Below are 57,671 nucleotides of genomic sequence, written 5' to 3'. Positions count from 1 at the left end.
TATTTCAATATACTATTGAGATAACCAGCTCTATAGAATCTCTATATAAGGCTGTCACTTTGTTTACCGAAGTGGTGGCCTTTATTTTTCCTCCTTACATTTATTTCATCATTGATAATTTGGTCAACTCCCACCCATTTATAAATATTCTATGGGTCATTTCCCACCCATTAATATTATTAGCTGAGCTGCATGGTGAGCGACTCGATATTGCCAAGCCTTATGGTTAAAGAGTTGTTAATGGTTTGTATCAATGTGGCGCACTAATTGCCTTAGTGAAAGCACGCAGTTCCCATTGAAGGGCTGCTTTGTTTACTAAGGAGAATAATAATGCTTAAGCCTCTTACCCTGCTGTCTGTATCTGCTCTGGCACTCACCAGTTTTAATGCTGCTGCAAACTGTGACCCAGGTGAAATCGTGATTAAATTCAGTCATGTAACTAACACGGATAAGCACCCGAAAGGCATCGCTGCTTCTCTACTTGAAGAGCGAGTAAACACGGAAATGAATGGTAAAGCTTGTATGCAAGTTTTCCCAAACTCAACGCTTTACGATGATAACAAGGTACTGGAAGCCCTGTTAAATGGTGATGTTCAAATGGCGGCACCTTCGCTGTCTAAATTTGAAAAGTTCACTAAGAAATACCGCATTTTTGACCTTCCGTTCCTGTTTGAAGATGTAGAAGCCGTTGACCGTTTCCAAAACTCAGAATCTGGTGAAAAGCTGAAGAACGCAATGAAGCGTCGTGGTCTGCAAGGCTTGGCATTCTGGCACAATGGCATGAAGCAGATGTCTGCGAACAAACCGCTTATCAGCCCAGAAGATGCAGAAGGTTTGAAGTTCCGTGTTCAAGCATCAGACGTATTGGTGGCTCAGTTTGAGCAGTTAGGTGCCAACCCTCAGAAAATGTCGTTCAAAGAAGTATACGGTGGCCTGCAAACTAAGGTTATCGATGGTCAAGAGAACACTTGGTCAAACATCTACGGTAAGAAGTTTTTTGAAGTGCAAGACGGCGTGACTGAAACCAATCACGGCATTTTGGATTACCTAGTCGTAACGTCAAACGACTTCTGGAAAGACCTACCTGAAGATGTACGTACACAGCTTGGCACAATCGTCCAGGAAGTCTCTGAAACGCGTAACGCTGAATCTTCAAAAGTTAACCTAGCGAACAAAAACAACATCATCGAAGCCGGTGGTGAGGTTCGTACGTTGACGCCTGAACAGCGTCAAGCATGGGTAACAGCACTTCAACCAGTATGGAAGAAGTTTGAAAAAGACATCGGTTCAGATCTTATCGATGCAGCATTAGCTTCAAACCAATAACACCGCTATAGGGTGGCGGCTCCCTACCGCTGCCCTTTATTAAAACAATTATAAGCGGAGCATTTTATGGAACAGTCTCAAATGGAACAGTCTTTATTTTCCAAAGTCGGAAAAGTCACCGATTTAATTGAAGAGTCTTTAATAGCCTTCTTTCTGGGTGCAATGACCCTACTTACTTTTGCGAACGTGGTCTTTCGATACGCGTTCAACGACAACATTTTATGGGCATTAGAACTGACGGTATTCATGTTCGCATGGATGGTATTAGTAGGCGCTTCTTACGGCGTTAAAAAACACTTCCACATTGGTGTTGATGTCATCATCAACCTTGCGCCTGAAAAGCTACGCAAAGTGTACGCGTTAATTGCCGTCACTAGCTGCCTTGCCTTTTCAATCTTACTTCTCATTGGTTCATGGAACTATTGGTACCCATTCGCGACCGATCGCGCATGGTATGAAACCGATGATATCCCAATGCCAGAGATGCTTCAGTTTCTTGCTGACTGGCTGAATGAAGGTGAGCGATACGAAAAGTTGCCACGCTTTATCCCTTATATGGCATTGCCGATTGGTATGGCATTACTAACGTTCCGATTCATCCAAGTTGCTTATCAAGTTGTGACGGGCAAACTCGACCGCATGATTGCAGGTCATGAAGCCGAAGAAGAGCTAGATGCGTTGAAAGCGGATGTGCTTGCGGGTTCTGACGAAGACGCGACTGCAGTATTGGATTCGACTACGAACAACAAGACCAACGTGTCGGGTACAAAGCCTAACGGTAAGGAAGACTAATCATGGCAATGTTATTTCTATTTTTGATGGTAATTGCTTTTATGTTGGTCGGTGTGCCAATTGCGATTTCCTTAGGTTTATCAAGCATCCTGTTTTTGTTGATGCATTCAGATGCATCATTGGCATCGGTCGCACAAACTCTGTTTAATGCTTTTGCCGGTCACTACACACTGTTAGCGATTCCTTTCTTTATCTTGGCTTCTAGCTTTATGTCTACAGGTGGCGTGGCGAAACGTATTATTCGTTTCGCGATCGCGATGGTTGGCTGGTTCCGGGGTGGCTTGGCGATGGCGTCGGTTGTGGCATGTATGATGTTCGCAGCGCTGTCTGGCTCTTCACCAGCAACGGTAGTGGCAATCGGTAGTATCGTTATCGCAGGTATGATCAAAAATGGTTACTCAAAAGAGTTTGCTGCAGGTGTTATCTGTAATGCCGGTACTTTGGGTATCTTGATTCCGCCGTCAATCGTAATGGTGGTTTACGCAGCAGCAACCGATGTATCGGTAGGTCGTATGTTCCTTGGTGGCGTGATCCCGGGTTTGTTGGCGGGCGTGATGTTGATGATTGCTATCTACATTGCAGCACGCATTAAGAAGATTCCAGCGCAACCGTTTGTGGGTTGGGGTGAGATGTTCGCAGCCGCTAAAGACGCAAGCTGGGGTTTGTTACTGATCGTCATCATTCTTGGCGGTATCTACGGTGGTATCTTTACTCCGACCGAAGCGGCGGCAGTGGCAGCGGTGTACGCCTTCTTTATCGCTAACTTTATCTACAAAGATATGGGGCCGTTCGCTGATAAGAACAACACCAAATCAGCGATAGTTAAAGTGTTCCAAACCTTCTTCCACAAAGACACTAAAGATACGCTTTATGACGCAGGTAAGCTGACGATCATGCTGCTGTTTATCATTGCCAATGCACTGATTCTGAAGCACGTTCTGACAGAAGAACGTATTCCACAAATGATTACAGAATCTATGCTATCGGCTGGTCTTGGCCCAATCACCTTCTTGATTATGGTGAACGTATTGCTGTTGATTGGTGGTCAGTTTATGGAGCCATCTGGTCTATTGATCATTGTTGCACCACTGGTTTTCCCAATCGCGATTGCACTCGGTATTGACCCAATCCACTTAGGTATCATGATGGTGGTGAACATGGAGATAGGCATGATAACGCCGCCTGTTGGGCTTAACCTATTTGTGACCGCTGGTGTCGCCAAGATGTCGATGATGAATGTGGTGAAGGCGGCGCTGCCGTGGGTTGGTGTGATGTTCTTGTTCTTGATAATCGTAACTTACGTGCCTTGGGTATCAACTTGGTTACCAACCACCTTGATGGGGCCAGAGATCATAACCAAGTAGTGGGCGGTTTATATATACGTCTAGTCTAACGAACGGTTTTATTCTGTGGATACAGAAGCCCACGGGTTTAATCCTAGATGAATGCCAGTTCCAAAATTACAGCGTAAGCTGTTTGTAATTTTGATAAACGCTTTAGTGTTGTCACGGTAAGTAGACCAGGCATGCCCGGAGGGATCTTCTTGTAAATAACGGCGATAATATGAAGAGTTACACCTTTTCATCTATCGCTTTATTTTTTCCACGCCTTGCTGTGCCTCTTAAACGTCTGTCATAGCCTTTCCAGCGTACTTTCTTCTTTCTTCGCTCGCGCCCAGACCTTTTTTCTACTACATAATGGTCATCAATCAGCACTGTTTCTACAATGATAGGAATGGTCGTTTTTTCATTCATATGCAACTTTTCCTTATAACCGACGCATGAATTATGGAAGAGGAATCTAATCTCTGCCAGTTTCGATATAGCTTGAGATCAAGCTGCGCTTTGAGTTTTGTTTCTATGTTGATTCTTGTATTTCACGGCTTAATTTTTCACTTTGAAATCTATTATTTTACTTAAAATTATCTTTGTTAATTTGGTAACGCTGCATTTTGTCGTAAAGCGTTTTTCTTGGGACACTTAATTGAGACATGGTTAATTTTATACTCCCTTCATTCTCAATCAAAGCGCGCTCGATCACCGTTTTTTCGAATTCTGCCACTTGGTCCGATAGGCTAATGCTAGCGTCTGAGTGGATTTCTGAGCTTGCTCCATCACCCAATTGAGCTAATTTTCCGAGTAAGATAAAGCGTTCAGCGCTATTGCGTAGCTCACGCACATTCCCAGGCCAATCATGTACTAAAAGCCCGTGCAGTTCCTTTTTTGGAAGTGCTGGGGCTGTTTTTCCGTAACGCGCCGCAGCGACCAACAAGAAGTGATGGAAAAGCGCAGGGATATCTTCTTGGCGGCTTCTTAACGGTGGCAAAACTAGGGTCACAACATTAAGTCGGTAATAGAGATCTTGGCGGAAAGTTCCTTCTTCAGCAGCCTTTTTTAGGTCGACTTTAGTGGCCGCAATCACGCGGATATCCAGGGGCACCAAGCCGTTTGAGCCAACCCTTTCAATGGCGCGTTCTTGCAATACTCGTAGTAGGCGTATCTGTGCTTGCATCGGCATGGACTCTATTTCATCTAAGAACAGGGTTCCCCCTTGAGCAAATTCGAATTTACCCACGCGTTTATTCTCGGCGCCTGTGAATGCGCCTTTTTCATGGCCATAGAGCTCACTCTCAATTAGGTTTTCAGGAACGGCGCCACAGTTTACTGCGACAAAGTTTTGTTCTCTGCGGCTGCTTTGCTCATGTAGGGAGCGCGCGACCAGCTCTTTACCTGTGCCTGTCTCTCCAAATAACAAGATATCGGTGTTGGTGTCAGCGACATGGGTAATCACAGAGCGAAGCTCAGTCATGGATTGAGTATCACCAATGATTCTTGGTCCAAGAGTTTTACTGGCTTTGAGTGAGCGTTTGAGTTCAAGGTTTTCCAAGGTCAGCTGGCGCTTTTCAATAGCGCGTTTGGTTGTCTCTATTAAGCGTTCATTGGCAAAAGGCTTCTCGATAAAATCGTAGGCGCCGTCTTGAATCGCTTGCACTGCCATCGAGATGTCACCGTGTCCTGTGATCATGATGACGGGAATCTCTTTGTCTTTATGCATGACAGTGTTGAGCAAGTCATGCCCGGATAGACCCGGTAAACAGATATCAGTGATGATCACGTGAGGTAAGCCGTTTTCTTGAATCGCGATCAGAGCAGACTCCGCATCGGGAAAGAATTCGGCATCAATGTCGGCAAGCTCGAAACTCTGTCCAATCGCCATTCTTAGATCGGATTCATCATCAATGAAATAGACGTGACACATAGTGATTCCTTTACTTCTTTGTATTCTGGTTATTGCTGAGTTTTTGCTTGCTGTTCTTGTTCAACAAGGGGTAACTCTATACTAAATCGAGCACCACCTTGGGGGCTGCTTCCTGTAACGAGCTTGCCATTTATTCCGCTGATTATTTGTTGAGAAATCGATAGCCCAAGTCCAAGTCCGTTTTTCTTGGTGGTATGGAAGGGTTCAAAAAAGTGTCCGTTCGAAGGGGAGGTGAAGCCGGGACCATTATCATCGACATGAATCAGCAAGGTCTGGGCTTGTTGATGGTCGGACTCCCTAATCTCTAACAGAATAGCTAATTGTTTATCATCTTGTTGTTCCATCGCCTGAATCGCATTAGTCAGCAGGTTAATGATCACCTGTTCCAGTTGAATAGCGTTGGCGAGCACGCAAGCATCAAAGATTTCAGGGAGTTCGTTGACCTTAACTCGTTCACTCTTGAGCTGTGGCTTCATCAGCTCTTTCGATGATTGTAATACAGGGAGTATTTGTAAGGTGTGTAGCTCTTCCGCAGTGGATTTCTTGGCGAAGGAGCGAAGCTGGTGGCTGATTTTCGCCATGCGATCAGTGAGTGCCGAGATTCGCGATAGATTGTCATCGACACGATCGGTTTTTTCTTTGGCAAGGAAGAGTCGGCCATTGTCGGCATAACTGCGAATTGCAGCGAGCGGGTTGTTTAGCTCGTGACTGATGCTCGCTGACATCTGCCCTAGCACCGCCAGTTTGGCGGCTTGGATGAGCTCGTCTTGAGTTTGCCTCAGCACATGCTCGGTTTCGATGCGGTGTTTGATCTCGACATGCAACTCCGATGTACGCTCAAGCACTTGAAATTCGAGCTTTTGTTTTGCTTCGGATTGCAGCCTATCTATCTGAACACGTCTTTGTTGTCGATGGAGATTGAGTTGCATCGTTAGATAAATAATCGCAAAAACAAGGCTCAAAACCACAAGGTAAGCAACCAAGTCCCACCAAACTAAGTGGGTCGGAGAAAATACCCGTATGGTGAGTTTTGGCTCGGCTAGGAAGCGAGATGAGCTAAAGAACTGCTCTTGGACGAGTTTGTGTGGCGACTCAATACGACTGGTGACATTGTCTAAATCGCCGGAGAAGTGCAGGCTTTCTATTTTTGTATCGAGATACTGCCTGCTTTCTTGAATTTGAGTGTGTTGTGCTTCGCTTAGTGGCTGAAGGCTTTTGAAAAGCCATTCAGGGTTGCTCGACATAAAGATAATCTGGTCTTTATCATCCGCGACAAAAAAGCTCTGTTTACCTTGCCAGCTTGCTTCAATCGAAGATAAATCCATTTTTACCACAATTACACCAATGATTTCAGCAGCATAAGAGACCGGATAAGAGTAATAGTAGCCTCTCTTTCCTGAAGTCGAACCTAAAGCAAAGTACTGCTTTTCATGTCCTTGAATGGCTTGTTGGTAATAAGGGCGAAAGGCAAAATTACGCCCAACAAAAGAATGTTTTAGGTTCCAGTTACTTGCCGCGATAGTGGTACCGATGCTATCCAATAAATAGGTGTCAGACGCCTGAATCACTGAGTTTACGTGCTCTAGATAGCGATTGGTGAGTTCAATCTGAGCAGTGTTGCTTGGTGAGTGCAGGGCATCAACCAGCTCTTTATCCTTCGAAAGCAGCTCAGGGATATGGGCAAACTTATCCAATTGGCTGGCAATGTGGACGGAAAAGCGGTCTAAGTTAGATTGGTGATCATTTAACAAACTTTGATGGCTCGTATTCCATACCCAGTGACCACCAAGGGTCATCAAGACGCTGTAGACGATCAACAACAGGATACGAATTCTCGAAGCTTGAAACATGCTGGTTCTCTGCTAAATCGGGGGCGACAATATAAATCCTGCTTTCTCTCATTCATCACAGCAATTAGCGGTAGTTTTTACTGAAAATAGAGAGCCAGTAGATGGCATTAGGTTAAGGCTTTGTAACGGAGATTGTTGAAAAAGTTATCGACTCTGAGGGGTAAAACAAGAGCAAGATCTCTTTTTAAGGTTTTTAGCAAAAAAAGCCCTCGATTCCCTTGAAAAAGTCGCTATTGTCCCCATTTCTGTTGTGCTAAGTGATGTTCTGAACGTTTTTGTATCATTTAGTTGGACGAATTTAGAGCATTCATCATCAAGCAGAGGTGAACGGCTCGACAGAGATTAAACAGATCGCTAGAATGTCGCGTCTAAAATTTCTGTCCTGAGGCTAATCGGAGATACCTTTCTTGTTTCCGAAAACAAGCTTCGCTGCTTTTTATTAGCGAGTGAAAACTGAGCTCTTAACAAGTATGTGAAGATGAAGATATCGCTGATTAGTCTGGTGTTTGGTTGAATGATCAATTCAAACATCAATGCTCAATTTTAAATTAGGTGTTCGGATAGAGCACAACACAAGGATGCAGCCAACAACGCCGGCTTTTGAATTAAAGCTAAGTTACGGCTCATATGCTCAGATTGCTGAGCCAGTTTTGAGGTTTATATAATGCAAGTTACTGTTGAAACGCTAGAAGGCCTAGAGCGCCGTCTTAATATTACTGTTCCTGCTGCTAACATTGAAGATGCAGTTACAGCTGAACTACGCAACATCGCGAAAAACCGTCGTTTCGATGGTTTCCGCAAAGGCAAAGTGCCAATGAAGATGGTTGCTAAAATGTACGGCAAAGCAGTACGTCAAGACGTGATGGGCGAAGTAATGCAACGTCACTTCATCGAAGCGATCGTTAAAGAGAAAATCAACCCAGCTGGCGCACCAACTTTCGCATCAGTTGAAAACAACGAAGGCGCTGACCTAGTATTCAACGCAACTTTTGAAGTTTACCCAGAAGTTGAGCTGAAAGGTCTAGAAAACATCACTGTTGAGAAGCCAGCAGTAGAAGTTAAAGACGCAGACGTTGAAGAGATGATCGAAACTCTACGTAAGCAACAAGCCACTTGGACTGAAGTTGACACTGCAGCTGACGCTGGTTCTCGTGCAACTATCGATTTCGTTGGTTCTATCGACGGGGAAGAGTTCGAAGGCGGTAAAGCTGAGAACTTCCCACTAGAGATGGGCGCTGGTCGCATGATCCCTGGTTTCGAAGACGGTATTGTTGGTAAAACGGCAGGTATGGAATTCGAAATCGACGTAAACTTCCCAGAAGATTACCACGCTGAAAACCTAAAAGGTAAAGCAGCTAAGTTTGCAATCAAAGTAAACAAAGTTGAAGCTCGTGAACTTCCAGAACTAAACGAAGAATTCGTTGCTAAGTTCGGCGCAACTGACGGCGTTGAAGGTCTTAAAGCTGAAGTTCGTAAGAACATGGAGCGTGAGCTTAAGCAAGCTGTTAAGAACCGCATCAAAGAGCAAGCTATCGACGGTCTAGTTAACGAAAACAACATCGACGTACCTTCTGCTCTAATCGATCAAGAGATCGGTGTTCTACGTCAACAAGCTGCTCAACGTTTCGGTGGCAACACTGAAGCTGCTGACCAACTTCCACGTGAGCTGTTCGAAGAGCAAGCTAAACGTCGCGTAGTTGTAGGTCTTCTACTTGGTGAAGTAATCAAGACTGAAGAGCTAAAAGCTGACGACGAGAAAGTTAAAGCTATCATCGAAGAGATGGCTACAGCATACGAAGATCCATCTGAAGTTATTGCTTACTACGAGCAAAACGAGCAAATGATGAACAACATGCGCAACGTTGCTCTAGAAGAGCAAGCTATTGATGCAATCATCGCTAAAGCTCAAGTTTCTGATAAAGAAGCTAGCTTCAACGAGCTAATGAATCAGCAACCTGCTTAATATAGTAATATCTGACGTAGAAGGTTGACGTACGGTCAACAATTCTGCTAACAATGGTCCGTATGATTTAATCATTCGGGCCATTTATTTTAGGGACATAAGAATATGAGCTACCAAGAAAAAAATACAATGCCATCGATTATGGACGCACTAGTTCCTATGGTGGTTGAACAGACTTCCCGTGGTGAACGTTCTTACGATATTTATTCTCGTCTATTAAAAGAACGAATCATTTTCTTAACAGGTCAAGTGGAAGACCACATGGCAAATCTTGTCGTGGCTCAACTGCTTTTCTTGGAATCGGAAAACCCAGACAAAGATATCTACCTTTACATCAACTCGCCGGGCGGTAGCGTAACAGCAGGTATGTCAATCTACGACACAATGCAGTTCATCAAGCCGAACGTGAGCACAGTATGTATGGGTCAAGCTTGTTCTATGGGCGCATTCTTACTAGCGGGTGGTACTCCAGGTAAGCGTCACGTGCTTCCAAACTCCCGCGTAATGATTCACCAGCCACTTGGCGGTTTCCAAGGCCAAGCGTCTGATATTCAGATTCATGCGCAAGAGATCCTAACGATCAAACAAAAGCTAAACAAACTATTGGCAGAGCACACTGGTCAGCCTCTAGAAGTTGTTGAGCGTGATACAGATCGTGACAATTTCATGTCTGCTGATCAAGCAGTAGAATACGGTTTAGTGGATTCAGTTCTTAATCACCGCGGTCAATAATTGCAGGGCAATTGTTTGACGCAAAGTGATGCAAATTGATATACACTCAAACCATAGAGAGTAAAGGCTAAGAGGTTAGCGAATGACAGATAAAAGCAAAGAGGGTGGTAGCGGTAAACTGCTTTACTGCTCTTTCTGTGGCAAAAGCCAGCACGAAGTTCGCAAGTTAATCGCAGGTCCTTCTGTTTACATTTGTGATGAATGTGTCGATCTTTGTAACGACATTATTCGTGAAGAAATTAAAGATGTTCTTCCTAAGAAAGAATCTGAATCGCTGCCAACGCCGCGTGAGATTCGTGAGCACCTTGATGACTATGTAATCGGTCAAGAATACGCGAAAAAAGTGCTAGCAGTTGCAGTATATAACCACTACAAGCGTTTACGTAATGGTGATACGACAGCTGAAGGCGTAGAACTAGGTAAGAGTAACATTCTTCTTATCGGTCCTACCGGTAGTGGTAAAACGCTACTGGCTGAAACACTGGCTCGTTTCCTAGACGTTCCTTTCACAATGGCAGACGCAACTACACTAACCGAAGCGGGTTACGTGGGTGAAGATGTTGAAAACATCATCCAGAAGTTGCTTCAGAAATGTGATTACGACGTAGCGAAAGCGGAACGCGGCATTGTTTACATCGATGAAATCGACAAGATTTCTCGTAAAGCTGAAAATCCATCAATCACGCGTGACGTGTCTGGTGAAGGTGTACAGCAAGCTCTACTAAAACTTGTTGAAGGTACAGTTGCTTCTGTTCCACCACAAGGTGGTCGTAAGCATCCACAGCAAGAGTTCTTGCAAGTGGACACGTCTAAGATCCTATTTATCTGTGGTGGTGCATTTGCTGGCCTAGATAAAGTGATTGAACAACGTGTAGAAACAGGTTCTGGTATCGGCTTTGGCGCTGAAGTGCGTTCAAAAGACGAAACAAAAACTATCGGTGAACTGTTCACTCAAGTAGAACCTGAAGATCTAGTGAAGTACGGTCTAATCCCAGAATTCATTGGTCGTCTACCTGTTACGACAACATTGACAGAGCTTGATGAAGAAGCGCTAATCCAAATCCTTTGTGAGCCAAAGAATGCACTTACTAAACAGTACGCAGCATTATTTGAGCTAGAGGATACAGAACTAGAGTTCCGCGAAGACGCGTTACGTGCGATTGCTAAGAAAGCGATGAGCCGTAAAACGGGTGCTCGTGGTCTACGTTCTATCTTGGAGGGTGTTCTACTAGAAACGATGTACGAACTGCCATCTTCAACTGATGTAAGCAAAGTTGTGATTGATGAGTCGGTAATCAATGGTGAGTCAGAGCCACTGTTGATTTACAGCAACTCAGACAATCAAGCAGCTGTTGCAGAGTAGGTCTTTTTTAGACAAGTCGCTCAAATTGAAAAAGGAGGTAAGCAATTACCTCCTTTTTTTTATTCTTCCATTGAATCCAGTCGTTTAAGCCCCATATACTGCTTTATAAGTTAAAGCGGAAGAGAGAAATATATGAACTTGGAACGTTCCGAGCGTATCGAAATCCCCGTGCTACCTCTACGTGATGTAGTGGTTTACCCACACATGGTTATTCCATTGTTTGTTGGTCGTGAAAAATCGATTACTTGCCTAGAGTCGGCAATGGAAGCTAACAAACAAGTACTACTTGTTGCGCAGAAAGAAGCGGACACTGATGAGCCTTCAATTGACGACCTATTTAAAGTAGGTACCGTCGCTACCATTCTTCAGTTACTTAAGCTCCCTGATGGTACGGTTAAAGTACTTGTTGAAGGTCAGCAACGTGCAAAAATTCACGAGTTCAAAGAAAGTGAATTTTTCCTAGCGGATGCCGAATATGTTGTTACCACAGAACTTGACGAAAAAGAACAAGAAGTGGTTGTTCGCAGCGCGATCAATCAATTCGAAGGCTTTATTAAGCTAAACAAAAAGATCCCACCAGAGGTTCTAACCTCTCTGAATGGGATTGATGAGGCCGCTCGCCTTGCTGATACCATCGCAGCACACATGCCACTTAAACTGGTAGACAAACAGCACGTACTAGAGATTCTAGATGTGACTGAGCGTCTAGAGTTCCTGATGGGCCAAATGGAATCAGAGATTGATATCCTGCAGGTTGAAAAACGCATCCGTGGTCGTGTTAAGAAGCAGATGGAAAAGTCTCAGCGTGAGTACTACCTGAATGAGCAAATGAAAGCGATTCAGAAAGAACTTGGCGAGATGGACGATGCACCTGATGAATTCGAGACTCTGAAGAAGAAGATCGATGATTCTAAGATGCCTCAAGAAGCTCGTGAGAAAACTGAGCAAGAACTTCAAAAACTGAAAATGATGTCGCCAATGTCTGCTGAAGCAACAGTAGTACGTAGCTACATTGATTGGATGGTTGGTGTTCCTTGGGCTAGGCGTTCAAAAGTTAAAAAGAATTTAGCCAAAGCGGAAGAGATCTTAAACGAAGATCACTACGGCTTAGAGCGTGTTAAAGAACGTATTCTTGAGTACTTGGCAGTACAAAACCGTATCAACAAGTTAAAAGGTCCAATCCTTTGTCTTGTAGGTCCTCCTGGTGTAGGTAAAACCTCGCTAGGTCGTTCGATTGCTGCGGCAACGGGTCGTAAGTACACACGTATGGCGCTAGGCGGCGTTCGTGATGAAGCTGAAATTCGTGGTCACCGTCGTACTTACATCGGCTCACTTCCAGGCAAATTAATCCAGAAAATGTCTAAAGTTGGCGTTAAAAACCCACTGTTCCTGTTAGATGAAATCGATAAGATGTCTTCTGATATGCGTGGCGACCCATCCTCAGCACTTCTAGAAGTTCTAGACCCTGAGCAGAACAACGCATTTAACGATCACTATCTAGAAGTCGATTACGATCTGTCTGATGTGATGTTCGTTGCAACGTCTAACTCGATGGACATTCCCGGCCCACTACTGGACCGTATGGAAGTGATTCGCCTGTCTGGTTACACAGAAGATGAAAAGCTGAACATTGCTAAGAGCCACTTACTCGATAAGCAAGTTCAACGCAATGGTCTTAAGCCTCATGAGATTGAGATTGAAGACTCTGCAATCATCGGCATCATTCGTTACTACACGCGTGAAGCGGGTGTACGTAGCCTAGAGCGTGAAATCTCTAAGCTCTGTCGTAAAGCAGTGAAGAATATCTTGCTAGACAGCGACCTTAAGTCTGTAACGGTTAACATTGATAACCTGAAAGAGTACTTAGGCGTTCAACGTCATGACTTCGGTAAAGCGGATGAAAGCAACCGTATCGGCCAAGTGACTGGGTTAGCTTGGACTCAAGTTGGAGGTGATCTACTGACTATCGAAACTGAAGCAATGCCGGGTAAAGGTAAGCTAACGCAAACCGGTTCACTTGGTGATGTGATGAAAGAATCGATCCAAGCTGCGATGACTGTGGTTCGTTCTCGTGCAGAAAAACTGGGTATTAACTCAGATTTCTACGAAAAGCGCGATATTCACGTTCACGTGCCGGAAGGTGCGACACCGAAAGATGGCCCGAGTGCGGGTATCGCAATGTGTACTGCATTAGTGTCTAGCTTGACGGGTAACCCTGTTAAAGCTGAGGTCGGTATGACAGGTGAAATTACCCTTCGTGGTGAAGTTTTGCCTATCGGTGGTTTGAAAGAAAAACTGCTTGCAGCACACCGTGGCGGCATCAAAACGGTACTGATTCCTAAAGACAATGAGCGTGATTTGGAAGAGATTCCAGACAACGTAATCGCTGACTTGAAGGTGATTACGGTTCAGTGGATTGATGAAGTACTCAAAGTAGCGTTAGAACGAGATCCGTCAGGGGTCGAGTTTGACGTGAAAAAATAGTGATGCATAGCAAAAATAAGTAAAGAATTGCGCTGATAGGCCCGAAAAGGCTTGTCAGCGTTTTTTTTGGACGCTAAGTTATTAAACAAAGCGGCAGCCCTTTTGCAATAAGGCTTGCAGCTAAATTAAATCCAAAATGGAACGTACAGTCATCGATAAGTAGTCACAGATGACACATTGGGGGAAAAACAGTGAATAAAACACAACTAGTAGAATCAATCGCAGAAAACGCAGACATCTCTAAAGCTTCAGCTGGCCGCGCTCTAGAGGCATTCATCGAAGCCGTTGGTACAACGCTACAATCAGGCGATCAAGTTGCACTTGTTGGCTTTGGTACTTTCAGTGTTCGTACTCGCGCAGCTCGTACAGGTCGTAACCCAAAAACTGGTGAAGAGATCCAAATCGCAGAAGCTAAAGTACCTGGCTTCAAAGCGGGTAAAGCACTAAAAGACGCATGTAACTAATTTCTACTGCTGAAACCTCTAAATGAAAGAGGGAAGGCAGTAAAATGCGTTTACTGTTTGAAAATGATGTTTCATTCTTAAACAGTATATGTGCGAAGCACATTGAACTAATTTAAATTATGCGCATCCTACTGATGCGCATTTCTTTTTCTGATAATATCGCGTGAATAGATTTTTATTTTGAAGCCAATGCTTCATATCCGGAGAGCACTTAAATTATGATGGATCGATTACGCGAAGGCGTGAATAGCATCGCGGTAAAAATTATCCTTGGGTTGATTATCCTGTCATTCGTATTCGCAGGTGTAGGCAGCTACATCACCGGTGGCGGTAACAACGCAGCAGCTAAAGTTGGCAATACAGAAATCGGTCGTGGTGAGTTCGAACAAGCTTACCAAAACGAACGCAATCGCATGCAATCTCAGCTTGGCGATTACTTTGCTCAAATGCTTGCAGACCCTGCATACGTAGAGTCTTTCCGTAAATCAGTACTTGATCGCATGATCAACGACGTTCTACTTGAGCAGCAAGCAGAGTCTCTAGGCCTACGAATCAGTGATTCTCAAATCCGTACAATGATTCTAGAAATGCCTCAGTTCCAAACGGCGGGTCAATTCGACCAAGAGGTTTACCAAGCAGCACTACGTCGTGCAGGTTTCAGCGCAGAAAGCTTCGCTGAATACATGCGTCGTGACCTAATGCGTAACCAGCTTGTCACTGCACTTCAAGGCAGTGAGTTTGTTCTTCAAGGCGAAATCGACACGCAAAGCAAGCTAATAGCACAAACTCGTGATATTCGTACAGTAACCCTTTCTGTCGCTGACCTTGCGAAAAACGTTGAGCTAACTGACGAGCAAATCGAACAGTACTACACTGAAAACCCTCTAGCGTACACTCGTCCAGAGCAAGCTAAAGTGTCTTACATTGAACTTTCTGCTGAAGCACTTAAGTCTGAGCTTGAAGTGAGCGACGAAGAAGCACAAAAATACTACCAAGAGCACTTAGACAAGTACTCAACGGCAGAGCAACGTAAAGTAAGCCACATCCTTGTTGAAGGCGACGATGAAGCGAAAGCGCAAGCAATCCTAGACGAGCTAAACGCAGGCGCTGATTTTGCTACGCTAGCGGAAGAGAAATCTGACGACTTCGGCAGTGCAGACGTTGGCGGTGACCTAGGTTGGATCGAACGTGATGTTATGGACCCAGCATTCGAAGACGCAGCTTTCGCACTTCAGAACGTTGGTGATACTACTGGTTTGGTTAAGTCTGATTTCGGCTACCACATCATCAAGCTAGACGAACTAAAAGCGCCTGAATCTCAGCCATACGCAGAAGTAGCAGCGGAGATTAAGCAAGAACTTCTAGACCAACACGCAGTAGACCAGTTCTACGAAATGCAAACTGAGCTAGAAAAAGTAGCGTTTGAATTCCCTGATTCACTAGATGACTCTGCAGAAGCTATCAACGCTAAGATCACAACAACTGACTTTATCTCTCAAGCTGATGCACCTGAAGTGTTGAAGACGCCTGCAGTAATGCAAGCTATCTTGAGCCCTGAAGTGAAAGAAGATGGCCTAAACTCTGAAGTTATCGAAGTGGCACCTGAGCACGTAATCGTTGTACGTGTTGAAGAGACTCGTGATGAGACAGTTCTTCCTCTTGAAGAGGTGAAAGATCAAGTTGTGGCTGCACTATCTGCTGTAAAAGCGGAAGAGCAAGCTGTTGAGCTAGGTGTTTCTCTAGTTAATGACCTTAAAGCTGGTAACGAAGCTGTTCTAGCGGAAAACAACCTTGAGTTTACTGAACTTGAAACGATTGACCGTAACTCTCCACTAGCTGTATCTGTATTCGCTCTAGCGAAACCAGAAGCAGGTCAAGCTGTGTTCGGTCAATCTAAAGACCAAAACGGTAACATCGTTGTTGTTGAGCTTTCAAAAGTGACGACTGAAATCAACCCAGCTTATAGCACTCAAATTGGTGCACAGTTGGAGCGCGTTGGTAACCAGCAAGACCTTACTAATGTACTAAACATACTGCGAAAAAATGCAGACGTTGAGTACTACGTTGTGGGTCAAGGTCAGTAAGCTCAGGTTAGCTTGAGTTAGATTAGCTCGGTAGTTAAGCCTGTTTGATGACTGACTAACGAGAGTTGACATGCGATGGTTGTTGTTTTACATATTAGGTTTATTCGATAAATCAGATTTGTGAGCCAACAAACGAACTGATGAAAACAATATGTATAACGAAGCGGGCCATTTAGGTGACCCGCTTTATTTTTATCTGGTGGTAGTGTTATCTCGCGCGGCAAATGTATAAGTTACCTTTTTTGAACAAAGGAACCGATTTATGCGCACGATATACTCAACATTACTTCTTTCATTTCTAATGCTTTTAAGCCCTGTTGTGTTTGCAGATAGCCCAACCAAGGCCGAGCTTTACGATGGGATTGAGATTACGGTTAACATCAATACAGCGACAGCAGAGGAGCTATCAGCACTACTGGTTGGTGTTGGTGACAAAAAAGCCCAAGAGATTGTCGACTACAGAGAGCAGAACGGTGCGTTTACAACTGCTGATGACTTGGCGAGTGTGAAAGGGATAGGTGAAGCGACAGTTAAAAAGAACCGCGAAAGAATTCAACTTTGATCCGTTTCTTTATTGGTTAGGTTTAAAACGATAGCTATGAAGCCCCCGGCCAGTGCACCTGCTAGGTGGGCTTCAATCGCGACACGAGCGTTAATCAATTCACCAGTCGTACTAGAAGGACCAATAAGCTGCTCCCAAGCGACTTTAGCGACTAATCCCAACATTAACAGCCAACTAGATTTCCTGCCGTTTAAAGCCTCTCTGAGCGCGAATAAGCCAAATAACCCATGCAAAGTGCCAGATAGACCAACGTAGATCTGAATACTCGAAAATAACAGAGCGACCCCAGTCGCTAAACTAATCACAAGCAAAGCAACAACAAGCTGTTTTTTGCTCGGTTGAAACAGATAGCTGATGATCCACAAGCCTGCTAGATTTATCAGAAGATGTGAGTAGTTGGTATGTGAAAAGTTTCCTGTTAGGATTCGCCACCATTGTCCATCGACAATCGCACTTTTATCCCAAACGACCCAAGTCTGCACTGGCTCTAGTTGGAATATGACGCATAAAAGTGAAGTGAAAATTAAAACAGGGTACACATTACATCCATGTCTCGTTATTGCCCCCAATGCAGTAAGGCGTTGAAAGCTTGTATTTGTCAGTGGGTTACACCACTAGAATCGAACGTTGAGCTTATCATTCTTCAGCACCCATCAGAAGAGCATCGTCCGATGGGAACTGCACGTATTCTCTCGCTATCTTTAAGTAATAGCGTGACGTTTGTCGGTGAAGACTTTTCAGACAATGAACAACTGAATGCCATGCTGGCTGATACGCAATATCAGCACGTGATTTTGTACCCGAGTGAACACTCTGTGTCTGTCGAGTCTGTAACACGTCCAAATAAAAAGCTGCGAGTGATTCTGTTGGATGGAACTTGGAAGAAGGCATTTAAGATGTGGCAAGTGTCTAGCAACTTGCATGCGCTAAGCACGGTCCACCTGCCAAAAGATCTCAAAGGCAATTACCGAATCCGTAAAGCGCCAAGCGAAAATAGCTTGTCGACGGTAGAAGCCGGGTACCATTTGCTGAACTTGTTAGAAGGTGACCGAGATTTCAGTCCGCTACTAACGGCATTTGACCAAATGATTCAGTTTCAAATCAATCAAATGCCGCCGGGCGTATTTGAGAAAAACTACTTAGCTTAATCTCACCAATATTTGTCTAAATGTGCTGACTCCAAGCACCGCGAGTAAGTCTAGAATTCTGTATGTGCTGAAAACAACTGTTGGTGCATCTTCTGAGCAAGGTCGTCGGTCATTGACGAGATGTAATCGGCAATCACGCGCATCTTTCTGGATTCATCTTGATGTTGTAGCCATTGCTTCTTGATTGGCAGTGGCAACAAGCGTTCAGGATCGGCGCTGAAGGCTTCAAACATATCCATGATGATCTGCTGACCTTTGTACTCAATAACTTGAACCTGCGGCACTTGAATGACAAACTCGCTGACAAAGTGTTTCAATTTATCGAGCGTGCCGTCCATGCTAGGTTCAAGCGCCGCATTGTAAGCCAACAGCACACTCTCAAAGCTAGCATCTACTCGCTTGATTGAGATACTGGTCAACAGTGCGTTGACGATTCCACCAATCGCATCTTTTCGACGATACTGTTCACCAGAGAACAGCATTTCAGTAATTGAATCTAGGTGTCCACAAATCCAAGGATCGGCTATCTCTTTCAGTTGCGGGTAAGCCGATTCGACCCATTGTGCTTTAGTCACTGAGCCAAGCACGATCGCATCTTCCAGATCATGGACGCCATAGGCAATGTCGTCCGCAAGCTCCATGATGGAACAGTCGAGTGACTTGTACTTAGTCTTGTTATGTTCGAGTGGCTCTGTGGAAGACTTTCTCTTTTGTTTGAGAAGTTTTTGATCGTTAGCAGAAAGCGGCTCTAGTACCCAGTTAAACAGTTCTTCATCATGATCGTAGATACCTTTTGCTGGCATCCAATCTTTGGATCGGAGCTGTCGCTGGTGCTTAACGGGCTCAGACTGCAATTTAGCTTGAACCTCACTAAGCAGAGAAGGGTACTTAATCAGACCTAACAAAGTGCGTCGAGATAGGTTCATCCCGTGATGCTCAGTGTAAGGCTCTAGCTGTGTGACAATACGAAACGTTTGAGCGTTGCCTTCAAAGCCGCCGTGGCCGCGCATCATATAGTTGAGTGCGACTTCGCCGCCATGTCCGTATGGCGGATGACCGATGTCGTGAGCCAAACACAGTGAATCAATCAAGCTGTCTGACGGTAATAGGTCTCGAAACTCGGGCTGCTTTTTTTTCAGTTGAGCAACTATACCTGTGCCAAGCTGAGCTGCTTCTAGCGAGTGGGTTAAGCGCGTGCGGTGAAAGTCATTAACTGTGGTACCGTGCACTTGAGTTTTTGCTTGTAGTCGACGAAAAGCGGCAGAGTGAAGCACGCGTGCTCGGTCACGTTGATAAGGACTGCGGTGATCATCACGTCTTATTTTGTGTTCATCGTCATTTCGATGTTGCCACTCTTGTTCGAGTACAAAAGAAGATTCGAGTTGAGAATTCAAAATATCACCTATCAAATTGATTTTATTTAACTAATTACAAGCAACTTATACCCAGCTAGCTTATCTCGTCTAGTGATAATTCAAAGCTTGGGGCAAAGGTGGTGAGAAAGTAGTCCATTTCAGGACTTTTGCGCTGTTCGAGAGTCTCTTCTAGCCGACGTTTAGCTTGTTCATACTCATGGTTGCCTGCACTGAGCTCTTCTAAACATTTGAGATAAGCACAGATAGTGTCGGCTTGTTTTACGATATTTTGTTCTTCTTTGCTGGCGGTGCCGGAGATCAAGAAAGGCGCGAAGTCGTCTTGAAACTCTTCTGGCAGCATCGAAAGCAGTCTCTGCTCTGCGGCGGCTTCTATCTTCTTATACTCTTGAGCTATGTCTGGGTTGTAGTATTTTACGGGGGTAGGCAGATCACCTGTCAGTACTTCGCTGGTGTCATGGTACATCCCGATTAGGGCAATGTGTTCTGGATTGAGTTTGCCATCAAACTTTTTGTTTTTGATAAGTGCCAAGGCATGGGCAACGAATGCGACCTGTAGACTATGTTCTGAAATATTCTCGCTTGATACGGAGCGCATGAGAGGCCAGCGCTGGATAAGTTTCATACGTGCGAGATGGGCGAAGAAATGGCTCTGTTTCATAAGTGTCCTTTCTAAAGAGTGCTCCACTCGTACCTTATGTTAACTCAAACAGAACGAGACAGCGGATACAAAAAAGGCTCCTAAACTGGAGCCTTTTAAGCATAGAAGTGAATGAATACAAGTTAAAGTCTTTTAAAACAGCAAATTGTAGCCACTTTTCTTTGTGCTGATTAACCTTCAATAAGGTCGTCTTGATTGTAAGTCTGCAAGAAGCGCTCTAGGCGACCAATTGCGACTTCAAGGTCTTCAATATGTGGCAAAGTCACAATACGGAAGTGGTCAGGCTTAGGCCAGTTGAAGCCTGTACCTTGTACTAACAGTACTTTTTCTTGCTTTAGGAAGTCGAGTACGAACTTCTGATCGTCTTTGATGTTGTACATCTCGGTATCGATCTTCGGGAACAGGTACATCGCGCCCTTTGGCTTCACACAAGAAACACCTGGGATCTTATTGATAAGTTCCCATGCTCGGTCACGTTGCTCAAGTAGGCGGCCGCCAGGCAGGATCAGTTCATTGATACTCTGATAGCCACCCAATGCCGTTTGGATTGCGTGCTGCATTGGTACGTTGGCACACAAACGCATAGAGGCAAGCATTTCTAAACCTTCAACATAACCTTTGGCCAAATGTTTAGGGCCCGTTAGGAACATCCAACCACCACGGAAACCACAAACACGGTAAGCTTTAGATAGGCCGTTGAACGTTACCATCAGTACGTCTTCAGCAAGTGTTGCCACAGAAGTATGTACAGCGCCGTCGTAAAGGACTTTGTCGTAAATCTCATCAGCGAAGATGATTAGGCCGTGTTCACGTGCAATCTCGACAACTTGAAGCAGGAAATCACGGCTGTAAACCGCACCTGTAGGGTTGTTCGGGTTGATAAGAACGATGCCGCGAGTCTTCGGTGAGATCTTTGCGCGCATGTCATCCAGATCTGGATACCAGTCTGCATCTTCATCACACATGTAGTGAACCGGAGTACCACCAGAAAGCGCAACAGACGCTGTCCATAGAGGGTAATCTGGAGCGGGAACTAAGATTTCATCACCATTATCTAGTAGCGCTTGCATAGACATAACGATAAGCTCTGAAGCACCGTTACCAATGTAAACGTCTTCTACGTCAAGATTGCGTAGACCTTTTTTCTGGTAGTGTTGAACAACCGCTTTACGGGCTGAATAGATACCTTTTGAGTCGCAGTAACCTTGAGATGTCGGCAGGTTACGGATTACGTCAACAAGGATTTCATCAGGGGCGTCAAAACCAAATGGGGCGGGGTTACCAATATTAAGCTTTAGTATTTTATGCCCTTCTTCTTCCATGCGCTTAGCATGTTTGAGTACAGGCCCCCTGATTTCGTAGCATACGCTGTTGAGTTTTGACGACATCCCGATATTTTGCATTGCCGATTTCCTGAAATTAATTTAAATACTTTATTAAAGTACCGCAAAATGGCGTTTGATAGAATAAAAATCTGATGAATATCGCATTTCAGTGTCACGTTTGGTCTTTTTGTTGTCACCCTTTTCTAAGTTTTAATTCATCGCTTTTATGGTTATTGTCTAAAATGATAGAGGGGCTCGCTTAAAGTCACAGGAATGTTGAAAAGATATCGGACATTCTTGATCTAAGTGGGTGCTACTCATAAAGTATCAAACTAATATAATAAGAATTTAGATGTGAACGAGGTCGATTTGTCACATTTCCAGCAAACTATCTCCGCTTTGATTGAGCGAGTACAAAATGCCCAAGCAAGCGAAGTTCGTTGTGTTGAAGTTCTCACGCAAAAACCATCGTTTGCATTTATCGAATGGCTTCATGCTCAACCGCTTTTTCCTAAGTTTTACTGGCAGTCACGCGACACTCGTGAAGAGGTGGTTGCGCTTGGTCAGTTACACACATTTTCAGATCCAGCTCCCGCGTATGCGATTCTTGGTGAAGACCAGCGAATCTGGGGTGGACGTTCGTTTGACGGCCACACTGAAAAAAATCGCCGTTGCATGGAGTCTTTCTTCTTTCTTCCTCAGATAGAATTGATTCGCTTTGACGACACTTGGTCGCTGGCCGTTAACTTATCACCTGATCGCGTTGCGTCTATTAATGCTCTGAATAAGCTATCTGTTGATGCTGCGATATTGGCTCCCTTGTCTGCGCATATTGAACAGATTAACCACGTTCCAGAAAGAGAACAGTGGGGCGGTTTGGTTGAGAAAGTACTCAAAGGCATCAGTGACGAAGAATATAAGAAGGTGGTTTTGGCGCGTAAAACGACGCTAAAGCTTGATGCGCCTATTTGTGCCGCTCAACTCCTTAAAGCGAGCTATCTGCAAAATCATCACAGCTTCCACTTTATGCTGGTACTGGATTCGAAACACAGCTTTATTGGCTCGACGCCTGAGCGCCTATATAGCCGATATGGCACCGAGCTCGATACAGAGGCACTGGCTGGGACTATTGGTCGTGGCGAGAACGCGACCGAGGATATGGAGCTAGCCAACTGGCTTTCTCAAGACACTAAAAACCTCAATGAGAACCAATATGTGGTCGACGACATCATTGAGCGTCTCACGCCTCATTCACAATCTGTGCACGTAGAGAAAGATGCGCGCCTTGTTCGTTTGCGTAAGGTGCAGCACCTAAAACGCAATATTCACGCGCAGCTTAATAACGGCGTTAATGGCGTTCAGTTACTTGCGGCTTTACAACCAACCGCAGCCGTAGCCGGTTTACCGCGCAAAGAAGCAATGGACTTCATTCTAGAACACGAACCGTTTGCGAGAGGTTGGTATGCAGGTTCAGTCGGTTACATTAGTCATCAACGAGCGGAATTCTGTGTGGCGATTCGAAGTGCATTGGTTGTAAACGATCAAGTACAACTGTTTGCGGGCGCGGGGATCGTACCAGGATCGGTGGCCGAACATGAGTGGCAAGAGTTGAACAAGAAGATGTCGACCTTGTTGAGCCTAATTTCAGATCACCCACCACTGGGTGTCGCATCATGAACCACGACCAAGCCGTATTAAATAGAGTTTGGTGTCACACGTTACTTGAAGAGCTTACACGCAGCGGTGTTGAACATGTTTGCATCGCACCGGGCTCTCGTTCTACACCATTAACACTCGAAGCCGAAGCTAACTCTAAGCTAACCTTACATACGCACTTTGATGAGCGCGGGCTTGGCTTTCTTGCTCTAGGCTTAGCTAAAGCGAGCAACAAGCCAGTTGCGGTGATTGTTACTTCCGGTACTGCCGTCGCTAACCTTCTACCAGCGACCGCTGAGTCTGGATTAACGCGAGAAAAGTTAATCTTGCTGACCTCTGATCGACCGATTGATTTAGTCGATTGTGGTGCAAACCAAGCGATTCAACAGCAGGGCATCTTTTCGTCTCACGTTGAAACGGCGCTTAACCTTCCAAGCCCTACGACACAAGTTTCTTTGAATTGGCTTTTGACATCGGTTGATAGTGCACTGGCGAAACAACGCAGTGTCGGTGGGGCTATTCATATCAACTGTCCGTTCCCAGAACCTCTTTATTCCGCTAATAGCGCAGAGATGTATGCGGATTACACCAATAGCGTGGCAGGTTGGAGAGCTTCAACCAGCCTCTACTCGAACACGTATTTGCCCAGCTATTTAAACGCTCAGCCTGTTTCAGCAAGTGATTATGTCGCTCGCAAAGGCGCGGTGATTATTGGTTCTATCGAGAATGAAGCTGCAATTAAAGCCAAGCAGTTTGCGTCAGCTTTGGGCTGGCCAGTTTTCTGTGACCCTCAATCGGGTGTCAGCAGTGACTGGAAACACTATGATTTATGGTTGCAAAGTGACGCAGCCAAAGCACAGCTTAGCCAGTGTGACTTTATTATCCAGTTTGGTGAGCGCATCGTTTCTAAGCGTCTTAACCAATGGGTAAAAGGGCAAGCTGCTACATTTTGTTCATCGCAGTACATCGTTGTTTCACCAGATGCGCATCGTATTAATCAAGATCATCTGCCTCAAACTCACATCGTCGCTGATATCGAATATTGGTTATCAGAGCAGCATCTACCAACGCTGTTGGGAGAACATGCTGGTTGGGCGGCACCTTTGGCGGAAGTCGCGAACACAGTTCAACAATTGGCATTGGCACAAATCTCTAATAATGATCAACTTACAGAGTTGAGCGTCGCCGTTGACTTGTCGTCTAGACTTAAAGGCAGAGAGTTATTTGTGGGAAATAGCTTGATGGTAAGGCTGGTGGATATGTTGTCATCAATATCTGCGACTCAAGTTTATAGCAACCGTGGTGCGTCGGGCATTGATGGCTTGGTGGCAACGGCTGCGGGCGTGATAAAAGCCAACCAGAATCCTTTGATGATGCTGATTGGCGACACCTCTTTGTTGTATGACCTCAATTCGCTGGCGCTACTCACTCATAATACAACGCCAATGGTTATTGTGGTCACCAATAACGATGGCGGGGCAATCTTTGATTTGTTGCCGGTTCCTGAGCAACAAAAACAATCTCTATATCAGATGCCTCATGGTTTTAGTTTTGAACATGCTGCTGCGCAATTCCAGCTTGGTTATGCGGCACCAGAAACCTTGAATTGCTATCAAACGCTCATCGAACAACATTTTGAACAAGGTCAGGGTACCTTGCTCGTAGAAGTTAAGACGCCTCCCGAACAAGCGTCTACTTTGCTGAAGCAATTCAGCTCAATGCTCACTGAGGCATTAGCCTAAGGACTTTACATGCTTTACTCCAATTATTACCCAGCAGTACAAGAATCTTCTGAAAAACCTTTGCTTGTTTTTTTACATGGTTTACTCGGAAGCGGGGATGATTGGAGTGCATGTCACCCCTTCCTCGAGGATTTTCCTCGTCTTTGCATAGATTTGCCCGGACACGGACAAAGCCGCTTTATCGACCCTGTAGGCTTTGATCATTGCTGTACCAAGATTGTTCAGTGCATCACTTCTCAGTTGGAGGAGAACGACCTTCCTGCAGAACATCCTATCGTGGTGATTGGCTACTCAATGGGAGGAAGGCTCGCCATGTATGGGGTGACAAGCCCTTGCTTCGAAACACTTAACCTTGAAAAAATCATCATCGAAGGTGGTAACTTTGGTTTGGAGTGTGACGAAGAAAGAGCGCAAAGGTTAGTACATGATACGCAATGGGCCGTGCGCTTTGCACAGCAGTCGATTGAGGATGTTTTAGACGATTGGTACCAACAAAGTGTCTTTTCTTCACTAAATCATGAGCAAAGACAAACTTTGGTCATAAAGCGTAGTGGTAACCTTGGAGTATCCGTAGCAAATATGTTGTTATCTACTTCGTTAGCTAAGCAACCGGATTTACGTGCCACATTGAAATCTCATGAGCATATATTGCATTATGTATGCGGAGAAAAAGATCGTAAATTCATGGAGCTAGCTGAGAATAGTGGCTTTGAATATAGTCAGGTGGATTACGCTGGTCATAATGTTCATTTTGAGCAACCCGAGCTGTTTTCCAACCTGATAATCCAATGTATCGCCAGTCGTTAATCTGACTGCGCGGTTCTCTCGTATCAAGCACTAGCAAAAGCAGAGCAACACCGTCACGACTACTCGTTAGTCGTGGTCTCTAATAGAACAATGGGAATCACCATGGCTAAAACAGTAGGCATCACAGAAGAAGAACTTTACGCAGCCGTTAACTGGCGCGATGAAAGCAGTCAATATGAAGATATTCAATACCACAAGTCTGATGACGGTATTGCGAAAATCACGATTGCTCGCCCTCAAGTGCACAATGCGTTCCGTCCACAAACCGTAAAAGAGATGATCAATGCACTGGCTGACGCTCGTTACGACGAGAAAGTAGGCGTGATCATTTTGACGGGGCTTGGTGAAAAGGCGTTCTGTTCTGGTGGTGACCAAAGTATTCGTGGTGACTACGGCGGTTAMAAAGATGATTCAGGTACTCACCACCTGAACGTGCTTGATTTCCAACGCCAAATCCGTACTTGTCCTAAGCCAGTAATCGCAGCTGTATCGGGTTGGGCTGTAGGTGGTGGTCACGTGCTTCATATGATGGCTGACCTTACTATTGCAGCAGACAACGCTCAATTTGGTCAGACTGGTCCTAAAGTAGGTTCGTTCGACGGCGGTTGGGGTGCTTCTTACATGGCTCGTATCGTTGGTCAGAAGAAAGCGCGCGAAATCTGGTTCCTGTGCCGTTTCTACGATGCTCAAGAAGCATTGGATATGGGCTTGGTGAACACGGTTGTGCCTGTCGCCGACCTAGAAAAAGAAACCGTTCGTTGGTGTCGTGAAGTTCTGCAACACAGCCCAATGGCGCTACGTTGTCTGAAAGCAGCGCTGAATGCCGACTGTGATGGGCAAGCCGGTCTGCAAGAGCTTGCAGGTAATGCAACCATGATGTTCTACATGACAGAGGAAGGCCAAGAAGGCCGTAATGCGTTTAACGAGAAACGTCGACCTGACTTCGACAAATTTCCGCGTAACCCATAGTTTTATCCTCTTAAGAATGAGTCGCTAAATAGCGGCTCGTTTTGTTTTAATGTTCCCGTTTTTTAGGAAACCTTATGAATTCAATGAATTCCCAGCGTCACGCTAAACTATATCGTTATCAACTACCTATGGATAGTGGCGTGGTGCTGCGTGATAATAAGTTGAACGAACGTGTTGGCTACATTATCCATCTTGAGTGTGATGGTAAGTCTGGTTTTGGCGAAGTCGCACCTTTGCCGGGCTTTAGTCAAGAAGATGCCGAGCAAGCCGGCATCCAGTTACAAAACGAGCTAGAGCTTTGGAGTCACAACAAATCTAACACCCCATTCGATGAACTTTATCCGTCAGTGGCGTTTGGTTTTTCAATGGCGTTGATGGAGCTTCAAGGCGAACTCAATGCGGAAGGTAACTACCAAGCTGCGCCTCTATGTACTGGTGACCCAGATGAACTGATCCCTGTGCTTAATGAGATGGAAGGTGAGAAGGTCGCTAAAGTCAAAGTTGGCCTTTACGAAGCGATTCGTGATGGGATGCTGGTGAGCTTATTCCTTGAGTCGATTCCTGATTTAACGCTACGACTAGATGCTAACCGAGCTTGGAAGCCTGAAAAAGCGAAGCAGTTCATTAAATACATTTCGCCATCACTTCGTCAGCGCATTAGCTTTATTGAAGAGCCTTGCCAAAAGCCAGAAGACAGCTTGGTATTTGCCATCGACCACGGCGTAGCAATTGCTTGGGACGAAACACTGCAAGAGGCGGTGAGTAATCCTGAGTTTGATTTAAGTGATTTAACTGGCGTTAAGGCTGTGGTAATTAAACCAACCTTAATCGGCTCGGTAGAGCGTTGTGTGGCAATCATTGAGCGTGCACAGCAACTTGGTATTAAGCCTGTTTTAAGCTCAAGTATTGAGTCGAGCCTTGGCTTAACTCAGATTGCTCGACTGGCACAGCAGTACCTGCCTAATGAAGTGCCGGGGCTTGATACGATTGGTTTGTATCAACAACAGCTAGAAGTACCATGGCCAGGTTGCCAACTTCCTGTTGCGACTCTTGAACAGCAGCAACTGATTTGGTCTTCGTAGGCCGATTGTTCGGTTGGCTCAATCAGTTTTCAATCTTTAACTTGGTTATCATATGATGCGCCCAAAATCTAATCATCACCCGCTCTGGGTACAGTGGGCGCTGCAGAACCCACATCAAACCGCATTCGTCACTCCCGACAGTGCTTATACTTGGCTGCAAGTCGTGGCGTTAGTGAGTGATTATCAACAACGGCTATCAGAACAAGGCCTCTCTGAAGGCGATGTGTTGACCATTGTTGGTAAGAACCAAGCCGAAGTGATCCCCGTTTATCTTGCGGCATTGAATCTAGGTGTGCTTTGCGCGTTTACTATGCCTCAGCCGTCAGCTCGCTTAATGCAAAAGCTTGAATCGCTTTATAGGCTGTCGGATAGACGTTATCTATGGCTGTTAGAAAGTGGCGGTTTAGATCTGTCTGATGTTACAGATGCAAACACTCAGTTACTTACATTGCCTTGTCTGAGCGCGTTGAATGTTGATGACAAACCAACAGCAACGTCAGAACTTTTTTGTTTTAGTTCTCAAAACCTCGCGAGTATCGTATTTACTTCGGGTTCTACTGGAAACCCTAAAGCGGTGGCTCACACACTTGAGCAGCACCTATGTTCTGCTGCCGGGTTACTGGACGCCTTCCAATTTAAAGGCAGTGATACTTGGCTGCTGAGTTTACCTATGTACCATGTGTCAGGGCTGGCGATTGTTCATCGTTGGCTAGTTGCTGGTGGCTGTATAAAAATGGGTATTGGCCCGCTTGAATCCGATATCAAGGGGTGTAGTCATGCTTCGTTGGTTACTACTCAGCTATATAGGTTATTAAAGAGTAAGCAAGCACTTACTTTAACTCATGTGCTGTTAGGTGGAAGCCATATTCCAGAAGCGCTTGGTCTTGAAGCTCAGAAAATGGGGATTGAGACTTGGCTTGGTTATGGCATGACGGAAGCGGCCTCAACGGTGACGGCAAAGCTTGTTGATGCGAGCAGTACTGCAGGTTTTGTGCTGAATCATCGTCAATTGAAAATTGAAAAACAACGTATCTATATTGGAGGTAATACCCTCGCTTCTGGTTACTACTATCAAGGCACTTTAACCCCATTAGTGGATGAGAATGGCTGGTTTGATAGTAAAGATCTTGGTCAATGGGGTGGCGAGCAAGTGTCGATTATTGGCAGAGCCGACAATCAGTTTATTTCTGGCGGTGAGAATATTCACTGTGAAGAAATTGAGAGAGCACTTAGTCAACTGCCTGAGGTTAAGCAAGCCTTTATCATCCCCGTTGAAGACAGTGAATTTGGTTTTAGACCCGTTGCGATTATTGACTGTGATGAAATACCAACCAAAGAATGGTTTTCAGATCAACTACAAGGAAGCCTAGAGCGATTTAAGTTCCCTATTGAGTACTACCGCATGCCTCAGCAAGAACAGTTAGGTATTAAGGTTTCGCGTGCTGGATTGGCGCAATGGTTACAGCAGGCTCGCTCTAAATAGAGTGAGAGCAATAAAATGAAGCGCAATACACGGTGACTAGTCGTAATTGCGCTTCAGGGGGTTGTGATGGTGGTGAAGCCATCACAAATTCTTAGTATTTTATTGTGTCATTCAAGGTATGCGTTAAGCGAGTACCTTCTTCATTTGTTCAGCGACTTTATCTACCTTACCTAGGCCAATGATAACTTGTAGGCCACCTTTACCAACTGGTACTACACCTGCCGCACCTAGTTTCTTCAGTTTATCGCTGTCTGCTGCACCTGAGTTTTTTACAGTTAAGCGTAGACGAGTTATACAGTTATCAACTTCTAGAATGTTGTCTGCACCGCCAACCGCTTCAATGTAGCAATTGGTTAGGTTAGCCAATGCTTCTGGCGTTTCAGTTTCTTTTTCTGCTTCCATCTCTTCCCCACGACCTGGAGTACGTAGGTTGAACTTGATGATAGCGAAGCGGAAAATACCGTAGTAAAGCGCGAAGAACACCGCACCTTGAACCAGTAGCATGTACCAGTTAACCGCTAGTGGGTTTTGGCTAGACAATACTAGGTCAACGAAGCCTGCAGAGAAGCCGAAGCCTGCCATCCATTCCATGCTTGCTGCAATGTAAAGCGATAGGCCTGTCAATACTGCGTGCAGTAGGAATAACACTGGTGCTAGGAACATGAAGCTGAACTCTAGCGGTTCTGTAATGCCAGTGAAGAATGAAGCCATAGCTGCCGCAAGCATGATTGCGAATACTTGGTTTTTGTTTTTCGCATCAGAACAATGGTACATCGCTAATGCTGCTGCTGGTAGGCCAAACATCATGATAGGGAAGAAGCCCGCTTGGTACATGCCTGTTTTACCCGGAATACCCGTGCCGTTAGCGATAGATTGCGCGCCACCTAGGAAGTTTGGAATGTCGTTAATACCTACAACGTCGAACCAGAACACAGGGTAAAGAGCGTGGTGCATACCAACTGATAGGAACAAACGGTTGAAGAAACCAAACAGACCAGCCCCAACTGCGCCCATGCTTTCTAGTTTAATACCCAGAAGGATCAGAGCGTCGTAAACAGCTGGCCAGATGTAGAGTAGAGCAAAAGAGAGAGCCATACCTGCGATTGAAGTCAGGATAGGAACCAAACGCTTACCGCTGAAGAATGCGAGAGCTTGAGGAAGTTCGACGGTTGAGTAGCGGTTGTAAATCTCAGCAGAGATGATACCGACAATGATACCTACGAATTGGTTGCTGATTTTGCCAAATGCCGCTGGCACTTCACTGAGTTCAACATCCATTAATTGAGCAACAGAGCCTGGAGCAAGTAGCGTGGTGACGACTAGGAACATCACAAAACCAGACAGTGCCGCAGAACCATTCTTATCACGGCTCAAACCAAATGCGACACCCACCGCGAACAGAACCGCCATGTTGTCGATGATCGCCCCACCGGATTTGATCAAGAATGCGGCTAAGATACTTTCTGACCCCCAACCTACAGGATCCAACCAATAGCCGATCCCCATAAGAATTGCTGCAGCTGGCAGTGTGGCTACGGGAACCATCAATGCCTTACCTACTTTTTGCATATACCCGAGTATATTCATATGTACCCCTAAGTTTGTAATTAACTTTTTTAATGTTTCTGCTCGTCAATGTATAGAGTCAAAGATTGATCGAGGCAGGATTTTAAGTAACTGCGGCTATTAAAAACTTATTTCTTAATGCAAACAAACGAAACGGGTAGTAGTATGAATTAAAATTTTTAATGCATGAGTTCGTATGGCTAACCATCAATCTTTACTGAGAAATCTTCATACTTTTAATGTTGCTGCAGAGAAAATGAGCTTTACGCTAGCGGCGAAAAAGTTGCATCTGACTCAGGGAGCCATTAGCCATCGAATCAAAGTATTAGAAGGTGAACTCGGATTTAACTTGTTTGTGCGAGGAACTCGTAAACTGGAACTGACTGAAGAAGGCCAGCGCTTTCAACGAACGTTATCCAAATCGTTAAGCTCTATTTTTGGTGAGATTGAAGACATTACCAACACAGATTTGTATGGACAGATCAATATTGGTACCAGCCCTGCATTTGCCAACAGTTGGTTACTGCCAAGACTGGCTGATTTTAAACAGCGATATCCTAAGTTTAATCTCAATATTTTCTCGCAAGAAGAGCAGGATTTTCATCAAAATCATCTCGATGTCGCCATTTACTATGGTGCTGAAAACCTCAAAGACATGCATCGACAGCGTCTGTTTGGTGAAAAGTATATTCCGGTATGTACGCCGAGCTACGCGGCTGAGCACGATATCTTTGACGATGGTGTAGAGTCTTTACACCGGATTAATTTCATTCATGCACTAGGGTCAGATGTATGGCAGCGTTGGATTAAACACCACGGCTTGGATGTTAATTTGTTTGAGCAATTTTACTGCGTAAGCCACCGCGATATGGGCGTAAGAAGTGCTCTCAGCAATATTGGCGTTGCGATGGGGCGCTATCATTTTGTTAAGCAGTACATTCAGACTGGTGAGCTCATAACGCCTTATCCGAGCATGGATACAGACCAAGGGTATGACTTAATCTGCCCGCTAGGCGCGGAAAAACGGCCCAAGGTAAGAACCTTTATTAAGTGGCTAGAGGGGCAGTTACGTTAGTTAATTTAGCAATTAGATAGTTCAAAACAGAATTTATTATCTTTATAACCATACATCATAATAAGGCCATATAAATAACGGATTATAGAATAAGGTCTTATTATGAAAATTGCCCTCATCATTGCAATATTACTGCAGATAGGCCAAGCGATCACATCGTCAGGGCTGACGCGTTCGTTAGCTGAACTCACCGCGTTTGTGTTAGTGGTGGTATTGGTTTTGATGAAAAGAGAGAGCAAGAAGAGTGATAAGCCGCTGTTTGAATAGTGATTCGGTCAATATACGAGACAAACGATAAAGGCAAATCTCATATGAGCTTTGCCTTTTTGTTTTGTTGCTCGCTAATTTGAATATCTAAATATCTAAATATCTAAATATCTAAATATCTAAATAACCATCTAGAGCGCTTCTTGGCGAGCTAAGCGAGAGTTAACCACGCTAACGAACCCGTCGAGATCATGACCCACATTGTAATACCAAACATCAATGGCTTCGGCCCAGCTGCTTTTAACTTCTCAACTGAAATACCACAGCCAATTAAGAACAGGCACACAACCAGCGCACGTTTGGATACGTCAAAAATCCCTTGGTAGACCACCTCAAACTGTGGCAGTAAGTCACTCACCGCGATAGCGGCGCAATAGAAGAAAATGAAGTAAGGAATCGTAATCTTCTTTTGAGCATTCTTGAAGATCATCGCGCTGATTAAAGCGATTGGGATGATCCAAAGTGCTCGAGCGAGCTTCAATGTTGTCGCTGTCGTCAGTGCTTCTTCGCCATAAGCCGAAGCAGCACCTACTACAGAAGACGTATCGTGAATCGCAATAGCTGCCCAAGTACCAAATGTTTGTTGGCTGAGTTCTAGCGCGTGACCAATCATCGGGAACAAGAATAGGGCGACCGAGTTCAACACGAATACAGTGGCTAACGCCAAGCCAATCTGTTCATCGTCCGCTTTAATCGCAGGTGCCACAGCTGCTATCGCACTACCACCACAAATCGCTGTACCAGAAGAGATAAGGTAGCCCGTGGTACGGTCCAGCCCCATTCGCTTACCCAAGAACCAACCAATGACTAATGTACCGATAATCGTCGTTACAATGAGCCCAATGCCATCGCCGGTTACCGCTAATGCTTTTTCAAACTGAATGCCAAAACCTAAGCCAACAATGGAGTAGGCTAGTAGTTTCTTGGTGAGTTTACCGACTTCCAAGTGTTCCGGGACTAAACCTAAACTAGCAAGCAGGAAACCGATAACAAGAGCGGTCGGTGAGCTAACCCAAGGTGTTAAGCAAAACAGTGCAGCAAGATAAAATGGAACGGACTTTTTTAGGTTCATTGTATTTAGAGTCTTGTTTTGTTGTGGCGTTATTGTAATGAGACCACTATACGTTCAATAAAATGATAAGTAAGTCTAAATGAATTGAACAAACGTTAAGGAAAACTTAACGCTTGTTCAGCGGATATGAATAAAGGGCTCGTTATCTAGCGCTGTGATCCGCGAAGGTCAGATACCGATTGTCGAAGAATTTCACAAGAGGCTTGTTTAGGTGAAATAGGCTCACCAGCTTCTATCTCTAACTTGGTCCAAAAACGAGTGGGTAGCCCTTTACAGGCACGGCCTTTGTAACGACTAAAGTAGCTGCCCCATAATCCTTTGAGAGCCATTGGGATCACAGGGACAGGGGAGCGTTTGATAATCAGCTCCATACCGCGCATGAACTCAGCCACTTCGCCATCAGAAGTTAGCTTTCCTTCTGGGAAAATACACACAATGTGACCTTCATGGAGAGCGTGTTCTACTTCTTTGAAGGCGTTTCTAATCGAGTTGCGGTTGGTCGCGGAGATTGGAATAACCCCAGCTCTTTTCAAGAAACGTCGAATCGGCGGTAATTTGGTGTAATCCTCTTCCATCACAAAACGGATAAGCCGAGGGCAAACTGCACTCAGCAGTAGTGCATCCATATAACTCACATGGTTGCAGACAATCAACGCGCCCCCTTTTTCTGGCAGGTGATGTAAGTTCTTATGCTTAACTCGGTACATGGTGTGAGTGACCACCCATGTAAAGAAACGGAAAGCGTATATAGGCACCTGATGAAACAGGTACAGCATAACCAAAGTGTTTCCCAACGCGAGCAACACAAACAGCTGTGGAATTGAAAGCTCTAGAACACTGAGGCAAACAATACCTAAAACCGCACTTCCCACCATGAACAGTGAGTTATAAATATTGAGCCCGGCAATCACTTGGGCACGTTCATCTGGCTTGGCACGTAACTGCATCAGCGAATACAGAGGAACAATAAAGATACCGCCAGAGATCCCCAATAGTAGAAGATAAGCAAATAGCGGCCACAGCTCTGAATAGGTTACGAATTGGTGGAAAGAGCTAAAGTCAGGCAAAGACTCCGGGATGGATATCGCCATCAAAAGGCCAAAGATCGAGATACCTAAGCTGCCCATTGGCACGATGCCGATTTCAATGCGGTGATTAGATAACTTATCGCAAGTCAAAGAGCCGATCGCGATGCCTACCGAGAACAGCGCCAGTAAAAAGGCGACGGAGCTTTCAGTGCCGTTTAGGTGCAGTTTAGTGAAGTTGGGAAACTGAGTTAGGTAAGCCGCACCAAGGAACCAGAACCAGCTGATAGACATCAGTGCTTGAAAGGTTGGGCGGTCTTTTTTGGCAATAGCCAGTGTCGCGCGGGTGAGCTTTATAGGTTGCCACTTTACTTTCAAGTCTGGTGCATTACTTGGCGCTTGTGGAATAAAGCAGCTTGATACATAGCCCAGTACGGCGAACGAAACAATACACACTGCGGCAATGAGCTTTGCACTTTCTTCCGATGCAATGATGCCTGCGCCTAGAGTACCAATCAGGATCGCTAAGAATGTACCTGTTTCGACGAGAGCATTACCAGATACCAGTTCTTTCGTTTCTAGTTGCTGCGGAAGCAGGGCGTACTTAACTGGGCCAAAAAAGGCACTTTGCGTTCCCATAAGGAATAGAAGTAGAAGCAGTATTCCGTAACTTTCGTAGATAAAACCGATCGCACCCAGTGACATAATTACCACTTCAAGGAGTTTTACTTTACGGATAAACCAAGATTTTTCGTATTTGTCAGCCAGTACACCGGCCAACGCAGAGAATAGGAAGAAGGGCAGAATAAACAGGCCTGCGGCCAAATTAATGAATAGATTGCTAGAAATAGGCAGCGTATCTACGCTTACGAAAGCAACAAACAGTAACAGGACATTTTTGAATATGTTGTCATTAAAGGCTCCTAGAAATTGGGTAATAAAGTAGGGTAGGAACCTTTTTTGCGTTAACAGCGAAGATTGGCTGCTGTTGTTCATTGTCTTTCCTTGGATGATTACCAGTTGGTTAAGTAGTTTGAGACTAGATTATTGATCAACTCTTTACCATCGATTGGCTCAGCGGCGAAAAATTTATCGTCAACGCTAAGTAGAGTAATTCCGTGTACTCCAGACCATAATACACGGCTGGCTTTAACGACTTCGCTTTTAGTATGTTCAGGAGCAATCGCTACTAGCAGCTGCTCTAGCATGCCTGTCATTCTATCAATGCGGTTTGATTGCCATTCAGGAAGGTTTTCACCGTTCATGTTGTGCTCAAAGATAAGCTGCCAACGGTGAGGGTGTTTTTGTGCAAAATCGTGGTAGCAGTATGCAAGATTAAATAACGCTTGCTGCGCATTACTTGATTGTTCGACGGCAGTTGCAGATTCAGCAGCGAGTTCATCTAGCGTTTTAGCTACGACATGAAGAAGCAAAAGGTTGTAGTTACCAAACACATTTACCAGGGTACTCGGTACATAACCAATCATGTTCGCGATTTTTCGTAGGCTCAACTCGTGATAGGAGTGCTGCTCTAAAAAGTCTGTCACTGTATTTAAAGTCAGCTGGATCAATTGTTCTCGAGTGTGGTCGTTTCTGCGTGCCATGAGTAGTTTCTAGTAAATGAACATCGTTCAATATTTTAATGCTGCCCCTGAGTGCCGTCAATCCTTTCGCTAGTTTAGTAATCAACTAATCGCTGCAATATTATGAAACATGTGTAAACACAGTGAATATTTCATTGTGCTTTGTTAACGAGTATGATTAAGGTGTCGAAAGATAAAGAAACCTATAAAGGATAATAATGAAACGATTTTTCTCACTAGTCGCGATTCTGATGGTATCAGTCGCGGTGACACCAATCGCGGAAGCGAAAAAGTTTGGTGGTGGTAAGTCTTTTGGTAAGAGTTTCAAAACGGCTCCTGCACCCAAACAGCAACAACAGAACACGAATTCAATCCGACAAGATCAAGCCGGTAAGAACACAGCGGCTAACTCTAGCAAGAAAGGCCTTATGGGCGGTCTGCTAGGCGGTTTACTTGCAGGTGGTCTACTAGCAGCATTCTTCGGTGGCGCATTTGAAGGTATCCAGTTCATGGATATTCTGATTATGGGTCTGATTGCTTTCCTAGCGTTTAAGTTCCTACGTGGCATGCTTGGCGCGAAGCAGGGATCTATGAATCAGCAGAATGCACGCGGCCAACAGCCAGCATTTGGCGGTATGGGACAAAACAAGTTTGAACCATCTAAGCAACAGCCAAATGTTCATAACTTTGAGCAAGCACAGCCTCACTCACAAAATGGTGCTGGTGGCTTTGGTTTTGGTGCGCAAAGCGATGTTCCACATAACTACCCACCGGGTTTTGATCAAGCGGCATTCATCAACGGCTCTCGTGAGCACTACCGTACACTGCAAGGTGCATGGAACCACAATGAGCTAAGCACGATTGAAGAGTACGTGTCTCCAAGCCTTTTCGAAGACCTAAAAGCTGAGCGTAGCAAGCTAGATGGTGATCAGCACACTGATGTAATGTACGTTGATGCTGAAATCGTTCGTGCAGACCATGACGGCAGCAAAGCACAGCTAAGCCTTCAGTTTAGCGGTCGCTACCGTGATTCTTCGGAAGGTATCGAAGAAGACATCACTGATATCTGGCACTTAGAACGTGACCTAACAACCGACAACGCACCTTGGTTGATTGTTGGTATTCAAGGTTAATCTCTGGCATGGCTAACAGAATAAGTTAGTAAACCAGTGCTTTGATTATTGAAAGCCCCGACGGAGAAATCTGTAGGGGCTTTTTTGTTTCTGGTCGTTTTACTCTGCAAGTGTCTGGAAGAGAACTAGTTAGGGAAGGATTGGGAATAAGGTGGACTAACCTCAATGCAAGTTACTCATTTTTAATATTTTTTAACTAGTTACTTAACCAAATGAAACCGAGGAGTTAGTTGATATGACGAGGTTTTTTGAGCCTATATTAGAGCCTGAACTTTCATCGCAGCAGAAGCAGAAAGTAGTGGATAATTGCGAAGACCCTGTTTCTACAAACTGCTTAGGTTGCGCAGCTTATTTGGTTTGTAAGCGTCATAGAGAAGTTTGGAGTGATTGATTCATCGGTAAGTTCAAAGGTATCAACTGCCTTACGATAAGATCGGTATTGCAGTGTTCTAATATTTAGAAGAGAAGTTACGCTGAGAGATATGGAACGTTAGAAACGAAAAAAGCCAACTCAATGAGTTGGCTTTTCGATTTTCCAATTAAGGAGAATATGGTGGAGGGAGACGGATTCGAACCATCGAAGGCAGTGCCGGCAGATTTACAGTCTGCTCCCTTTGGCCACTCGGGAACCCCTCCAGGGTGTGTCTTACTYTTCACAAAGTAAGCCTAAATTGATGTTTTCCCATAAGCCCATCAATCAGGTTGTTCTCTTAACTCTTAGGTAGAGGTAAGAAGAATATGGTGGAGGGAGACGGATTCGAACCATCGAAGGCAGTGCCGGCAGATTTACAGTCTGCTCCCTTTGGCCACTCGGGAACCCCTCCAGGGTGTTTCTTACTTTTCACAAAGTAAGCCTAAATTGATGTTTTCCCATAAAGCCCATCAATCAGGTTGTTCTCTTAACTCTTAAGTAGAGGTAAGAAGAATATGGTGGAGGGAGACGGATTCGAACCATCGAAGGCAGTGCCGGCAGATTTACAGTCTGCTCCCTTTGGCCACTCGGGAACCCCTCCAGGGTGTGTCTTACTCTTCACAAAGTAAGCCTAAATTGATGTTTTCCCATAAAGCCCATCAATCAGGTCGTTCTCTTAACTCTTAAGTAGAGGTAAGAAGAATATGGTGGAGGGAGACGGATTCGAACCATCGAAGGCAGTGCCGGCAGATTTACAGTCTGCTCCCTTTGGCCACTCGGGAACCCCTCCAGGGTGTTTCTTACTTTTCACAAAGTAAGCCTAAATTGATGTTTCCCATAAGCCCATCAATCAGGTTGTTCTCTTAACTCTTAGGTAGAGGTAAGAAGAATATGGTGGAGGGAGACGGATTCGAACCATCGAAGGCAGTGCCGGCAGATTTACAGTCTGCTCCCTTTGGCCACTCGGGAACCCCTCCAGGGTGTTTTTCCTAACTCATAATGGATAGGCTAAAGAGATGTTTTTCCCAACGCATCTCTCAAGTGCGGAGCGCATCATAGCAAACACGTTAAACCTGTAAAGGGTTTTTCTTATGGTTTTGTGTTAAATGCTGACTTTTTGGGCAAAGATGGTGAAAAGTACGCATATTGCTCGTGAAGTGAACATCTGTACTAAGGTTTACGTACTGGTGGGTAACGCCTTGAGGTTATTGGCTTTCTGTCTTGCTGTTGTTTTAGCTAAACCACCATGAAACGTAAACGAAATTTAATCTAGATTTACACTTCTTGACGTTACAGCATTCATCAGCTGATAGAATACGGTTAATTTCATTTATAGATAATAATACCAATCGTCGTAAGTAACTTGTCATTCTAGCTTGTTAAAATGCTCTATAGCTGCGTTAGGATTTTTGATTGTAGGATAACTCCTTATCGAAGCTGTCCTGTTGAAAAGATCAGCTTTGTTCTCAAGCCTTTTCCCTACGCTATTTCCGACTACTTACTCACTCACTTTGATTGCTATAAACCTTATTTGCAGACCATAATTATGAAGAATAAATCTGTTTTAACCTTGCTGAGCTTGTCTATTCTTATGGCGTCTCCAGCCGTACTTGCAAAGCGTATGGGCCCGAGCACTGTCACTGTTGTTACTGAGCAGGTTGATATTCACCAAGTTAGCCAATCCCTTTCTCTAGTTGGAAAATTAGAAGCTGAGCAATCAGTGATGATCACTTCTGAAGTGGCTGGACGCGTTGACTCTATCAACATTAAAGCTAATCAAGATGTGACTAAAGGTCAGATGTTGGTTCAGTTAGATGACGATAAGGCAAAAGCTGCAGTTGCAGAAGCGCAAGCGTATCTAAAAGACGAGAAACGTAAACTAGCGGAATTTGAACGCTTGGTGAAACGCAACGCGATCACGCAAACCGAAATTGATGCACAGAAAACCAATGTAGAGATCGCCAATGCTCGTTTGGCTGCAGCAAATGCCAACCTAAAAGATCTCCACATTAGTGCACCATTCTCAGGCACGGTTGGTTTTATCGATTTTAGCCGCGGCAAAATGGTGACAGCGGGTACTGAACTGGTAACCCTAGATGACCTTTCAGTCATGCAGTTAGACCTTCAGATCCCTGAACGTTACCTTTCTAAGCTATCCAAAGGCATGAAAGTGACGGCTCGCACCAGTGCGTGGGGTGATACAGAATTTACAGGTTCAGTGGTTGGCATTGATTCTCGTATCAATACAGAGACATTAAACCTTCGAGTTCGAATTAATTTCGATAACAACAATGATTACCTAAAGCCGGGCATGTTGGTGTCGGCAGCGATGGACTTCCCACCAATTGAAGCCCCCATCATTCCAGTTCAAGCCCTAGAGTACTCAGGTACTAAACGCTTTGTTTATGTGGTTGGTGAAGATAACAAGGCGACGCGAACGGAAGTCTTCCTTGGTGCTCGTATCGACAATGAAGTTGTGATTGAAAAGGGTATCGAGATTGGTCAGAAAATTGTCGTTCAGGGCATCGTTAACATGCGTGATGGTGTTCAGGTTCAGGAACTGGCGATAAACCGACCGGCTGTCTCAGCAACCGAGAAAACAGCACAAGAAGGCGCTAACTAATGTTGTTATCTGACGTTTCAGTAAAGAGACCAGTAGCAGCTGTCGTATTGAGTTTGCTATTGGTTGTGTTTGGTATTGTCTCTTTTAGTAAGCTTGCAGTTCGTGAGATGCCTGATATCGAAAGCCCAGTGGTATCGATCAGCACACGCTACGAAGGCGCATCAGCGACCATCATCGAGAGTCAAATAACCTCCAATCTTGAAGACCAATTATCCGGTATCAGTGGTATTGATGAGATCGAGTCTACCACTCGTAATGGTATGTCGCGTATTACGATTACCTTTGAATTGGGTTATGACCTAAATACTGGTGTTAGTGACGTTCGTGACGCCGTTGCTCGTGCACAGAGATCTTTGCCTGACGAAGCTGATGACCCGATTGTTTACAAGAACAACGGTAGCGGTGAGGCTTCGGTTTACATCAACCTAAGCTCTACTGAGATGGACCGAACGCAGTTGACCGATTACACAGAGCGTGTGTTGATTGACCGCTTTAGTTTGATCTCTGGCGTAAGTTCGGTGGATATCTCGGGTGGCTTGTACAAAGTCATGTACGTGAAGCTAAAACCTGCGGAAATGGCAGGGCGTGGTGTGACCACATCTGATATTACGTCTGCACTAAACAATGAGAATATCGAGAGCCCGGGTGGTGAAGTTCGTAATGACGCGATAGTGATGTCCGTTCGTACTGCTCGCTCATACACAGAAGCGGAAGATTTTGAATACCTAGTGGTCAAGCGCGCTTCTGATAACACGCCGATTTATCTTAAAGATGTTGCTGATGTTTACATTGGCGCAGAGAACGAAAACTCGACCTTTAAGAGTGACGGCGTTGTTAACGTCAGTATGGGTATCGTGCCTCAATCAGATGCAAACCCGCTTGAAGTGGCTGACCTAGTACATAAAGAAGTCGAAGCGATTCAGAAGTTCTTGCCAGATGGCACTCGTTTGGCCGTCGATTATGACTCGACCGTGTTTATCGACCGCTCTATTTCAGAGGTTTACAGCACGCTCTTTATTACGGGGGGCTTGGTTATCCTCGTGCTTTACATTTTTATTGGTCAAGCTCGTGCAACACTGATTCCTGCAGTAACCGTACCGGTATCTTTGATCTCGTCGTTTATCGCTGCGTACTATTTTGGCTTCTCTATCAACCTGATTACCCTGATGGCACTAATCCTGTCGATTGGTTTGGTGGTAGATGATGCGATCGTGGTAGTTGAGAATATTTTCCATCATATTGAACGTGGTGAATCGCCACTGCTCGCGGCTTATAAAGGGACGCGAGAGGTAGGCTTTGCGGTAATCGCAACAACGCTTGTATTAGTAATGGTATTCCTGCCAATCTCGTTCATGGACGGCATGGTTGGTCTTCTGTTTACCGAGTTCTCAGTATTGCTTGCTATGTCGGTGATCTTCTCGTCGTTAGTTGCACTGACGCTAACGCCAGTGCTAGGCAGTAAGATCCTCAAAGCGAACGTGAAACCAAACCGCTTTAACCTGTTTGTTGAACGTGTATTTGGCAAATTAGAGTCTGGATACCGCTCGGTATTACGCCGCGCGTTAAATTGGCGTTGGGCTGCTCCTATCATCATTATCGCATGTTTGGGTGGTAGCTATGGTTTGATGCAGCAAGTGCCAGCGCAACTGACTCCGCAAGAGGACCGCGGTGTTATCTTTGCGTTTGTTCGTGGTGCTGATGCAACCAGTTACAACCGCATGTCTGCCAACATGGACATTGTTGAAGAACGTTTAATGCCATTGCTTGGTCAAGGCTTCTTGAAGTCATTCAGCATTCAATCGCCAGCATTTGGTGGTAATGCCGGTGACCAAACGGGCTTCGTTATTATGATCCTAGAAGATTGGGATGAGCGTGACGTGACCGCGCAAGAAGCACTGAATGAAGTCCGTAAGTCATTAGCCGGTATTCCTGATGTACGAGTGTTCCCATTCATGCCTGGTTTCCGAGGTGGGTCGAGTGAGCCAGTACAATTCGTGCTTGGTGGCTCAGATTACTCTGAACTGCAAAAGTGGGCTGAGATCTTAAAGCAAGCAGCTGAAGATTCGCCGATGATGGAAGGCGCGGATATCGACTACTCAGAGCAAACACCAGAGCTATTGGTTACTGTAGATAAGCAGCGTGCGGCAGATCTGGGTGTGAGTGTTTCTGACATCTCCGACACCTTAGAAATCATGCTAGGCGGTCGCAGTGAGACAACCTTTGTGGAACGTGGTGAAGAGTATGATGTGTACTTACGTGGTGACGAAAACAGCTTCAACAACGCCAATGACTTGAGCCAAATCTACATGCGAACTCAGTCTGGTGAGTTGGTGACGCTAGATACGCTGACGCACATTGAAGAAGTCGCGTCATCGATTCGTTTGTCTCACTACAACAAGCAGAAGTCGATAACGATTAAAGCCAATCTGATGGAAGGTTACACGTTAGGCGAAGCTCTGGATTTCCTTGATGAACAAGCTATTGAGCAACTACCAGGTGATATTTCGGTAAGCTATTCGGGCGAGTCTAAAGACTTCAAAGAGAACCAATCGAGCATCTTGGTAGTGTTTGCATTAGCGATGTTGGTGGCGTATTTGGTACTGGCGGCGCAGTTCGAGAGCTTCATTAACCCGTTAGTGGTGATGTTCACTGTACCTATGGGTATCTTTGGTGGCTTCTTGGGCTTGGTAGTGATGAGTCAGGGGCTCAACGTCTACAGCCAGATTGGTATGATCATGTTGATCGGTATGGTAACCAAAAACGGTATCTTGATCGTTGAGTTTGCTAACCAACTGCGTGACCGCGGTATTGAGTTTGAAAAAGCCATCATTGATGCTTCTGCTCGACGCTTGCGTCCAATCATGATGACGGCGTTTACTACGCTTGCAGGTGCTATCCCATTGATTACTTCAACAGGCGCGGGTTACGAAAGCCGTGTGGCGGTAGGTACGGTTATCTTCTTCGGTATGGGTTTTGCGACCTTGGTGACTCTGTTTGTAATCCCTGCGATGTATCGATTGATTTCTGGTACAACTCGTTCACCTGGTCACGTCGAAGCGGTGCTCAACAAAGAGCTAAGTCATGACAACATAGGTAGAACTAGCCACGGTTAATGTAGTGGTATAGATAAGTAATTGATGAGAGCCCGCCAACTTACTCGTTGTCGGGCTTTTTATTTGGTTTGCGAATGGTGCCAGAAAAGAGTGAGACTCTATTGCTCGCTCAGGTATTGAATGGTTTCGAGCAGTTCTTCCATAGAGCGGTGGCCTCTTAGTTTCACCATATAGCGCCCATTAATAATAAAGCTCGGAATGCTGCTAATCGACGCTTGCTCGGTCTTAGATACAGCATCTTCCATAAATTTAGCCCATTGCTGTTGTTGGGCTTGAGTCATGTTTTCTTGTTTCACAAGGTTGTGTTCTTTGAAAAAAGCGTCGATATCCGTTTCTTGCAGCGGGTTTTTAGTTTGAACCAGCGAGAATAACTCACTCAAAAGTGCATGAGACATATCCGGCTTTTGAGCCAACACGGTGTAGTAAATACCCGCAGCTTGTAAGGTCGAGTCGTTAAAAATTACGTGAGTACGATGCAGTTCCAGTTCACCAGAGCCTTCTTTATCTTTGAGTAACTCTGTCATCTGCCAACAAGGCATGCAGGTCAATGAAAAGAATTTGTCTACTTGATACTCGGTCGAATAAGGTTTTTCCAAAAGCGTGTATTGTTTTCCCTCTGATGGAGATGCATAAGCAGTAGCGCTTAGGATAAGAGAAGCTAAAAGGATAAATACGTTTTGTAATCGTTTCATGAGAGTTCCGGTTTATCTGTGAATGTTTTGAAAAGCCTGCGTTTGCTCCTAGCGAAGTGCGGGCTTTTTTTGTATAACAATATCTGCTCAATACATTAAAAAATGAAAACTATTAAGGGACACCAAAGTGGCTGAATTTAAATACAAAGATCTTTCTCAAGAAGAACAAGACAAGCTGGATGCAGCAACCTTTCGTCGCCTATTAGCACACTTAGACAACAACAAAGATGTGCAGAACATTGATCTGATGATCTTGGCTGGCTTCTGTCGTAACTGCTTCAGCAAGTGGTACAAAGCAGAAGCTGAACAACAAGGTTTAGACCTTGATATCGATGATGCTCGTGAGCGTGTTTATGGCATGACTTACGATGAGTGGAAACAAAACCACCAACCAAAAGCAACACCAGAACAACTGGCTGCTTTTGAAGCGAAGCAGAAGCCAGAATAGTCTTAGCTTGTCGCTAACCAAAGACACACAAAAAGAGCCCATTAAGGGCTCTTTTTTATTTTGAAAGCTTGTGCTTTGCTTGGCGCTTAAGCTAGCTCACCCGTTTGAGAGAAAGTTTCTAACTTTGCAGCATAAGGCTGAAGGTCGCCAATGTTGTTTTTCACCCACTCGTCATTGAAGTAAGTGTCTAGGTAACGCTCGCCGCTATCACAAAGCAGAGTCACGATAGAGCCTTTCTCTCCACGCGCTTTCATCTCACTTGCCAGTTGAAGCACACCGTACATGTTGGTACCCGTAGATGCGCCGACCTTACGGCCTAGAATGTCAGACAACCAATGTGTCGTTGCAATACTTGCCGCGTCTGGGATCTTACGCATTTCGTCAACCACACCTGGAATGAAGCTTGGTTCTGCACGTGGACGACCAATGCCTTCAATTTTGCTGAATGTGCTGCCTTTTACTTCTGTATTGCCTGTTTTGTAATACTCGTGGAAAACTGAGTTTTCAGGGTCGACAACACAAAGCTTTGTTTCATGCTGTTGGTAACGAATGAAACGGCCGATCGTTGCTGAAGTACCACCAGTACCCGGGCTCATTACAACCCAAGTTGGAACCGGGTGATCTTCCATCTGCATTTGATTGAAAATCGAGTTTGCGATGTTGTTGTTACCACGCCAGTCGGTTGCGCGCTCAGCGTAAGTAAATTGGTCCATGTAATGGCCATTGAGTTCCGCTGCTAAACGACGTGACTCATCATAGATTTGGTCAGAGCGGTCAACTAGGTGTGCTTGGCCGCCGTAGAATTCAATTTGCTCGATCTTTTTCTTCGCTGTGCACTTTGGCATTACCGCAATAAATGGAAGACCAAGTAGGCGAGCGAAGTAAGCTTCGGACACCGCCGTGCTACCAGATGAAGATTCAATGATCGTGGTTTCTGGGCCAACCCAACCGTTACAGATAGCGTATAAGAACAGAGAGCGCGCCAAACGGTGCTTCAAAGAGCCTGTTGGGTGTGTACTTTCATCTTTAAGGTAGATATCAATGCCTTCAATGCTTGGAAGGTCTAGTTTGATAAGGTGCGTATCCGCAGAGCGCTGGTAGTCCGCTTCAATTTTACGAATCGCGTTGTTAATCCATTGATGGTCAGTGCACATAAGCGTTCTCCTGATCGAGTGTAGGAATTTTTTGTAATTGGTATGGTTTTAATTTAGCTAGATCTGGAGAGAAAAACTTTGCCATATTTGCTTTATTTTGACTAAAATGTAGAAAATTATTCTATTTAAAATCAATTTGGTGAAAGTGTGATAGATGCAGTAGATAAAAAAATATTAGCGTTATTACAAGAAGACAGCACCCTGTCATTGAACGATATTTCCGAAGCCGTCAACCTCACCACAACGCCTTGCTGGAAGCGTTTAAAGCGTTTGGAAGAGAATGGCATCATTGAAAAAAGAGTGGCATTGCTGAACCCTGAAAAGTTAGATCTTTCTTTCACCGCGTTCGTATTGGTGAAAACCAGTGATCATTCTCATGAGTGGTACGGTCGTTTTGTGAATACTGTGTCGGAATTCCCAGAAGTCATGGAGTTCTATCGCATGGCGGGCGAGTACGATTACATGATGAAGGTGCAGGTTAAAGACATGAAGTGCTTTGATGAGTTCTATAAGCGCTTGGTTAATAGTGTGGATGGTATATCAAACGTTACTTCTACGTTTGCGATGGAACCATTAAAGTACACCACCGCGCTACCGCTATAACCATTTTAACGATTGTGTTTCGAGTTTAGATATCGCCTCTGCGATGAAGAAAAGGATTATTCATGTTTGCAAAAGTTTCTACTGTTATTCAACTCGTGTTAGCTATCGCCATTTTTTACCTTGGCTACACCATCTATTCATTCACCAATAAAGTCGGTGAAATTGTCGATACCTATCCTCAGGTTATTGAGGATCTTTCCGTGCTCACTAAAGAGCTAAAAGTCGAAGAGTTTCTGATACTGGCGGAGCACGTCGACGAGTTAGCACCACAGATGCTGAATACCGTCGAAGATGTAAGAAAGACGGTCGAGAAGGTGAACAAAACGGTCGCATCGGTCGATAGCAAAATACCAGCTATACTAGACGAAGTGAAAAATGTTCGAGTTGAAGTCGGACAGGTGAGAACCGATGTGATTCCGCCAACGCTGACCGAACTTAAGCGCTACCGTGTTGATTTGATGCCACCAATGCTTGCTGAAAGTAAGTCATACCGAGAACAAACGATTCCTGTGGTGATTGCCGAGTCTGAGATGCTGAGAGCCGAAGTCCCTGCGATTCTAGTGCAAGCTAACCTGTTGGCTGACAAGAGTAAGGAGCTCGCTCAAGGCGCGGCAGAAGGTGCGGTGAAAGGCGTGGTGTTATCGCCATTTAACTTATTGCGCGATGCGGGTGATGGTATCAAAACGCGAGTGCAAGGCGAGCCGAAGCCGGTTGAACAGGGTAACTAAATACGGTTTCGTTGAACTGCCATCGTGATTAAAAAGAGAGGAGGCTAGTTAAGATACCTAGCCTCTTTTCTTTTAAGGTGTTTGCTTACAGATGCTCAGACGTATTTGATGACTACTTAGTAAAGCGCATCACACCTTCTTGAACGGCTGTCGCGACTAAATCACCTTTCTGGTTATAAATCTCACCGCGTACTAGGCCGCGAGTGTTGGCCGCTGTTGGGCTTTCAATCGCATAGAGCAGCCATTCATCCATCTTGAATGGGCGGTGGAACCAGATTGAGTGGTCTATCGTTGCCACTTGGAAGTTTGGCGTCATTAGAGAGACTTCGTGTGGATGAAGAGCAGTGACTAAGAAACCCCAATCTGAAGCGTAAGCAAGCAGGTATTGGTGAATCAAGTGGTTGTCTGGCATCGCGCCATTTGCTCTAACCCAAAGGTACTGTTTCGCTTCCGTCTTCTTTGGTTTTAGTGGGTTAACAACCGTTACAGGGCGCATCTCAATTGGCTTTTCACCACAGAAGGTTTTACGCAGTTTCTCTGGTAAGAACTCCGCAATATGGCTCGCCAGCTCAGTTTCAGACGCAAAGTTTTCCGGTCCTGGAATATCAGGCATCGGATTTTGGTGTTCAAAGCCCGGTGTGTCACCATGGTAAGAGGCCGTAAGATAGAAAATAGGGCGGCCATTTTGAATCGCTTTAACACGGCGTGTACTGAAGCTGCGTCCATCTCTGAGATTTTCAACATCGTAAATAATCGGCTTTTCAGGGTCGCCGGGGAATAGAAAATAACTGTGGAACGAGTGAACACTACGGTCGTCTTCAACGGTATAACGAGCAGCAGAAAGTGCTTGTCCTAAGACCTGACCGCCATAAACTTGTGGAAGACCGAGGTTTTCACTTTGTCCACGGAATAAACCTTCTTCCAGCTTCTCAAGCTGAAGTAAACTTAGTAATTCTTTTAAAGGTCGACTCATCGCCAGCATTCCTCTTAGTAAAATGAGTGTCAGATTATTGTGTTAATCATTTAGCTTAGTCAGATATCTGTCAATAAATCATAGGGTTTCAAGACAGAATATGAAAGCTCTCTTATAATTAGTCCGTAGATTTGCCGAGTCCGGCAAACATGTTGAGAGAAATTGAATATGAAAAAGGCTCTAATTCTTCTAACGTCTTTAGTATCGTTTGGCCTGCTAGTCGGTTGCCAAACAACATCAAAAACGAACGCTTCTCAGGAAGTGGTTGCAGAGAATACTCAAGTGATTTCAGGAACAGTTAGCTACCGCGAAAGAATTGCATTACCAGAGAATGCATTGGTTACTGTAACGCTAGAAGATGTTTCATTAGCAGATGCTCCATCAACGGTTATCGCGACTCAAGAGTTCACAACCGATGGTAAGCAAGTACCGTTTGCGTTCGAATTAAGCTACGACAACAACAAGATTCAGCCTAACCACCGTTACAACATGCGTGCAACGATCCATGTTGACGGCAAATTACGTTTCACAACAGATACTATCAAGTCTGTGATTACAGATGTAGAAAGTACACAACACGCTGACCTGCGCTTGGTCGGTGTTCGCTAATTAGAAATGGATGCCACTGTTAAGGCATTTTGATTGGTGTTTTGTAGCCAGTTGAATCGGCGAATGATGGCAGCTTTAGGGCTGCCATTTGTATATTCTGAGTTTAACTTTTCCTGCGTCGCTCACTTCAATCCCTTCCTCTAACAAATGCTTCTTTTGGCGTTCAAATGAGTCACCTTTCAAGGAAATCTCGCCTTTACTGTTGATCACTCGATACCAAGGGAGTTTGCTACCTTCAGGTAAATTACCCAATGCTTTTCCCACATGGCGTGCATAGCCCGGAAAACCCGAGAAACGTGCTATGTCTCCGTAAGTTGTTACTTTTCCAAATGGAATTTGGTGAATTACAGCAAAGATTTGGGCTAAAAATTGGTCCATACTAAATGTTCCTAGTTCATGAATACCACGGATCGGTAGAAGGAGAGAGCTATGGTCTTTTCAACGTTTCAATTTCTAATTACAACATTATTAGCCGTTGTTTGTGCGAGAGCAATCAGTTTAAGTGAGGGAGATATCCCAGTACTGGCGATGGTGATTCCTGCATTATGGTTCTTACCGCAGGGTGGTATCGCAGGTTTAGCTTTGCTTGCTGCCATGACGACTTATGGCTTAACCCTTCCTCTACAGCCAATCACGCTCTCTGTTAGCGCGTGGGTGCTGTTCCCACTGTTAATGGTGGTTTTCTCAAGACGCAGTAGTTTGTCGGTGGTGATTATTTCGGGTTTGATCGTGACTACTTTGCAGGTCGGGATTATGGTCACGCAATCAGCAGGCAAGCTTGAGGGCACGCCATGGGTGACTCTATTACAAGTCTTGTCCATCATGGTTATTTGGTGGGCTGCTAACCATCTTAAACCCGCGAGTCGACACAGCTGGTGGTCATTAGGGTTAATCTTGCCTCTTTGGATAGCCGACTTACCTTATGCAGCGCTTGTGGCCTTGTGTGTGACGGGCATCATGGCATCCATGGAAACGCTGATGCGCTTGAAGACCTTCAGCTGGAATAAACTTTTATGTTGGACACTCCCAACGGTCGGTTTTGCGGCATTGGTGATTACGCCGAGTATTGAAGTGCCAAGCCCAGTATTCGTGGTATGGCTTTGTCTATTAGGGACTGCATGGATGACGGATTACATCATTCGTACTGAAGATAACGAAGACATCGATATCTAGTGTCTACTTTATCTAGTGTCGCTGTACGAGAACTTCGAATCGCAGGTAAATGATGAATTTACCTGCGATTTACTGGTGGTTTGAATAAAGGATAAGCACTTAGACCACAATTGCTCAAAAAGAAAGGGGAAGGGCTTGCAATGGCTGCCGGGATGCTTAATAATCCACTCACTCTTTGAGGCAAGCCTCTTAGAAAACGAATCTATGGGGGCCTGGTCCTCCCGCAACAATAGCTCGTGAACTCGGTCAGGTCCGGAAGGAAGCAGCCGCAGCGTGTGACTTGTGTGCCGGGATGTGGCTGGGTTCCCACCCTTTTTGATGTTTGCAAAATAACTTAGCATAAATTGCAAAGAAGTTAGCAAATTTGCACTATAAGTCAGCATAGTCTATTTTTTGTTGTAGGTTTACAACAAATGTGATGCGCACTATGTTCGACCAAACTAAGAAGTCATCTCACGTACACAACATCTGCAAGTTTATGAGCTTGAAAAATGATGCTGTCGTTCGCACCCTATCTATTTTAGAGTTCGACTTTTGTTTTCATCTCGAATATAACCCTGATGTTAAAGGGTACATATCTCAACCACACGGTTTCTTTTACTACTTTAATGGTCGCAAGTGTCGTTATACGCCTGACTTCTTAGCCGATGATCATAAAAACCGATCTACCCTTATTGAAATTAAGCACTCAAGCCAAATCTTAAAACCTGATTTTAGACAGCGATTCGCTGAAAAACAGCGGGTAGCACTGGAAGAGCAAGGAAAGCGTCTTGTTTTGGTGACAGAAAAGCAAATTCGCATTGATCCTATTTTTAGTAACCTCAAACTATTGCATCGTTATTCTGGTTTACATACGGTCACAAAAGTTCAAAAGTCTGTTCTTGGGTTTATACAACGTAAGCAAAAAGTTCAGTTACGCGAAGTATCTGAATACCTGGGTTTATCTGAACATGAAACGCTTGTATCGACGCTCTGCTGGCTATCGTCAGGGAGAGTTAAAACTGATATTAGAAGTTCTGATTTTGGTTTGAATAGCTATGTTTGGTGTTAGATATGACGTCAGATTTCGAAGACGTTTTTGGTTTCATCGACGAAATGGAAGCTTCTGGCAAAGAAGCGGAATTAGCAACAAAAATACCGAGTGATTTATTTCAAGAAAATGAATCGTATCCTTCTTCCTTTGATACATACCCTGAAAAAACTCGAGAGGAAGCGTTACGACGCCTTAAAGTCATTCAGTTTACTGAAAGGCGTCTAAAAGGTGGCTGGACAGAAAAAAATCTTGTACCAATTTTAGATGACGTTAAACAGCAGTTAGGGTTAGCTCCGCCTAGTTGGCGAGTCCTTGCTAGCTGGAAAAAAATGTATTTTGAGTCAGGAAGGTCCGTTCTTTCGCTCATTCCTAAACATGCACAAAAAGGGAATAGAACTGGTCATATTGATTCACAGTCGCTTATTGATGAAGCGATTGAAGTGAAATATCTGATCTGCTCCAGCCAGACTGGACACTTCATTAAGCGACATTTTGATTTTCAAAGTTAACTGGGCTTAGATACCCAAGAGCACTGTGCCTTCTTGTCCGATTATAATCAACCTCTATGTATTCAAAGATTGTTTGGCGCATCTCGTCTCGCGTCATGATCGGCTCATACTGGATCGCTTCAACTTTCATTGAATGGAAGAAGCTCTCAACACAAGCATTGTCCCAGCCGTTTCCTTTCCTACTCATACACAGCAGGTTCGGTGCCACTGGCAGTTTATGTTTGCTGTCCGTCGTACACTTAAACTTACGTGCCGCTTTCGGTGTTAAATCCTGTCGCTTCATACTGGCGGCAATGGTTTTAATATTACGGTTATCACCGTTCTCAGCCAGCTCTTTTTGGATGCGCCTTGAGCCATCACGGCCTTTGCTATTGTCAAAAGCTTCTTTGACCTTTGTATCAAACTCTTGGCGAGTTACCTCGCGCTGGGCGGTCTTGTGGCGATGCTTAATCCAGTAATAAAACCCACTTCGTGAAACGCAGAACACCTTAGCCATGCGGATAACACTGAAGCACAGCAGGTGTTCGAGCATAAATTCGTAGCAATCTTATGTGGACTCCCCATTGTCAACAGCAAAAAATTTTAAATAAGAAAATAAATGCGCACTTATGTACGAGTTCTAAATGAGTAGCTAACTCAGACTCCATGATATTTACGCGAACTAGTAAGCTATTACCTACATTACGAGCTCAAAGCTCTTGATTGCTAACTGCTTTTACTAGCTGATTTTCAAATCTTATTTATGCATTTTTACTGGTTTGACACTTTTATATTCAGGCTGTAATAGGATCAGCCTGATATTCTGTCCCTTGAGTCAGAATAGCAAATGCAGTTCTAACGTTTTTGTTTGCCAATGCTACAGCAGCACACTTTTTACCTCGGCGCTCTATCAAGGCTTTTAACCATAACTCCTTTTCTGTTCTTGCTGGCCTATTAGCAATGTAGCTGACAACAGACATGGCTCCCGTGATCAATTGGCTTCTCAAAAGAGTATTCTTGACTCGTCTACCTATAGAGCCTAATTTGATCTTGCTACCAGATGAGTACTGAATGGGAGTTAAGCCAATGCAGGCAGCAGCATCTTTTCCTTTCGTAAAGGTGCCGATATCTGCACACCCTAAAGCGATATATAAGCTAACGGCATTCAATACTCCAATACCTTCTATTTTTAGTAGTTTTTTGCAGTCAGGCTGAGACTGTAAAGCTCTTTCCAAGCACGAGTCATAAGTCTCTACAGCATCGACAAGAGATAAGTATTGCTCCCATGYAACAGAAAGAGCCATACGAAACTCGCCTGAAAATCCATTATTTGCATCTTCCAAAGTGGATTTAATACTGCCCCTCAACCCACCATTCTTCTGGGATACTTTAATATTGAACTCAGACAACAGAGCTATTAATTGATTCTTTGCTGCTGTTTTTTGTCTTACGCCTAACTCCCTCAGGCGCATGACCGACTGCAATTGTTGCTGCTCTATTGTTTTCCCTGAAATAAAAGCGATATCTGGCAACAACGATGCTTGAATAATGGCTAAAGCATCATTTTTGTCGGTTTTCTGATTTTGCCTTACAGAAGCAACTAACTTAGGAGATATCAGCCGAGCATCATGCCCAAAGGAGGAGGCAAGTTGCTTCCAGTAGTTCGAAGTACCACAGGCTTCAAATATGACGGTCACTGACTCTGAATTAGCTAACCAGCAAGTGAATTCGTTCGGTGTCATTTCTGTATTGGAACGCACCTTTTTATTTGCATAAACGCAAACTTGAATCACTTTCTTGGCCAAATCTACACCTGCAACTGTCTTCATCATGTTGAACTCCGAATATTTCTCTAGCAACCATTACGAGGCTGCGACTTATGAGGAGGGGAGTCCAATTATCTACTTTAGGTTTTTCGCGAAGTAGGTGGCGGCCTTTTTTACGATATCTAGCTCTTCAGGACTGGTTGTAGTGTTTTTCTTTACCGTCTTACGCCAAGCGTAGATCTGAGATTCATGTAAGGAGAGCTGTCTTGCTGCCGCTGCGACTCCCACTTTCTCTGCTAGCTTAAGAGTTTCGGCTTTAAATTCAGGAGAATGGATAATACGTTTCTTCTTGTTTGCCATAGTTCACCTCGTTAGTGATTTCACTCACTTAACTCAGTGTCCAAAACTGCTGGTGCGGATCAAAGCCGCACAAACCGTCAAGTAAAAACAAGATCTTGAGCCCATAAATTTCACACAATGATTCATGCTACTTATAATGTGATGTGCACCTCATATAATATATTTCAATGATGTAAATTTACGTCGCTTTAAACAACAATATAGGATTTGAGATGAAGTCATATACATATTCCAAGGGGTTTGGTGAACTATTTATTGTTAGTATAATAGTATTGTGCACGTTTAATGTTAATGCTGATTCTTTAAATATAGGTACAGTTCAAGACAAAACAAACTCTGCTAAAGTAGCAAGTCAAGTTGCAAAATTTGATCAAAATCGATTTTCTAATGGTTACTTTACTTATGAAGGAGGGAGAGTCCTAGGTAATACCAATAACCGTTTCACCGTAAAAGTAGGACCTCACAATACTAATATCAGTACTGTGTTTGGTAATACTAATTTAGCATTTAATCCTGAAGAATTAAATTGCGTCAGAGGCTTACACATTGGTCTAACTGTTGACAGCGATACCCCTATTTCAATAAGTCCTACATGCGACGCTCTTTTACAAGCTGATATTCAGCGTACATTCTCCCATAATATTGCTTCACTAGAGGTTCCATTACCTGAGATTCCAATTGATCCTGCGGGGCTTTTTAGACTAGGTGTAAAAATAGGTGCGGTACTTCGAACTGGTGCGGATTTCTCCGCTGGTTTACAAGTTGGTGGCTTTGAGAAAGCTAATTACCCAGTAGTTAAATGGGGGGAACGTAGACCTGACTTTGTTTACGCATCAATTAGACCTTTTCTAGCGGGTGATGCCACAGCGAAAGGTTATATCTCACTGAACCTCGGTATAAAAACAATCGAAAAAGGGGCTAAAGGTCGTCTAAACTTAATTAACTTAGGTACTACTGCGCGAGCTGAAGCAGGCGTTAGTTACAGCCAATATCCTGACTGGAGAGAAATACCTGATAAAAAACATCGTTATTATATGAGAATGAAATGGGACACCAGCGCTAAAGGAGGTGATGGTAGTCTTGGACTGTACTGCACCGTTAAGGCGTTTTTTGGAATGGCAACTATACTAAATGCAGAAACCACTATAGTGAGCTGGTCGCCAATTTGGGAAATGGAACATACGATCGCAGACAAAACAAGATGGATATAAAGATGAGGGATATAAAATCTTAACTGAGTTTATATTTTTTTATGGGTTGAGTTTTATTTAATTTCTAATCTCAACTCATTCATTATTTTTATAGTTTTAACTTTTTAGGGTTGTTATGAAAAAATCATTTTTGATATTGTTATTTTTTTTTGGTATTACTCTTTATTATTTATTTGAAATTTATGATTCGAGCGATGATGTAAATACCACTCAGATACCAGAATATGTTACTAAAGAAAATATTAGGCCAACTAAAGATGAACCGTATGATATCAATACTGATGAGTATAAATTGCAATTTATTGTCAAATTTTCAACAAAGATGATGGCTGAAAAAGAAACTCTTGGTAGTTCAGATTATCAATATAACTTGGCATTTAAAAAAGTAAGTGAGACAGGAAGTGAATATTTAGGACAAGCGTTTAATATTCTTTGGCCCACTGACAATTCTGGAGAGGATCGTCCGATGTCTCTCGCTTTTACAACTTCTTTCGATGACGGTGCTTTTAATGATACAAATATGCTGGGTTTAAACCCATCCCATCCTCTATATTCGATTAAACATATACTCAAGCAATTCTCTTACTATGAGGGTGACAAATCTCTACTATTTCCCGATGCAGAGTATGATTTTCACTATCAAAAGAATGGTACTAATACTGTTTCTCGAATGCTCAAAGGGGCAAGGCAACTTACTGATAGTTATATATTGAGTAGCCAAGATGATAAATGGCAGTTAATTTATGATAATAATACTTTTCCTAATTCATTATCATACCTGAATAAAAAGGTTATTGATTACGAAGGGAACTTTCTAACTATTATTCAAGATATAAATATAGAGCCGGTTTCAAATTATCATAAACTAGACTGGTCTCTCGAAAACTTTTCTGAAAATATTAACGCTAAGATAAAAATTGCTGCACTGAATGTTGAAGCTGGACCGTCACAAAGTGTTATCAATAACGCCAATTTTGAAGAGCATTTTCAAGCTTTCTCAAAATCACCAGACCTGTTTGAGGCAAAATTGATTGGTGTTTTTCTGGCAGATAAAGGTTTTAATTACGTAAAATCATACTTAGAAAACCCTGATACTAGCGACAACCAACAATCGTTGTTAATTTTTGCACTTGAACGGTCTCAAGAACAGGATGGAGAGCTCGTTTTATCTAATATCATCCAAGATAAAACAATAGATGAACAAAACAGATTAAGAGCAATGATGTCAATTGCTAAAATGGGGGAGAGCAATACAGAGGAAGCATTAATCACTCTGCAATCCGCATTGGATGACAGCAGCCAAGTAGTAGCGGATAGTGCACTTTTAAATATCGGCATATTAGGCGGACAATCGGACTTGTTGAAACAAGAGGTAGCTGACTATTTGGAGGAGAAACTACCCGAGCAAGGTCAAGCCTACACAACGTTACTTGCTATCGATAACCTTAAAGATCAACAGTTAGATGAAGCGGTTAAAGGCTACTTGTCTAGTAGTGAATATGATGAAAGGTTAATTGCCGCGAGAGTTTTAAGTCGTAATCCAGAAATGACACCAATACTCCAAAAACAATTATTAAAAGACGATAACCCGAGTGTCATCCAAGAAATAACTGAGATGCGCCTTTCTAGCACAGATTACGAACCGTTGAGCTACGAGTATCAGAGGGCCATGAGAGTTCGTATTCGGAGTGATGAACTTTCGATTGTTGCAAAAGAAATGCTCTTCAGCTATCTGATTGCTGGAAGTGATCAATTAGTATCTAACGACAAAGAACTTGCAGAAGAGCTTTTACAAAATCCTGAGCTTTCAGAGAGCTTCAGAGCAGAGCTAAAGGGGAAGTATCAAGATTAGCGGAAGACAAGATTTAGCGCTTGTTAAGCCACTTTAAATAATTCTGTGTAACTGTTGGGGTTACACATAGTCATTTGATCGATCTTCGAACATAATCATAAAGCGGTTCAGGTATTGTCATCAGTTACAGATTGGCATTGTCCGTTTCTTAAAGGCATCCTGAATCGCTAAGCTATTTCCATCGACATTAACGAGAGTGGCAAGGAGTTCGGATGATAAAAATGTTGGTTTGTGACTTTGACGGTACACTCGATGGCGGCTCTTCTCATGGGGTTAGTCAACTGTTCGATTACCTTACAGAGCAACCCGATATCCGCTTTATCATCGCGACAGGTAGAACGCTCCCTTCCATTCAAACTGGCTTGGCATCAGATAACTACCCAGAACCACACAGCATCATCAGTGATGTTGGCACAAGAATTCACCACAACCATATCCAAAAGCCTGACCATATCTGGCATGAGAAACTCGAGGCATCTTGGAATAAGTCAAAGGTAGAGACAGCACTCGCACCACTCGACTTTATGGGTGAACGCTTAGAGAACCACCAAGGTACCTATAAGATCACCTTTGAGGGTAAGCTTTCTGAACCTCAACATGCATTAATTGAATCACAATTAGAATCACACGGCTTGGATGTACACCTCACCTATTCACACGACTGGTATCTGGATATCACACCAAAAGGCGTCAACAAAGCGACCGCAATCCATCACCTCTTGAAGCAACATGATTTGAGCATTGAACAGGTGTGTGTTGCCGGTGACTCAGCGAACGATACATCTATGCTGACGATAGAGGGTGTGAACTCCATATTAGTAGCAAACCACTACCCTGAAGTGGCTCACCTATCAGGCAGAGAGAACGTATATACCAGTAAGTCAACCCATGCGGAAGGCGTGCTGGAAGGCCTCAAATACTGGCAACAACGAGCTTCAATCAACCTCTAAAACCTTTCTAGCCCATGTACATCAATCGAAACGGGTTCCCTTGCTACTTCCAACCAGGAAGCCACGTTTGATTGTCGGTGAGGTCGCGCCAATTTATCGCTTCTTCCCGTTTCGTCATCACCGCTTCGATTAAACAGCGCACCACTTCTCCTTCGTCAAACTCTACCTCCGTAACCATGAAGTGCTTTTCCTTTTTCACTGGGCTAACGGCCGTCCACTTACTACGAAATAGTTTCTTGGGGTTGATACGGTTCATGGGCACCTCTCTCGCTTTAGTGTCGTTGATTATTATGAATTGTCTGAAAAACAGAAAGTAATAGTCTCTTACACGCAAAAAAGATCAAAAAAAGCCAGCGTATATCGCTTAATGCTTGTAAGTTAAGCATCGTTTAGCGTCTTCTTGGAGGCCTTGTCGCATAGCGACAAGGCCTCTTTTTTACTGCTCTTGGATAACTTCGTTCTCGTCTCTCTGGTAAAACAAAGCTTTCCGACATATCCATTATGTAATTTAATACTTCTGGGATTCGTCCCGGTGCAACTGCTGGGATTCGTCCCGGTGCAACTGCTGGTAACAATTGAAGCTGTCCAACCAGGAACAATGAAGCTTGTTTAAAGCCGATTTGATAAGGCATCACTGA

General features: G+C 44.3%; 50 protein-coding genes, 5 tRNA genes, 1 other RNA gene and 4 pseudogenes. 35 read left to right on the top strand and 25 right to left on the bottom strand.

Annotation, left to right across the window (positions count from 1 at the left end; all coding sequences use genetic code 11):
• The first annotated feature begins 330 nt into the window (after positions 1-330).
• The 3 genes from L1D11_RS18205 (at position 331) to L1D11_RS18195 (ending at position 3,482) form a co-directional block, all read left to right on the top strand.
• Positions 331-1,326, top strand: coding sequence for a TRAP transporter substrate-binding protein (locus L1D11_RS18205; RefSeq protein ID WP_239832236.1), 996 nt, complete (start codon positions 331-333; stop codon positions 1,324-1,326).
• Positions 1,327-1,392: 66 nt separating this feature from the next.
• A complete protein-coding gene (locus L1D11_RS18200) occupies positions 1,393-2,118 on the top strand; it encodes a TRAP transporter small permease (protein WP_239832235.1) in 726 nt (241 codons plus the stop codon).
• 2 nt (positions 2,119-2,120) lie between these two features.
• Positions 2,121-3,482: a TRAP transporter large permease gene (locus L1D11_RS18195; protein ID WP_239832234.1), complete on the top strand. Its 1,362-nt coding sequence runs from the start codon at positions 2,121-2,123 to the stop codon at positions 3,480-3,482.
• Between the two features lie 207 nt (positions 3,483-3,689).
• On the opposite strand, the gene L1D11_RS18190 is transcribed toward L1D11_RS18195, so the two are convergent.
• From L1D11_RS18190 to L1D11_RS18180, 3 genes are all read right to left on the bottom strand, one after another.
• Positions 3,690-3,872: a hypothetical protein gene (locus L1D11_RS18190; RefSeq protein ID WP_239832233.1), complete on the bottom strand. Its 183-nt coding sequence runs from the start codon at positions 3,870-3,872 to the stop codon at positions 3,690-3,692.
• Between the two features lie 157 nt (positions 3,873-4,029).
• Positions 4,030-5,376: a sigma-54 dependent transcriptional regulator gene (locus L1D11_RS18185; RefSeq protein ID WP_239832232.1), complete on the bottom strand. Its 1,347-nt coding sequence runs from the start codon at positions 5,374-5,376 to the stop codon at positions 4,030-4,032.
• 29 nt (positions 5,377-5,405) lie between these two features.
• Entirely contained in the window at positions 5,406-7,226 is a 1,821-nt protein-coding gene (locus L1D11_RS18180) for an ATP-binding protein (protein ID WP_239832231.1), read from the bottom strand.
• 163 nt (positions 7,227-7,389) lie between these two features.
• Here L1D11_RS18180 and L1D11_RS22775 point away from each other — a divergent pair.
• From L1D11_RS22775 to L1D11_RS18145, 8 genes and pseudogenes are all read left to right on the top strand, one after another.
• Positions 7,390-7,572 (top strand): annotated as a pseudogene (locus L1D11_RS22775) (hypothetical protein); the annotation flags it as partial.
• A 318-nt stretch (positions 7,573-7,890) separates the two neighbouring features.
• Positions 7,891-9,189 carry a trigger factor gene (gene tig / locus L1D11_RS18175; protein WP_239832230.1) on the top strand — a complete coding sequence of 433 codons (1,299 nt, stop codon included), beginning with the start codon at positions 7,891-7,893 and terminating at the stop codon, positions 9,187-9,189.
• A gap of 105 nt (positions 9,190-9,294) precedes the next feature.
• A complete protein-coding gene (gene clpP, locus L1D11_RS18170; RefSeq protein WP_004736080.1) occupies positions 9,295-9,921 on the top strand; it encodes an ATP-dependent Clp endopeptidase proteolytic subunit ClpP in 627 nt (208 codons plus the stop codon).
• 82 nt (positions 9,922-10,003) lie between these two features.
• Positions 10,004-11,284 carry an ATP-dependent protease ATP-binding subunit ClpX gene (gene clpX / locus L1D11_RS18165; protein WP_008220631.1) on the top strand — a complete coding sequence of 427 codons (1,281 nt, stop codon included), beginning with the start codon at positions 10,004-10,006 and terminating at the stop codon, positions 11,282-11,284.
• A 132-nt stretch (positions 11,285-11,416) separates the two neighbouring features.
• A complete protein-coding gene (gene lon, locus L1D11_RS18160; protein ID WP_239832229.1) occupies positions 11,417-13,768 on the top strand; it encodes an endopeptidase La in 2,352 nt (783 codons plus the stop codon).
• 191 nt (positions 13,769-13,959) lie between these two features.
• A complete protein-coding gene (locus tag L1D11_RS18155) occupies positions 13,960-14,232 on the top strand; it encodes an HU family DNA-binding protein (protein WP_239832228.1) in 273 nt (90 codons plus the stop codon).
• A gap of 218 nt (positions 14,233-14,450) precedes the next feature.
• On the top strand, positions 14,451-16,316 hold the full coding sequence (gene ppiD / locus L1D11_RS18150; RefSeq protein WP_239832227.1) for a peptidylprolyl isomerase: 1,866 nt from the start codon (positions 14,451-14,453) through the stop codon (positions 16,314-16,316).
• A gap of 262 nt (positions 16,317-16,578) precedes the next feature.
• The gene (locus L1D11_RS18145) at positions 16,579-16,878 is read left to right on the top strand and encodes a ComEA family DNA-binding protein (protein WP_239832226.1); all 300 of its coding nucleotides are present in this window, start codon (positions 16,579-16,581) and stop codon (positions 16,876-16,878) included.
• Here the strand turns inward: L1D11_RS18145 and rrtA are convergent.
• Positions 16,869-17,417, bottom strand: a complete 549-nt coding sequence (gene rrtA, locus L1D11_RS18140) for a rhombosortase (RefSeq protein ID WP_239832225.1) — start codon at positions 17,415-17,417, stop codon at positions 16,869-16,871. The genes L1D11_RS18145 and rrtA overlap by 10 nt on opposite strands.
• 9 nt (positions 17,418-17,426) lie before the next feature.
• On the opposite strand from rrtA, the gene L1D11_RS18135 reads away from it, so the two are divergent.
• Complete coding sequence (locus L1D11_RS18135) at positions 17,427-18,026, top strand: DTW domain-containing protein (RefSeq protein WP_239832224.1); 600 nt, start codon at positions 17,427-17,429, stop codon at positions 18,024-18,026.
• A 50-nt stretch (positions 18,027-18,076) separates the two neighbouring features.
• Here the strand turns inward: L1D11_RS18135 and L1D11_RS18130 are convergent, their stop codons facing one another.
• From L1D11_RS18130 to L1D11_RS18120, 3 genes are all read right to left on the bottom strand, one after another.
• Positions 18,077-19,420, bottom strand: coding sequence for an anti-phage deoxyguanosine triphosphatase (locus L1D11_RS18130; protein WP_239832223.1), 1,344 nt, complete (start codon positions 19,418-19,420; stop codon positions 18,077-18,079).
• 55 nt (positions 19,421-19,475) lie between these two features.
• Positions 19,476-20,060 carry a 5'-deoxynucleotidase gene (gene yfbR / locus L1D11_RS18125; protein WP_004739934.1) on the bottom strand — a complete coding sequence of 195 codons (585 nt, stop codon included), beginning with the start codon at positions 20,058-20,060 and terminating at the stop codon, positions 19,476-19,478.
• A 170-nt stretch (positions 20,061-20,230) separates the two neighbouring features.
• A complete protein-coding gene (locus L1D11_RS18120; RefSeq protein ID WP_004739935.1) occupies positions 20,231-21,463 on the bottom strand; it encodes a pyridoxal phosphate-dependent aminotransferase in 1,233 nt (410 codons plus the stop codon).
• A 291-nt stretch (positions 21,464-21,754) separates the two neighbouring features.
• Between L1D11_RS18120 and L1D11_RS18115 the strand changes: the two genes are divergently transcribed.
• The 6 genes from L1D11_RS18115 (at position 21,755) to menE (ending at position 29,124) form a co-directional block, all read left to right on the top strand.
• On the top strand, positions 21,755-23,062 hold the full coding sequence (locus tag L1D11_RS18115; protein ID WP_239832250.1) for an isochorismate synthase MenF: 1,308 nt from the start codon (positions 21,755-21,757) through the stop codon (positions 23,060-23,062).
• Positions 23,059-24,783: a 2-succinyl-5-enolpyruvyl-6-hydroxy-3-cyclohexene-1-carboxylic-acid synthase gene (gene menD, locus L1D11_RS18110; RefSeq protein WP_239832222.1), complete on the top strand. Its 1,725-nt coding sequence runs from the start codon at positions 23,059-23,061 to the stop codon at positions 24,781-24,783. Before L1D11_RS18115 ends, menD begins: the two co-directional genes overlap by 4 nt.
• A gap of 9 nt (positions 24,784-24,792) precedes the next feature.
• Positions 24,793-25,590 (top strand): 2-succinyl-6-hydroxy-2,4-cyclohexadiene-1-carboxylate synthase, encoded by a 798-nt coding sequence (gene menH / locus L1D11_RS18105; protein ID WP_239832221.1) that lies wholly within the window; start codon positions 24,793-24,795, stop codon positions 25,588-25,590.
• Between the two features lie 102 nt (positions 25,591-25,692).
• A complete protein-coding gene (menB, locus tag L1D11_RS18100) occupies positions 25,693-26,559 on the top strand; it encodes a 1,4-dihydroxy-2-naphthoyl-CoA synthase (RefSeq protein WP_239862660.1) in 867 nt (288 codons plus the stop codon).
• 74 nt (positions 26,560-26,633) lie between these two features.
• Positions 26,634-27,641: an o-succinylbenzoate synthase gene (menC, locus tag L1D11_RS18095; RefSeq protein ID WP_239832220.1), complete on the top strand. Its 1,008-nt coding sequence runs from the start codon at positions 26,634-26,636 to the stop codon at positions 27,639-27,641.
• A 52-nt stretch (positions 27,642-27,693) separates the two neighbouring features.
• Positions 27,694-29,124: an o-succinylbenzoate--CoA ligase gene (gene menE / locus L1D11_RS18090; protein ID WP_239832219.1), complete on the top strand. Its 1,431-nt coding sequence runs from the start codon at positions 27,694-27,696 to the stop codon at positions 29,122-29,124.
• 123 nt (positions 29,125-29,247) lie between these two features.
• On the opposite strand, the gene nagE is transcribed toward menE, so the two are convergent.
• Positions 29,248-30,693, bottom strand: a complete 1,446-nt coding sequence (gene nagE / locus L1D11_RS18085) for an N-acetylglucosamine-specific PTS transporter subunit IIBC (RefSeq protein ID WP_239832249.1) — start codon at positions 30,691-30,693, stop codon at positions 29,248-29,250.
• Between the two features lie 193 nt (positions 30,694-30,886).
• Between nagE and L1D11_RS18080 the strand changes: the two genes are divergently transcribed.
• Both L1D11_RS18080 and L1D11_RS18075 read left to right on the top strand, forming a co-directional pair.
• The gene (locus L1D11_RS18080) at positions 30,887-31,765 is read left to right on the top strand and encodes a LysR substrate-binding domain-containing protein (RefSeq protein ID WP_239832218.1); all 879 of its coding nucleotides are present in this window, start codon (positions 30,887-30,889) and stop codon (positions 31,763-31,765) included.
• Between the two features lie 102 nt (positions 31,766-31,867).
• Complete coding sequence (locus L1D11_RS18075) at positions 31,868-32,032, top strand: hypothetical protein (RefSeq protein WP_239832217.1); 165 nt, start codon at positions 31,868-31,870, stop codon at positions 32,030-32,032.
• A 151-nt stretch (positions 32,033-32,183) separates the two neighbouring features.
• Here L1D11_RS18075 and L1D11_RS18070 read toward each other — a convergent pair whose 3' ends face one another.
• From L1D11_RS18070 to L1D11_RS18060, 3 genes are all read right to left on the bottom strand, one after another.
• A complete protein-coding gene (locus L1D11_RS18070) occupies positions 32,184-33,104 on the bottom strand; it encodes a putative sulfate exporter family transporter (RefSeq protein WP_239834101.1) in 921 nt (306 codons plus the stop codon).
• Positions 33,105-33,250: 146 nt separating this feature from the next.
• Positions 33,251-35,125 (bottom strand): MFS transporter, encoded by a 1,875-nt coding sequence (locus L1D11_RS18065; RefSeq protein ID WP_239834100.1) that lies wholly within the window; start codon positions 35,123-35,125, stop codon positions 33,251-33,253.
• Positions 35,126-35,142: 17 nt separating this feature from the next.
• Entirely contained in the window at positions 35,143-35,733 is a 591-nt protein-coding gene (locus tag L1D11_RS18060; protein WP_239834099.1) for a TetR-like C-terminal domain-containing protein, read from the bottom strand.
• 197 nt (positions 35,734-35,930) lie between these two features.
• Here L1D11_RS18060 and L1D11_RS18055 point away from each other — a divergent pair, with 197 nt between their 5' ends.
• Positions 35,931-36,845 (top strand): TIM44-like domain-containing protein, encoded by a 915-nt coding sequence (locus tag L1D11_RS18055; protein WP_239834098.1) that lies wholly within the window; start codon positions 35,931-35,933, stop codon positions 36,843-36,845.
• 551 nt (positions 36,846-37,396) lie between these two features.
• On the opposite strand, the gene L1D11_RS18050 is transcribed toward L1D11_RS18055, so the two are convergent.
• From L1D11_RS18050 to L1D11_RS18030, 5 genes are all read right to left on the bottom strand, one after another.
• A tRNA-Tyr gene (locus L1D11_RS18050) sits at positions 37,397-37,481 on the bottom strand.
• A 103-nt stretch (positions 37,482-37,584) separates the two neighbouring features.
• A tRNA-Tyr gene (locus L1D11_RS18045) sits at positions 37,585-37,669 on the bottom strand.
• Positions 37,670-37,773: 104 nt separating this feature from the next.
• Positions 37,774-37,858, bottom strand: a tRNA-Tyr gene (locus tag L1D11_RS18040).
• Positions 37,859-37,962: 104 nt separating this feature from the next.
• Positions 37,963-38,047 (bottom strand) — tRNA-Tyr (locus L1D11_RS18035).
• Between the two features lie 102 nt (positions 38,048-38,149).
• A tRNA-Tyr gene (locus L1D11_RS18030) sits at positions 38,150-38,234 on the bottom strand.
• Positions 38,235-38,363: 129 nt separating this feature from the next.
• Between L1D11_RS18030 and L1D11_RS18025 the strand changes: the two genes are divergently transcribed.
• The 3 genes from L1D11_RS18025 (at position 38,364) to vexH (ending at position 42,993) form a co-directional block, all read left to right on the top strand.
• The gene (locus tag L1D11_RS18025; protein ID WP_239834097.1) at positions 38,364-38,507 is read left to right on the top strand and encodes a hypothetical protein; all 144 of its coding nucleotides are present in this window, start codon (positions 38,364-38,366) and stop codon (positions 38,505-38,507) included.
• A 296-nt stretch (positions 38,508-38,803) separates the two neighbouring features.
• On the top strand, positions 38,804-39,880 hold the full coding sequence (locus L1D11_RS18020) for an efflux RND transporter periplasmic adaptor subunit (RefSeq protein ID WP_239834096.1): 1,077 nt from the start codon (positions 38,804-38,806) through the stop codon (positions 39,878-39,880).
• The gene (gene vexH / locus L1D11_RS18015) at positions 39,880-42,993 is read left to right on the top strand and encodes a vibriobactin export RND transporter permease subunit VexH (protein WP_239834095.1); all 3,114 of its coding nucleotides are present in this window, start codon (positions 39,880-39,882) and stop codon (positions 42,991-42,993) included. Before L1D11_RS18020 ends, vexH begins: the two co-directional genes overlap by 1 nt.
• Before the next feature lie 98 nt (positions 42,994-43,091).
• Here vexH and L1D11_RS18010 read toward each other — a convergent pair whose 3' ends face one another.
• Positions 43,092-43,685 carry a thioredoxin domain-containing protein gene (locus L1D11_RS18010; RefSeq protein ID WP_239834094.1) on the bottom strand — a complete coding sequence of 198 codons (594 nt, stop codon included), beginning with the start codon at positions 43,683-43,685 and terminating at the stop codon, positions 43,092-43,094.
• Positions 43,686-43,812: 127 nt separating this feature from the next.
• On the opposite strand from L1D11_RS18010, the gene L1D11_RS18005 reads away from it, so the two are divergent.
• On the top strand, positions 43,813-44,133 hold the full coding sequence (locus L1D11_RS18005; protein WP_004736423.1) for a DUF1244 domain-containing protein: 321 nt from the start codon (positions 43,813-43,815) through the stop codon (positions 44,131-44,133).
• 86 nt (positions 44,134-44,219) lie between these two features.
• Here L1D11_RS18005 and L1D11_RS18000 read toward each other — a convergent pair whose 3' ends face one another.
• Positions 44,220-45,287, bottom strand: a complete 1,068-nt coding sequence (locus tag L1D11_RS18000) for a PLP-dependent cysteine synthase family protein (RefSeq protein WP_239834093.1) — start codon at positions 45,285-45,287, stop codon at positions 44,220-44,222.
• A gap of 147 nt (positions 45,288-45,434) precedes the next feature.
• Between L1D11_RS18000 and L1D11_RS17995 the strand changes: the two genes are divergently transcribed.
• Positions 45,435-45,890, top strand: a complete 456-nt coding sequence (locus L1D11_RS17995) for an Lrp/AsnC family transcriptional regulator (protein ID WP_004739953.1) — start codon at positions 45,435-45,437, stop codon at positions 45,888-45,890.
• 62 nt (positions 45,891-45,952) lie between these two features.
• Positions 45,953-46,618, top strand: coding sequence for a hypothetical protein (locus L1D11_RS17990; protein ID WP_239834092.1), 666 nt, complete (start codon positions 45,953-45,955; stop codon positions 46,616-46,618).
• A gap of 112 nt (positions 46,619-46,730) precedes the next feature.
• On the opposite strand, the gene tesB is transcribed toward L1D11_RS17990, so the two are convergent.
• The gene (gene tesB / locus L1D11_RS17985) at positions 46,731-47,591 is read right to left on the bottom strand and encodes an acyl-CoA thioesterase II (RefSeq protein ID WP_239834091.1); all 861 of its coding nucleotides are present in this window, start codon (positions 47,589-47,591) and stop codon (positions 46,731-46,733) included.
• Positions 47,592-47,759: 168 nt separating this feature from the next.
• Between tesB and L1D11_RS17980 the strand changes: the two genes are divergently transcribed.
• Positions 47,760-48,200 carry a YbaY family lipoprotein gene (locus L1D11_RS17980; protein ID WP_239834090.1) on the top strand — a complete coding sequence of 147 codons (441 nt, stop codon included), beginning with the start codon at positions 47,760-47,762 and terminating at the stop codon, positions 48,198-48,200.
• A gap of 75 nt (positions 48,201-48,275) precedes the next feature.
• Here L1D11_RS17980 and L1D11_RS17975 read toward each other — a convergent pair whose 3' ends face one another.
• On the bottom strand, positions 48,276-48,578 hold the full coding sequence (locus tag L1D11_RS17975) for an MGMT family protein (RefSeq protein WP_239834089.1): 303 nt from the start codon (positions 48,576-48,578) through the stop codon (positions 48,276-48,278).
• A gap of 51 nt (positions 48,579-48,629) precedes the next feature.
• Between L1D11_RS17975 and L1D11_RS17970 the strand changes: the two genes are divergently transcribed.
• From L1D11_RS17970 to L1D11_RS17955, 4 genes are all read left to right on the top strand, one after another.
• Positions 48,630-49,373, top strand: a complete 744-nt coding sequence (locus L1D11_RS17970) for a hypothetical protein (protein WP_239834088.1) — start codon at positions 48,630-48,632, stop codon at positions 49,371-49,373.
• A gap of 210 nt (positions 49,374-49,583) precedes the next feature.
• An RNA gene (gene ffs / locus L1D11_RS17965) (signal recognition particle sRNA small type) lies at positions 49,584-49,680 on the top strand.
• A 120-nt stretch (positions 49,681-49,800) separates the two neighbouring features.
• Complete coding sequence (locus L1D11_RS17960; protein WP_345772757.1) at positions 49,801-50,424, top strand: Tn7 transposase TnsA N-terminal domain-containing protein; 624 nt, start codon at positions 49,801-49,803, stop codon at positions 50,422-50,424.
• A 2-nt stretch (positions 50,425-50,426) separates the two neighbouring features.
• Positions 50,427-50,915, top strand: coding sequence for a hypothetical protein (locus L1D11_RS17955; RefSeq protein WP_239834086.1), 489 nt, complete (start codon positions 50,427-50,429; stop codon positions 50,913-50,915).
• On the opposite strand, the pseudogene L1D11_RS17950 reads toward L1D11_RS17955, so the two are convergent.
• From L1D11_RS17950 to L1D11_RS17940, 3 genes and pseudogenes are all read right to left on the bottom strand, one after another.
• Positions 50,887-51,562: pseudogene (locus L1D11_RS17950) on the bottom strand (IS3 family transposase). The gene L1D11_RS17955 and the pseudogene L1D11_RS17950 sit on opposite strands and share 29 nt — an antisense overlap.
• A 126-nt stretch (positions 51,563-51,688) precedes the next feature.
• Complete coding sequence (locus L1D11_RS17945; RefSeq protein WP_239862658.1) at positions 51,689-52,726, bottom strand: IS110 family transposase; 1,038 nt, start codon at positions 52,724-52,726, stop codon at positions 51,689-51,691.
• A 7-nt stretch (positions 52,727-52,733) separates the two neighbouring features.
• A pseudogene (locus L1D11_RS17940) lies at positions 52,734-53,020 on the bottom strand (transposase); the annotation flags it as partial.
• A 212-nt stretch (positions 53,021-53,232) separates the two neighbouring features.
• Between L1D11_RS17940 and L1D11_RS17935 the strand changes: the two are divergent.
• From L1D11_RS17935 to L1D11_RS17925, 3 genes are all read left to right on the top strand, one after another.
• Complete coding sequence (locus tag L1D11_RS17935; protein ID WP_239834842.1) at positions 53,233-54,231, top strand: hypothetical protein; 999 nt, start codon at positions 53,233-53,235, stop codon at positions 54,229-54,231.
• 115 nt (positions 54,232-54,346) lie between these two features.
• Positions 54,347-56,083: a HEAT repeat domain-containing protein gene (locus L1D11_RS17930; RefSeq protein ID WP_239862656.1), complete on the top strand. Its 1,737-nt coding sequence runs from the start codon at positions 54,347-54,349 to the stop codon at positions 56,081-56,083.
• Between the two features lie 212 nt (positions 56,084-56,295).
• A complete protein-coding gene (locus L1D11_RS17925; protein WP_239834763.1) occupies positions 56,296-57,033 on the top strand; it encodes an HAD-IIB family hydrolase in 738 nt (245 codons plus the stop codon).
• A 43-nt stretch (positions 57,034-57,076) separates the two neighbouring features.
• Here L1D11_RS17925 and L1D11_RS17920 read toward each other — a convergent pair whose 3' ends face one another.
• Both L1D11_RS17920 and L1D11_RS17915 read right to left on the bottom strand, forming a co-directional pair.
• Positions 57,077-57,289 (bottom strand): TIGR02450 family Trp-rich protein, encoded by a 213-nt coding sequence (locus tag L1D11_RS17920; RefSeq protein ID WP_063522399.1) that lies wholly within the window; start codon positions 57,287-57,289, stop codon positions 57,077-57,079.
• A 133-nt stretch (positions 57,290-57,422) separates the two neighbouring features.
• Positions 57,423-57,671: pseudogene (locus L1D11_RS17915) on the bottom strand (IS4 family transposase); the annotation flags it as partial.

The sequence above is a fragment of the Vibrio sp. Isolate32 genome (genome assembly GCF_022397955.1).
Lineage (GTDB): Bacteria > Pseudomonadota > Gammaproteobacteria > Enterobacterales > Vibrionaceae > Vibrio.
Note: the sequence above shows the minus strand (reverse complement) of the source record. Positions and strands in the feature narration are given on the sequence as shown.

Excerpts from the sequence above, each read along its gene's own strand:
- L1D11_RS18205 (WP_239832236.1), top strand. The coding sequence starts at position 331 with ATGCTTAAGCCTCTTACCCTGCTGTCTGTATCTGCTCTGGCACTCACC.
- L1D11_RS18200 (WP_239832235.1), top strand. The coding sequence starts at position 1,393 with ATGGAACAGTCTCAAATGGAACAGTCTTTATTTTCCAAAGTCGGAAAA.
- L1D11_RS18195 (WP_239832234.1), top strand. The coding sequence starts at position 2,121 with ATGGCAATGTTATTTCTATTTTTGATGGTAATTGCTTTTATGTTGGTC.
- L1D11_RS18190 (WP_239832233.1), bottom strand. The coding sequence starts at position 3,872 with ATGAATGAAAAAACGACCATTCCTATCATTGTAGAAACAGTGCTGATT.
- L1D11_RS18185 (WP_239832232.1), bottom strand. The coding sequence starts at position 5,376 with ATGTGTCACGTCTATTTCATTGATGATGAATCCGATCTAAGAATGGCG.
- L1D11_RS18180 (WP_239832231.1), bottom strand. The coding sequence starts at position 7,226 with ATGTTTCAAGCTTCGAGAATTCGTATCCTGTTGTTGATCGTCTACAGC.
- tig (WP_239832230.1), top strand. The coding sequence starts at position 7,891 with ATGCAAGTTACTGTTGAAACGCTAGAAGGCCTAGAGCGCCGTCTTAAT.
- clpP (WP_004736080.1), top strand. The coding sequence starts at position 9,295 with ATGAGCTACCAAGAAAAAAATACAATGCCATCGATTATGGACGCACTA.
- clpX (WP_008220631.1), top strand. The coding sequence starts at position 10,004 with ATGACAGATAAAAGCAAAGAGGGTGGTAGCGGTAAACTGCTTTACTGC.
- lon (WP_239832229.1), top strand. The coding sequence starts at position 11,417 with ATGAACTTGGAACGTTCCGAGCGTATCGAAATCCCCGTGCTACCTCTA.
- ppiD (WP_239832227.1), top strand. The coding sequence starts at position 14,451 with ATGATGGATCGATTACGCGAAGGCGTGAATAGCATCGCGGTAAAAATT.
- L1D11_RS18145 (WP_239832226.1), top strand. The coding sequence starts at position 16,579 with ATGCGCACGATATACTCAACATTACTTCTTTCATTTCTAATGCTTTTA.
- L1D11_RS18135 (WP_239832224.1), top strand. The coding sequence starts at position 17,427 with ATGTCTCGTTATTGCCCCCAATGCAGTAAGGCGTTGAAAGCTTGTATT.
- yfbR (WP_004739934.1), bottom strand. The coding sequence starts at position 20,060 with ATGAAACAGAGCCATTTCTTCGCCCATCTCGCACGTATGAAACTTATC.
- L1D11_RS18120 (WP_004739935.1), bottom strand. The coding sequence starts at position 21,463 with ATGCAAAATATCGGGATGTCGTCAAAACTCAACAGCGTATGCTACGAA.
- menD (WP_239832222.1), top strand. The coding sequence starts at position 23,059 with ATGAACCACGACCAAGCCGTATTAAATAGAGTTTGGTGTCACACGTTA.
- menH (WP_239832221.1), top strand. The coding sequence starts at position 24,793 with ATGCTTTACTCCAATTATTACCCAGCAGTACAAGAATCTTCTGAAAAA.
- menC (WP_239832220.1), top strand. The coding sequence starts at position 26,634 with ATGAATTCAATGAATTCCCAGCGTCACGCTAAACTATATCGTTATCAA.
- menE (WP_239832219.1), top strand. The coding sequence starts at position 27,694 with ATGATGCGCCCAAAATCTAATCATCACCCGCTCTGGGTACAGTGGGCG.
- nagE (WP_239832249.1), bottom strand. The coding sequence starts at position 30,693 with ATGCAAAAAGTAGGTAAGGCATTGATGGTTCCCGTAGCCACACTGCCA.
- L1D11_RS18080 (WP_239832218.1), top strand. The coding sequence starts at position 30,887 with ATGGCTAACCATCAATCTTTACTGAGAAATCTTCATACTTTTAATGTT.
- L1D11_RS18075 (WP_239832217.1), top strand. The coding sequence starts at position 31,868 with ATGAAAATTGCCCTCATCATTGCAATATTACTGCAGATAGGCCAAGCG.
- L1D11_RS18070 (WP_239834101.1), bottom strand. The coding sequence starts at position 33,104 with ATGAACCTAAAAAAGTCCGTTCCATTTTATCTTGCTGCACTGTTTTGC.
- L1D11_RS18065 (WP_239834100.1), bottom strand. The coding sequence starts at position 35,125 with ATGAACAACAGCAGCCAATCTTCGCTGTTAACGCAAAAAAGGTTCCTA.
- L1D11_RS18060 (WP_239834099.1), bottom strand. The coding sequence starts at position 35,733 with ATGGCACGCAGAAACGACCACACTCGAGAACAATTGATCCAGCTGACT.
- L1D11_RS18055 (WP_239834098.1), top strand. The coding sequence starts at position 35,931 with ATGAAACGATTTTTCTCACTAGTCGCGATTCTGATGGTATCAGTCGCG.
- L1D11_RS18025 (WP_239834097.1), top strand. The coding sequence starts at position 38,364 with ATGCTGACTTTTTGGGCAAAGATGGTGAAAAGTACGCATATTGCTCGT.
- L1D11_RS18020 (WP_239834096.1), top strand. The coding sequence starts at position 38,804 with ATGAAGAATAAATCTGTTTTAACCTTGCTGAGCTTGTCTATTCTTATG.
- vexH (WP_239834095.1), top strand. The coding sequence starts at position 39,880 with ATGTTGTTATCTGACGTTTCAGTAAAGAGACCAGTAGCAGCTGTCGTA.
- L1D11_RS18010 (WP_239834094.1), bottom strand. The coding sequence starts at position 43,685 with ATGAAACGATTACAAAACGTATTTATCCTTTTAGCTTCTCTTATCCTA.
- L1D11_RS18000 (WP_239834093.1), bottom strand. The coding sequence starts at position 45,287 with ATGTGCACTGACCATCAATGGATTAACAACGCGATTCGTAAAATTGAA.
- L1D11_RS17990 (WP_239834092.1), top strand. The coding sequence starts at position 45,953 with ATGTTTGCAAAAGTTTCTACTGTTATTCAACTCGTGTTAGCTATCGCC.
- tesB (WP_239834091.1), bottom strand. The coding sequence starts at position 47,591 with ATGAGTCGACCTTTAAAAGAATTACTAAGTTTACTTCAGCTTGAGAAG.
- L1D11_RS17980 (WP_239834090.1), top strand. The coding sequence starts at position 47,760 with ATGAAAAAGGCTCTAATTCTTCTAACGTCTTTAGTATCGTTTGGCCTG.
- L1D11_RS17975 (WP_239834089.1), bottom strand. The coding sequence starts at position 48,578 with ATGGACCAATTTTTAGCCCAAATCTTTGCTGTAATTCACCAAATTCCA.
- L1D11_RS17970 (WP_239834088.1), top strand. The coding sequence starts at position 48,630 with ATGGTCTTTTCAACGTTTCAATTTCTAATTACAACATTATTAGCCGTT.
- L1D11_RS17960 (WP_345772757.1), top strand. The coding sequence starts at position 49,801 with ATGTTCGACCAAACTAAGAAGTCATCTCACGTACACAACATCTGCAAG.
- L1D11_RS17955 (WP_239834086.1), top strand. The coding sequence starts at position 50,427 with ATGACGTCAGATTTCGAAGACGTTTTTGGTTTCATCGACGAAATGGAA.
- L1D11_RS17935 (WP_239834842.1), top strand. The coding sequence starts at position 53,233 with ATGAAGTCATATACATATTCCAAGGGGTTTGGTGAACTATTTATTGTT.
- L1D11_RS17930 (WP_239862656.1), top strand. The coding sequence starts at position 54,347 with ATGAAAAAATCATTTTTGATATTGTTATTTTTTTTTGGTATTACTCTT.
- L1D11_RS17925 (WP_239834763.1), top strand. The coding sequence starts at position 56,296 with ATGATAAAAATGTTGGTTTGTGACTTTGACGGTACACTCGATGGCGGC.
- L1D11_RS17920 (WP_063522399.1), bottom strand. The coding sequence starts at position 57,289 with ATGAACCGTATCAACCCCAAGAAACTATTTCGTAGTAAGTGGACGGCC.